The sequence below is a fragment of the Polaromonas sp. YR568 genome (genome assembly GCF_943369675.1).
GTDB lineage: Bacteria > Pseudomonadota > Gammaproteobacteria > Burkholderiales > Burkholderiaceae_C > Polaromonas.
The window spans coordinates 1-53,571 of the sequence record NZ_CALROB020000010.1 but is presented as its reverse complement, the minus strand read 5'-3'; the positions used below and the strand labels follow the sequence as shown (position 1 = coordinate 53,571).

Here is a 53,571-nt window from a genome sequence, read left to right as displayed (position 1 = left end):
TCCAGAAACTCGCAAAAGCCCACTACCTCTGCATCAACATCGAAGCCAGCCAGGCCGTGATGGAAGAAATTGAACACGCGTTCAAGTTCAACGATGCCGTGCTGCGCCACCTGACCGTGGTCAAGAAAAAGGCCGAAACCGGCCCATCCCTCATGATGCGCAACGTCGAGAGGGAAGAAGCCCGTAAAGCCCAACAGCAGGAGTATGCGGCTTAATTGCCACCATGCTGTTGAACGCCTCGCTGCTGCGCAACTGCCATTGAGCAAAAGCCCGCAGTGAATCACGTTGAACTGACCGCCTGTATCGCCGAGGCAAGTCCTCTTCGCTACACGCCCGCTGGAATCCCGGCCGCCAATTTTGTCCTCGAACACGAGTCCGAAGTCGTCGAAGCCGGTGTCACCAGACAGGTCAAGTTGACGGTCAGGGCGGTTGCCTTCGGAACGCTGGCTGAGCAATCAGCCAGGTCACCCTTAGGCAAGCCCTTCAGGTTCACCGGTTTTCTGATCAATGCGCGCACCAGCAAAGGTGTTGTTTTTCATATCCAGGCTCTGCACAAGGTAGAGCAAGTACCGAATCCCATTTAAGGAGTCCATCATGGCCGGACCAAAACGTTTCAACAAAGACAAGCGCCCCAAGCGCAATACCCAATCCCTGCTGTTCAAGCGCAAGCGCTTTTGCCGCTTTACCGCCGCCGGCGTTGAAGAAATCGACTACAAGGACATCGACACCTTGCGCGATTTCGTCGCCGAAAACGGAAAAATCATCCCCGCTCGCCTGACCGGCACGCGCGCGATTTTCCAGCGCCAGATCAACACCGCCGTCAAGCGCGCTCGCTTCCTCGCGATGCTGCCTTACAGCGACCAGCACCGTAGCCTGTAAGGAGCGCGACCATGCAAATCATTCTGCTCGACAAAGTCGTGAACCTCGGCAACCTCGGCGAAATCGTCAAGGTCAAAGACGGCTATGCACGTAACTTCCTGATCCCTTCGGGCCGCGCACGCCGCGCCACCGAAGCCAACAAGGCCGAATTCGAAGCCAAGCGCGCCGAACTCGAAAAGGCTGCTGCCGCCAAGCTGGCCGAGATGCAAGCCCAGGGCGAAAAGCTCGGCGGCACCACCGTCAAGCTCACGCAAAAAGCCGGTGTTGACGGCCGCCTCTTCGGCTCCGTCACCAACCACGATATTTCGGCCGAGCTGACCAAGCAGGGCTTCCCTGTGCTGAAGTCGCAAATCCGCATGCCTAACGGCCCGCTGAAGACGGTTGGCGATCACCCTGTGACGGTGGCCCTGCACACCGACGTGGCAGTGGATATCACCGTGACCGTGTACGGCGAAACCGCTTAAGCGTTTTCTCCCTCCCGAAAAAGCCGCTCGCCGAGCGGCTTTTTTCATGGCCGGCCGCAGCCGCCGTCTGTGCACAAGTTCCCGGGGCATTTCCACCCGATTTCCCCCGCTTATCCACAGCCTTATCCCGAGGGGTTTTACGCTCCGGGCGTACCATTCACCCTCTCCCAAGGAAACCCATGTCCGCCGTACTTTCCAACTATGACGATCCCGGCTACAGCCCCGATCGCCAGATCGCCCAGCTGCGCATTCCGCCGCACTCCATCGAAGGCGAGTCCAGTGTCCTGGGCGGCCTGCTGCTCGATAACGGCGCCTGGGACCGGGTGGGCGACCTGCTGGTCGACGAGGACTTCTACCGCGCCGAACACAAGCTGATCTATGGCGCCATAGGCGCGCTCATCAACGCCACCAAGCCGGCCGACATCATCACGGTCTATGAATACCTGCAAAACCAGGGAAAGGCCGACGAAGTAGGGGGTCTGAGCTACCTCAACTCGCTCGCGCAATACGTACCCAGCGCCAGCAATATCCGCCGTTACGCGGAAATCGTGCGCGAGCGCTCCATCCTGCGCAAGCTGGTCTCCGCCTCCGACGAAATTGCTACCAACGCCTTCAACCCGCAGGGCAAGGACGTCGCCACCATCCTCGACGAGGCCGAACAGAAAATCTTCAAGATCGGCGAGCAGGGCTCGCGCATGAAGGAAGGCTTCCAGAGCATGGACACGCTGGTCGTGAGCCTGCTGGACCGCGTGACCGAGATGGCCGAGAACCCCCAGGACGTCACCGGCGTTCCCACGGGCTTCAGGGACCTCGACCAGATGACCTCCGGCTTCCAGGCCGGCGACCTGGTCATCCTGGCGGCGCGCCCGTCCATGGGAAAAACCGCGCTGGCCATCAACATCGCCGAACACGTCGCGCTCAATGAAGGCCTGCCCGTGGCCGTGTTCTCCATGGAAATGGGCGCGTCCCAGCTCGCTGTGCGTATCGTTGGCTCCATAGGCCGCATCGACCAGACCCATTTGCGCACCGGCGGCCTCACCGATGAGGAGTGGCCGCGCCTGACCGAAGCGATTGAAAAGCTGCGCACCGTCTCGCTGCACATCGACGAAACGCCCGGCCTCACTGTGAGTGAGCTGCGCGCCAACGCGCGGCGCCTGGCCCGCCAGTGCGGCAAGCTGGGCCTCATCGTGGTCGACTATTTGCAGCTGATGAGCGTCTCCGGCGGCATGGCCGACGAGAACCGCGCCACCGCCGTCGGCGAAATTTCACGCGGCCTGAAGATGCTGGCCAAAGAACTTCAGTGCCCGGTGATCGCGCTGTCGCAGCTCAGCCGCGGCGTCGAGTCCCGCACCGACAAGCGTCCCATGATGAGCGACTTGCGCGAATCCGGCGCCATCGAGCAGGACGCCGACATCATCATGTTCATCTACCGCGACGAGTACTACACCAAGGAAGCCTGCAAGGAGCCCGGCGTTGCCGAGGTCATCATCAGCAAGCAGCGTAACGGCCCCACCGGCACGGTGAAGCTGGCCTTCATCAACCGCATCACCAAGTTCGAAAGCCTGGCACACGGCAGCAGCGGGGATTTTTAAGGCAATCCGGCGGGCACTAGCGCGGTACCCGCATCAGCTGGAATGCGCCTTCTCTTTCGAATCACCGTCACCGGCTCGGTGGCCCGCTCGATTGCCGGGCCGTCCATGGGTCTGCTGGCCGGAAAGTGCGAAATGCTGCCGATGGCGGCGTTGACGTCCTCACGGTTCAGCGCCTGCACCACGGAGCCATTGACCTGCAGGTAGCCGCCGTTGCGCGCAACGGCCAGGAAACCAAATTCCATCCCCCGGTGAACGGTCCCTATCACCCGGTAACGTTCCCCCGGAGGAACGGCCCAGGGCGCCCTCAGTATCTTGTGCAGACGCACCGTCAGGCGCTCATCCATTCCCTCGGTCGTGGTTCCTTGCATTGTTCTCGCCTTCCCTGGAAGACCCTTTGCCGATGGCTCGCTGGGCAATGCGCGCGGCCGTCTTGCGCTGGGTAATTTGGATTGTTCGCGGCTCCAAATGCTGCCCGCCATGATTTGCCGGGCAATTTTTTGGAGACGTTGAACGGTATGCGAGTTCGTTAAAAAGATCGGGATCGATTGTCCGTGCGCGGTAAATCTTTGTCGGATTTATTGAAGACGATCGCATGCACTTCTCAAAGAGGCATGGATGTCTAGCGGCATTGCTGGATGTAGAGATGCTGTCGCCGGCTGAGAGGCGTCTGCCCTTGGCCGCACGGGCCCAAGGCAATCACGCGCAGTTTGGCGCGATCGGCTTTGACGCTCCGGAGAAGGCGAGCGGGTGGTGGGTTTTCCGGTCAACGCCCCTGGACGGCTGTTTGACGGCCGGGGCTGTTAAAGGATCTAGCGCACGCACTCAAACCCGTACTGGCCGTCGGCCGGCTTGCTGATCATGCGCGCATGCTGGCGGCCGCGCTTCTGGCATTCGGCTTCGGCGATGTCGGTGACCTCGAGCGTCTGCGAGGGGCGGCCTTTGACGATGATGAGTTTTTCGCTGGTGCTCAGCAGCTCGGCGGCGCAACCGGAAAGCAGGGCGCTTGCAAGCAGCAGGGAGGACAGCAGGGGCAGTTTGTTCATGACGGTTTCCTTGATGGCTTTAATGTAAATGCTGGCGCCGGCTAGCCCAGGCCCAGCGCCTTGTACACCCGCAACGCCCCGTACGCATCATTGGCCGCATAGACGATCTGCGCTTCCGTGAGCCGTTCGTTGGCCCAGTTGGAGGTCGCCGCTTTTTTGGATTTGAGGAAGCGCTTGTTGAACATCACCGCGACCGCGCCGCGCACGCCCATGTCCTTGCGGTAGCCGCGCTCGCGGAAGACGACGTTCAGGTCCAGCACGCCCTGCAGGTCCGTGCCCAGTTTGCGGATGATGCGGCGCTGGTCGTCGCCCAGGCCGAAGCCGGCCTTGATCACGGCTGGCGAGCTGAGCACCAGGCCCACGGCGCGGCGGCATTCGGCGTCTTCGAGCTGGAAGATCCAGGCTTTGTCGAGCGCCGAGAGCTGCACGATATGCGGGCCTTCGGAGGCCTCATTCTTGGCGAAAGTGGGTTTGGATTCGGTGTCAAAGCCCAGCACCGTGGCGCCGGTCAACTCCTTGAGCGCCTGGGCAGCCTGGGCCGGTGTGGACACGAGCTGGATCTGGTCCATATCCAGCCGCTCGAAGGGCTCGAGCAGGGCAATTTCGTCCTTGTCGGGTGTGGGATGGCGCTCGGTCATAGGCTTCCATGCGGGAGGGGATGGTAAAAAACGGCGGGTGCGAAGGGATAGAGCTTACAGTCCAAGGTAACGCATCACACCGGACCGCCCGCATCCCCCCACACCATGGCAGCAGCACAAAGCATCACCACGGAGCATTACAAGCTCTTTCCGTCGCCGCGCAACCGGCACCGCACGATTTTCCTGCACCAGGTGTTTGTGCCGCATTCCTTCATGCTGATCGACATGGAGAGTTACCCGCTGAAGGGCAAGTACAGCCTGTTCGGCGCCTGCCGGCTGGCCGACATGCGCATGGGGCAACTGGTCACGCTGGAACTTCCCGAAGACGAGGCGACCTTCAAAGCCCAGTTTGTGCCGGACTGACGCTGTGCCCGTGACTTTCGAGTGCTTCATCGAGTACGCCGTCTTCACGGCCTACCGCCTGGGCGCCTACGGATTGCTCAACTGGGCCGACGACCCGGCCCTGCTGGCGATCGTGTTTTGCTAGGGCCTGTTAACAGACCCTAACCCTAACCCTGAAGCTGCCGCGCCAGCAGCACCGCCATGTGAATCGCCTCGCGTTGCGCGCCGTCCTTGATCTGGTGGCGGCAGCTGGTGCCGTCGGCCACCACGATGGCATCGGGCTGCTTGCGCACCGCCGGCAACAGGCTGAGTTCGGCCATCTGCATGGACACCTCGTAGTGCCCGGCCTCATAACCAAAGCTGCCGGCCATGCCGCAGCAGCTTGATTCGATCAGCTCCGGCTGCGCACCCGGGATCAGCTTCAGCACGTCGATGATGGGGCTCACCGCACCGAAGGCCTTCTGGTGGCAGTGGCCGTGCAAAAGGATGGGCTGGGTAGCAGGCTTGAGCCGGCCCTTGAGCATCTCGAGCTTGCCGGTGGCCGCCTCGCGCGCCAGGAATTCTTCCAGTAGCAGCGCATGGCGGCTGATGGTCTGCGCCGCTTCGCCCAGGCCCATCACCAGCATTTCGTCGCGCAGCGTCAGCAGGCAGGAAGGCTCCAGGCCGACGATGGCGATGCCTTGTTCGGCGAAGGGCAGCAGGGCGCCCACCACCTCGCGCGCCTTGGCCTTGGCTTTGTCGACCATGCCGCTGGCAAGGTAGGTGCGGCCGCAGCACAGGCTCTTGCCGTCGGGTGTGGTCTTGGCGGCCACATGCACCGTGTAGCCGGCGGCCTGCAGCACCTTGAGCGCGGCCAGCGCGTTCTCCGATTCAAAATAGCCGTTGAAGGTATCCACAAACAGCACCACCGGCCGCGTGGCGGCCAGCACTTCCTCGCGGCTGGCGGGGTGGATGCGGCCCTGCGGCGCCGCGCCGGGTTCGCCCGAGGCATCGAGGTGCTTCCAGAAGGTGTCGCTGCTCCACTGCGGCAGGCTGCGTCGCGCCGACAGGCCCAGCAGTTTTTCGCTCCAGGCGGCCATGCCCGGGATCTTGTCGCGCAGGTTGAGCAGCGGCGCGAAGCGGCTGGCCCAGTGGGCGTAGTCCGGCAGGTGGGCGACCAGCCGGTCTTTCAGCGTGTAGCCGTGTCTGGCCTTGTAGTGGTGCAAAAACTCCACCTTCATCTTGGCCATGTCCACGCCGGTGGGGCAGTCGCGCTTGCAGCCCTTGCAGCCCACGCACAGGTCCATGGCCTCCTGCACGGCTTCGCTGGTGAAGGCGTCTTCGGCTTTCAAGCCGTCCAGCTGCCCGCTCAGCGCCAGGCGCAGCGTGTTGGCGCGCCCGCGCGTCAGGTGTTTCTCGTCGCGTGTGGCGCGGTAGCTGGGGCACATGGTGCCGGCGTCGAACTTTCGGCAGTGGCCGTTGTTGTTGCACATCTCCACGGCCTTGGCAAAACCCTGGGCCGGGTCGCCGCCCGTGCCGGGCTCGCTGGTCTGCTCGGTCACCGGGTCGTTCTGCACGTTCCAGGCGCTCCAGTCCAGCGCGGTCTTGATGGGGATGACCTTGTAGCTGGGCGGAAAACGCATCAGCCGCGCGTCGTCCATCTTCGGCGGGTTGATGATGCGGTTCGGGCTCAGCAGGTTCAGCGGGTCCAGGTAATTCTTGATCTGCGCGAAGGCCTCGTTGATCTTCGGGCCGAACTGCCACTCGATCCACTCGCCGCGGCACAGGCCGTCGCCATGCTCGCCGCTGTAGGCGCCCTTGTAGTGGCGCACCAGGGCCGAGGCCTCCTCGGCAATCGCCCGCATCTTGGCGCCACCCTCGCGCCGCATGTCCAGGATGGGCCGCACGTGCAGCGTGCCGACGGACGCATGGGCATACCAGGTGCCCTTGCTGCCGTATTTGCGGAACACGTTGGTGAGCGCGTCGGTGTATTCGGCCAGGTGCTCCAGCGGCACGGCGCAGTCTTCGATGAAGCTGACCGGCTTGCCGTCGCCCTTGAGGCTCATCATGATGTTCAGGCCCGCCTTGCGCACTTCCCACAGGTTTTTCTGTGGCGCGTCCTCGACCATCTCGACCACCGAGCCGGGCAGGCCCAGGTCGCCCATCAGCTCGACCAGCTGGCGCATCTTGGGCACGAGTTCGGCTTTGGACTTGCCTGAAAACTCCACCAGCAAAATCGCGTCGGGCCGGCCTATCAGGGCGGTGCGCACCGTGGGCGCGAAGGCCGGGTTCTGCAGCGAGAGTTCGATCATGGTGCGGTCCACCAGCTCGACCGCGCTCAGCGTGCCGTCGCCGCCCAGCTGCACGATGTGCTGGGCCGTGTCCATGGCCTTGTAAAAGGTCGGGAAGTTCACCACGCCCAGCACCTTGGTGCGCGGCAGTTCGGCCAGGCGCAGCTTCAGCGACCGGGTCAGCGCCAGCGTGCCTTCGCTGCCCACCAGCAGGTGCGCCAGGTTGACCGAGCCGTCCCTGGTGTACGGCTTTTCGTTCTGGTTGTTGAAGATGTCCAGGTTGTAGCCGGCCACGCGGCGCAGCACCTTGGGCCAGTGCGCCTGCAGTTCGGGCAGCAACTGGTCGGACAGCGCCTTGACGTAGTCGCCCAGCTCGCGCGCGGCGCCGCCGGCCGTGTCGTAGCGACCGAGCGCCAGCAGGCCGCCGTCGGAACGCCAGGCGGTCGCGCCCAGCACGTTGTGCACCATGTTGCCGTAGGCGATGCTGCGGCTGCCGCAGGAGTTGTTGCCCGCCATGCCGCCCAGCGTGGCCTGTGCGCTGGTCGACACGTCCACCGGGTACCAGAGGCCGTGCTGTTTGAGCGAGGCGTTCAGGTGGTCCAGCACGATGCCGGGCTGGACCTCGGCCGTGCGCTCGCCCAGGTCCACGTCGAGGATGTTTCGCAGGTGTTTGGCATGGTCTATGACCAGGCCCGCGCCCACGGTCTGCCCGCACTGGCTGGTGCCGCCGCCGCGCGGGACGATGGGCACCTGCAGGTCGCGGCAAATGTCCAGCGCAATTTTCACGTCCTCGTCGGTGCGCGGCACAAACACGCCCACCGGCGTGACCTGGTAGATGGACGCGTCGGTGGCGTAGCGCCCGCGGTCCGCCGGCGAGAACAGCACCTCGCCCTGGGTTTCGGCGGCAAGCCGCGCCGCCAGCCGGCCCGCGATTTCATTGCTGACGCGGGCCACGTCGTCGTACGTCTGGGCCGCGGCCTGGCGGGTGATCTTGAGGGGGAGGGGGGCGTTCATCGCGGCTCTTTGGTGTGTGGGGCGGTTGTGGGAATCAGGCCGGGTTCCGGAGGCTGGCCGGCAGAGCTCAGGCTTTGGCTTTGCTTTCAATGCCGGCGGCACGCAACTGCTGCACCACCACATCGCGCTTGTTGCCCAGGTGGCCCAGCAGCACGCGGCGCATCGCGGCCGCGTCGCGCGCCGTCAGGGCTTCAATCATCTGCTCGTGTTCCGTCACGGCCGATTTCCATTTTTCTTCGTCCTGGTTGGAGCGAAAGCGCAGGGCCTGCAGGCGCGCGTTGACCTGTGCGTAGGTAGTGGTCAGCACCGGGTTCTTGGCCGCCGCGTTGATGGCGTTGTGGATCGCGGCATTGAGCCGGTAGTAATTGGGCAAGTCGCGCCGTGTGTAGGCGGCCAACATTTCAAAGTGCATGGCCTTGATCTCGGCCAGTTCGGCGTCGGTGATGCGCTCGGCCGCCAGCTCGCCCGACTGCGCTTCCAGCCCGGCCATCACTTCGAAGGTGTTGAGCACGTCGGCTTCGCTGAGTGCCACGGCGATCGCGCCGCGGTTGGGCAGCAACTCCACCAGGCCTTCGGCGGCCAGCATCTTGATGGCTTCGCGCAAGGGTGTGCGCGAGACGTTGAGCACCTCGCTGAGTTCGCGCTCGTTGAGCTTGGCGCCGGGCAGGATGCGGTTTTCGACCAGCATCTGGCGCAGCCGGTGCGCGACCTGCTCGTGCAGGGCGGCGCGGGGAATCGGGACGATTTGGATGATTTCGGCGGCCATAGGCAAATTTTGTATGCAAAATTTACCCCTGTCAAATCCCTTGTAAGCCTTTGACCTTATTGACAAATGAATTTTGTATGCAAAAAATAGCGAATTACTTCAGGAGCCCTTTGCCATGTTGACGCTTGACTTTCATCCTACGGGACGTCACTTTCTGCAGATTCCCGGCCCGTCGCCGGTGCCGGACCGCATCCTGCGGGCCATGAGCCTGCCCACCATAGACCACCGCGGCCCCGAGTTCGCCGCGCTGGGCCTGAAGGTGCTGGCCGACATCAAGAAAATCTTCCAGACTAAACAACCCGTCATCATTTACCCGGCGTCCGGCACCGGCGCCTGGGAAGCGGCGCTGTCCAACACGCTGAACCCCGGCGACCACGTGCTGATGTACGAAACCGGCCACTTCGCCGCGCTGTGGCAGAAGCTGGCCACGCGCCTGGGCCTGAAGACCGAAGTCATTTCTTATCCCGGCGCCGACGTCTGGCGCCACGGCGTGCAGGCCGCGCTGATTGAAGAGCGCCTGAAGGCCGACACCCAGCACAGCATCAAGGCCCTCTGCGTGGTGCACAACGAAACCTCCACCGGCGTCACCAGCAACATCGCCGCCGTGCGCAAGGCGATCGACGCCGCCAAACACCCGGCGCTGCTGCTGGTCGACACGATCTCGGGACTGGCCTCGGCCGACTACCGCCACGACGAGTGGGGCGTTGACGTCAGCATCAGCGGCTCGCAGAAAGGCCTGATGCTGCCGCCCGGCATCAGCTTCAACGCCGTCTCCGCCAAGGCCATCGAAGCCAGCAAAAAGGCCACGCTGCCCAAGGCTTTCTGGGCCTGGGACGAGATCATCGAGATGAACAAGACCGGCTATTGGCCGTCTACCCCCAACACCAACCTGCTGTACGCGCTCAGCGAGGCCTGCGACATGCTGCTCGAGCACGGCCTGGAAACCGTGTTCGCGCGCCACCAGCGCTGGGCCGTTGGCGTGCGCGCCGCGGTCAAGGCCTGGGGCCTGCAGATCCAGTGCGCCGATGCGTCCGTGTATTCGCCGGTGCTGACCGGCGTGATGACACCCGAAGGCGTGGACGCCGATGCGGTGCGCAAGATCATTTACGAGCGTTTTGATTGCTCGCTGGGCACCGGTCTGGGCAAGGTCAAGGGCCGCATGTTCCGCATCGGCCACCTGGGCGACTGCAACGACCTCACGCTCATGGCCGCCCTGAGCGGCTGCGAGATGGGCCTGAAGCTGGCGGGCGTCAAACTCGCCGGCTCGGGCGTGCAGGCGGCGATGGACCACTTCGCAAGCCATGCGGCCGTGGTGCCGCAGCGCAAGGCGGCCTGAGAGCGGCCTGCGCCCAAAAATTTGCCTCAACTGTCACTTCGCTTTTTTTAATTACCAATCAAAAAGGGAACCCATGCAACGCAGAACGTTTATCAGCGCGACGGCGGCCACGGCCGCCATGGTGGCATCACCCATGCTCAAGGCGCAGACCCTGCCGTCCGGCCCGGTCCGCATCGTCGTGGGTTTTCCGCCCGGCGGCGGCACCGATGCGCTGGCGCGGGTGGTCGGGCAAAAGCTGTCGACCATGTGGAACACCTCGGTGGTGATTGAAAACAAGGGCGGCGCCGCCGGCGTGATCGCGGCCGACTACGTGGCCAAGCAGCCCGGCGACGGCAACACCCTGCTGATGGCGCACATCAACAGCCACGCGCTGGCGCCGGCGCTGGGCCTCAAGCTGGGCTACAACCCCGAGCGCGACTACGTGCCCATCAGCATGGTCGGCGTCACGCCCAACATGCTGATCTGCAACGCCGACCAGCCCGCCAAGACGGTGAAGGACCTGGTCGCGCTGTGCAAGGAAAAACCTGGACAGATCAGCTTCGCCTCGGCCGGCGGCGGCTCGGCCCAGCACTTCGCGCTGGAGATGTTCAAGCTGCAGGCGAAAATTTTTGCGCTGCACATTCCCTACCGCGGTTCCGGCCCGGCGCTGGTCGACCTGATAGGCGGGCAGGTGAACTACTGCTTTGAGACCATGACGTCGGCCACGCCGCACGTCAAAAGCGGCAAGGCCATCGCACTGGCGCAGACGCGCCTGAAGCGCGCCAAGGGCCACCCCAACGTGCCCACCATGGCCGAATCGGGCTTTCCCGGATTCGAAGCCACCGTCTGGTACGGCCTCATGGGTCCCTCCAAAATGCCGCCGGCCATGGTGCAGCGCATGAACGAGGACGTCAACAAGGTGCTGGCCATGCCCGACGTGCAGGAAAAAATGGAGCTGTACGGCGCCGAAGACGGTGGCGGCAGCACCGAAAAATTCGCGTCTTTTATCAAGGCCGAACAAAAGAAGTGGGCGCAGGTGGCGCAGCAAGCCAAGGTCAAGGTTGACGCCTGATACTTGATATCTGCGACTCGGGGACGAAACCGGCCCAGTGCCGGTTTTTTTTATGAACAACAAGTTTTTTCAACAGCAAGGGTAGGGGATCGTTTCATGACAGTTGTGAATTTTTCAAAGGCCGGCCGTCTGCTGGCCGCCGTTTTCCTGTGCGCCGCCGGCGCGGGCGCTTCGGCCGACATCATCCTGGGCCACTCGGGTGACCTCTCGGGCAATACCGCAGCGCTCACCACCGACTACGTGCGCGGCATGAACGCCTACTTTGACGACGTCAACAAAAAGGGCGGCATACGCGGCGAGAAGATCAAGCTCGTCAGCCTGGACGACGGCTTCAACCCCGACAAGACCGCCGAAAACACCAAGGCGCTGATCGACCAGAACGCGGTGGCCCTTGTGGGCTTTCGCGGCACGGCCAACATGCTGAAGATCGTGCCCATCGTCCAGGCGGCCGGCATCGCCCAGATCGGCAACACCAGCGGCGCCAAGTCGCTGCGCGACCCGTTTGTGCCCAACCTGTTCCACGTGCGCGCCAGCACCAGCGACGAGATCGAAGCGGCCGTCAACCACGCCTGGACCATCGGCATCAAGAAGATCGCCGTCGCCTACCAGGACGATGCCTTCGGCAAGGAAGGCCTGGACGCGCTCAATGCCGCCATGCAAAAACGCGGGGCCACGCCGGCCGCCGTGGCCCCCGTGCCGCGCGGCACGGTGGACGTGGCCAAAGCGGTCGACGTGATTGCCGCCGCCCAGCCGCAGGCCGTCATGCTGATCGCCCAGGCCAAGCCCAATGCCGCCTTCATCAAGGCCTACAAAGCCAAGGGCGCGAGCGCGCAGTTCCTGGTGCTCAGCGTGTCCTCGGGCCTGCATGCCGAACTGAAAGAGCCGGCTGCCGGCGTCATCGTCTCGCAGGTCGTGCCTTACCCCTTCACCGAGCTGGGCAACGCCGCCGTGAAGGAATACCAGTCCGTGATCTCCGGTACCGCCGACAAGAAGTTCAGCTACAACAGCATGGAGGGTTTCCTCAATGCCAAGCTGGTGGTGCGCGCGCTGCAGAAAACAGCGGCGCCGATTACCCGTGCGAAGCTCATCGGCACGCTGGAAGGCTTCACCAGTGAAGACCTGGGCGGCTATGCGATCACCTACAGCAAGCAGAGCAATCTGGGCTCGCGCTTCGTGAATCTGACGATGATCCGCGCCGACGGCACCTTCGCCAGGTAAGGGCTTTCGTCAAGCCGCAGGCGGCGGCGTCTTGGGCTCGAAATCGCACCAGGGCGCCACCGCGCACTGCCAGCACAGCGGCTTGCGCGCGATGCACACATAGCGCCCGTGCAGGATCAGCCAGTGGTGCGCGTCCACCAGGTATTCGGCGGGCACGCGCTTGAGCAGGCCCATCTCCACTTCCAGCGGGTTCTTGCCGGGCGCAAGGCCCGTGCGGTTGCTCACGCGGAAGATGTGCGTGTCCACCGCCATCACCGCTTCGCCGAAGGCCGAGTTCAGCACCACATTGGCCGTCTTGCGGCCCACGCCGGGCAGGGCTTCCAGCGCCTCGCGCGTGCGCGGCACCCGGCCGCCGTGCTGTGTCACCAATATCTCGCAGGTCGCCAGCAGGTTTTTGGCCTTGGTTCGGTACAGGCCTATGGTGCGGATGTAAGACTCCAGTCCCTCCCATCCCAGGTCGAGGATGGCCTGCGGTGTGTTGGCCACCGGGTAAAGCTTGCGTGTGGCCTTGTTCACGCTGACGTCGGTGGCCTGCGCGCTCAGCAGCACGGCGGCCAGCAACTCGAACACGCTGGTGTATTCGAGTTCGGTCACCGGCATCGGGTTGGCGGCTTTCAGCGTGGCGAAGAACGGGGCGATGTCTTCTTTTTTCATGCCCCGCAGTGTATAGGCGCACCGGGTGCGCGTCGGGTTCAGGCCGCCATGCGCGGCACGTTCCACACCGAGCTCGGCGGCGCGCCGGCCCGTTGGAGCTGCTCCCGCACCGCCTGCCAGATGGCGGGAAAGTCGTCGGCCTTGGCGATGCTGGCCGCCCTATAGGCCAGGCGCGCCTGACGCGCCATGCCCTGCATGCGCTGCTGTGTTTCGGCATCGGGTGCAATGCCGAGCAAGGTCGGCGTGACGGGCAAGCCTTCGCACGCCGCAACCATGCGGGCCATCAGCGCGTCATCGAATTTGGGAATGCCGCAAAACAGCATCACAAAATGCGGCCAGTCCGGCAGGAAGGCGCGGCGCAGGCCGTGGGCCAGGCCGTTGCGCGCCACGGCAATCATGCGGCAGGGGTGGTTGCCCGCCATGAATTCGACGGATTCGCTGCTGCCGTCCATGTCCTGTTCACCCGCAAAGCGCCGCTTGGCCACGGCACTGCCGTGGCGCCGCGCCAGCCACTCGACCATGCCGAAGGCCTCGTTGCCGGCGGCCGCGCAAATGCCGAGCCGGTGAAAAGCCTCGGGGTCGGCCGGGCCTTGCGCCTGCGGCAGCAGCATGGGCGCGGACAGGCGCCGCAGCACGGAGGAGGGTGCGTACTGCGTGCCTTTTTCAAACTGCTCGCGCAGCGCCATCACGCGCCGGCCGTAGTCCACGGCCGACTCGCCGGACTGCGACATCATCATGGACCAGGGTGTGGGCAGGATGCGCCGGCCCCGGCTGCCGTGCACGGTGTGCGGCGAATGGTGGCGCGGGTCCTGCGTCAGGCGCTGCAGCAGCGCGCGCAGCGCGGGCGCCGGGCCTTCGGCCCAGTGCAAGAACCAGCCGCTCTGGTACAGCAGCACCGCGTGGATGCCGTGTACCGCATTGCGCCGCAGCGAATCCGCGCGTATGTTTTCCATCTGCGCGTAAATGCCTTCCTTCATGTGGCAGATGCTGGCCGTCACCACACGCTCGACTTCGGCCTGTCCAGGGGATGCACCATAGGGCGAGATGCTGTTCACCATGGTGCCATCCTGCGCCAGAAGCAAATTCCACGTCAATCCCCACCCCTGAACGGTGCATGTGGATAGTGGCCAAAAAGCATCTTCGCAAGAGGCAGTAATACTTTCTTGCAAGTTGCAGGCGACCTGCAGAGGCGCGGTTAATGCAGATGGGTAAATGCCGTACGCCAACAAAGATGCGCCTTGCGCGGGTGTTCGCGGATACCGCAAGGGCGCGAACTCCTTTAGCATCGCGGCCATGAACGTTCACACTCTTTTACGTCGGCGGGGCGCTTTTTTTTCCATACTTTTGGCCGCCGCGCTGCTCGCAAGTTGCGCCGCGCCGGACAGCCCGGCAGCCGCTGCGCCGCGCCCCAGGCTGGTGGTCTTCCTCGTCGTCGACGGCCTGCCGCAGCGCCAGGTGCTGGACTACCGCGACCAACTCGCGCCCGACGGCTTCGCGCGTTTCCTGGACCGCGGCGCCTGGTTTTCCAATGCGCATTACGGCCATGCCTTCACCGTCACCGCGGCCGGCCACGCGACCATGCTCACTGGCGCTTATCCGCAGCGCACCGGCATCATCGGCAACGACTGGCGCGACCCGGTCACGGCCGAGCCCGTCTACTGCACCGGCGACACCTCGGCGACTTACATCGGCCACAAGACGGGGACGCTAGACGGCACCAGCCCGAAAAACCTCAAGGCCGAAACCGTCGGCGACGTACTGCGCCGTGTCGACAGCCGCTCCAGGGTGATCGCGATTTCGGGCAAGGACCGCGGCGCCATCCTGCCGGCCGGCAAGAGCGGCATCGCCTACATGTATATGGGCGCGACCGGGCAGTTCGCCTCCAGCACCCACTACATGGCCGCGCACCCGGCCTGGGTCGATAGCTACAACGCGGCCAGGCCGGCAGATAGCTACTTCAGGGCCGAATGGAAGGCTTTGCTGCCTGAAGCCGCTTACGCTCGCTCGGTGCCCGACCAGCAGCCCTGGTACGGCCCCGCGGGCGGCGGCCTGCCGGTGACGTACGGCGCGAAAGACGATGCCGTGCCCGGCCCGCGTTTTTACAGCTCGCTGCTGCGCGGCCCCTTTGTCGATGCGATGTCTCTGGACTTCGCGCGCGCCGCCATCGCCGGCGAGCAACTGGGCCAGGACGACATCCCCGACATCCTCTCGGTCAGCCTGTCGGGCCACGACTATGTGAACCACGCCTTCAGCGCCGAGTCGCGCCTCTCGCACGACCACCTGCTGCAGCTCGACAGAATGCTGCAGGCTTTCTTCCAGGACCTGGACGCGCGCATCGGCAAGGACAACTACCTCGCCGTGCTCACGGCCGACCACGGCTTCATGCCCGCACCTGAATTCAACACCGCCCAGGGCCGCGAGTCCGGCCGCGTCAACAGTAGCCAGGTGCTGGCACGCGTCAACGCCGGGCTGGAAAAGCGTTTTGGCGAAGGCAAGTGGGCGGCGGGATATTCAGGCTCCAGCGTGCTTTTCAACAAGCAGCTCATCGCGCAAAAACAGCAGGATGTGAACGCGCTGGCCGAAGAAACCCGTGCGCTGCTGATGGCCGAGCCCGGCTTTGTGGCCGCCTACACCCGACGGGAGTTGCAAAGCGCAAGCCGCGCCGGCGCGCCGTTCTTCGACCAGATCCGCAAATCCTGGCACCCGGATGTGTCGGGCGACGTGCAGTATTCGCTCAAGCCGGGCTGGATGTTCGGCAACTCCGTCGCCACGCACGGCTCGCCCCATGCGTACGACACGCAGGTGCCCATCCTGGTCTACGGCCCGGCCTGGGTCAAACCCGGCCGCGTCGACACGCGCGTGGAGGTGGTTGACATCGCGCCCACGCTGGCGCAGGTGCTGCGCATCGCGCCACCGTCGTCGGCCGAAGGCAAGCTCTTGCCTTTGCCGGGACTGTAGAAAAAAGAAGCAGGGCGCTCAGCCGCTCTTTTTCGCGGCGCGCTTGCGGGCCGGCGCCATGCCGTCGCCCGACTGGCGTATCGCGGCAATCAATTGCGTCGTGAAGTCCAGCACCAGCGGCGCCAGCGTCTGGCCGTGCAGCGACAGCACTTGCAGCACGCGCTGGCTCAGCTGGGGCTCGGCAAAGGGCACGGCGACCAGCTGGCCCTGGCGTATCAGGTGCGCGGCCGTCAGGTAGCCCGACAGCATGATGTCGCCGCTGCGCACGCTGGGCAGCAAGGCCGACGAAAAATTGCTGACCACCGAGGTTTGGTACTCCAGGCCCTGGATGTTGGCCACCATGTCGAAGAGCTGGCGCCCCGTCATGCCCTTGGCGCTGATGCCCAGCGGGTATTTCACGACGTCGGCCGCCGTCACCACGCGGGCCCGTGCCAGCGGGTGCGTGGGCAGCATCAGGGCGTAGATGGGCGCAGTGGCCGCATGCCGCACCGTCACGCCTTTTTCCGGCGCCACGCTGTACTTGAGCGCCACGTCGGTCTCGCCCTGCAGCAGCAGGCGGCTGACCGCTTCGGGCGAGCCCACGCTCAGCTCGATCAGCGCCTCGGGGTGGCTGCGGCGAAATCCGGTCATGACTTCCGGCATAAAGGCCGTCGCGAAACCCTCGGTGCAGGCCACGCGCACGCGCCGCGCGCTGAAGCCGGCCAGGCCGCGGACTTGCTCCATCACCCGCTCGGCGTCGTCGCTGCCCGCGCGCACATGGGCCATCAGGCGTTCGCCCGCGTCCGTGGGCACCATGCCGCGCGCCCTGCGCTCGAACAGCGCGCAGCCCAGCTGGTCTTCCAGCTTGCCGACCTGGCGGCTCACGGCCGAAGGCGCCACGTGCAGTTGCGCCGCCGCCTGGCTGACCGAACCGGTGCGGGCCACTTCGAGGAAGTGGCGGATCTGTGTGCTGAAAAAAGAGGTTTTCATGCGGGGGCGGGTGGGAATGAGAGGGCGCTCGAGTTTATGGATTGCCATAAAGGCAAAGCTTTGTTGCGATATCTCTCATTGTAGTAAGCCTCGATTCTTCCTACATTTGGTTTCATGACGCGCTCATGACCGCGCGCCCTTTTTAAAAACGGTGAACATGCTGAGATCCGATTGCCTTGATGCCGCCACGGCCTGGTTTGACGAAGGCCATTTTTTCGACGTCCTGCAAAGGCGCGTCGCGCTGCGCACTGAAAGCGACAGCGGCAAACCCAACCCCGCGCTGGGCGATTACCTGAGCGGCGAAATGACCGACTCGCTGCGCGCGCTCGGCTTTTCCTGCAGCGTCATGCCCAATCCCGTCGAGGGCGCCGGCCCTTTCCTGGTCGCGCGGCGCGTGGAAGATGCGGCGCTGCCGACCGTGCTGACCTACGGCCACGGCGACGTGGTCAGCGGCCAGGAAGACCGCTGGCGCGAAGGGCTGCAGCCCTGGGAGCTGGTTCGCGAAGGCGAGCGCTGGTATGGCCGCGGCACCGCCGATAACAAGGGCCAGCACACCGTCAACCTCGGCGCGCTGGCCAGCGTGATCAAGGCGCGCGGCGGGCGCCTGGGCTACAACGCCACGCTGCTGCTCGAGATGGGCGAGGAGGCCGCCTCGCCCGGCCTGCACGCGTTTTGCGAAAGCCAGCGCGCGCAGCTCAGGGCCGACCTGCTGATCGCCTGCGACGGCCCGCGCGTGCATGCCGACAAACCCACGCTGTTCCTGGGTTCGCGCGGCGCGGTCAATTTCAGCCTGCGCCTGCGCGCGCGGGACAAGGCCTACCACTCCGGCAACTGGGGCGGCGCCTTGCTCAACCCGGCCAGCGTGCTGGCCGGCGCCGTGGCCTCGCTGGTCGATGCGCGCGGCCGCATCCTGGTGTCGGCCCTCAAGCCGCGCGCGCTGCCCCCATCGGTGCGCCGCGCGCTGGCCGGTGTGGACATAGGCGGCGGCGAAGACGACCCGCTGCCCGATCCCCACTGGGGCGAACCCGGCCTCAGCACGGCCGAACGCCTGATGGGCTGGAACACCATCGAAGTGCTGGCGCTGGGCGCCGGCTCGCCGCAGCGCCCCGTCAATGCGATTCCCGGCGAGGCCGTGGCCCATTGCCAGCTGCGCTTTGTGGTCGGCACGCCCTACCAGGACCTCGCGGGCATCCTGCGCAAGCACCTGGACCGCTGCGGTTTCAACCGCGTCGAGATCGAGATCACGCTCACCGGCGCGGCCACGCGCCTGGACCTGGACCATCCCTGGGTGGGCTGGGCGCAGCGCTCCATCGCGCTGAGCAGCGGCAAGCCGGTCGTCACCCTGCCCAACCTGGCCGGCTCGCTGCCCAACGACGTGTTCGCCGACCTGCTGGGCCTGCCCACGCTGTGGGTGCCGCACTCCTACCCGGCCTGCGCGCAACACGCGCCCGACGAACACCTGCTGGCGCCTGTGGCGCGCGAGGGCCTGCGCATCATGGCCGGCCTCTACTGGGACCTGGGCGAGCCCGCCGGGCTGCCCTGGCATGCCGCGCCGGCCGCCGCCTGAGTTTGTTTTTTCTGATTACCCCCTCACTGGAGATACCGATGCCTTCCACTTCATGCCGGTCCCTGCTTCAGGCCGCCCTCCTGGTCGCCGCCTGTTCCGCCCTCGTGCTTCCCGGCCTGTCGCAAGCGCAGGCACAGGCCTGGCCCTCCAGGCCGATAAAGTTGGTCGTTCCCTTCCCGCCGGGCGGCGGCACCGACGTCGCGGCCCGCATCATCGGCGAGCGGCTCAGCGCCCGCCTGGGCCAGCCCGTGATCATCGACAACAAGCCCGGCGCCTCCACCGCCATCGGCGTGGTCATGGTCAGCGCGGCAGAGCCCGACGGCTACACGCTGCTGTTCTCCGGCTCCAGCAGCTATACCGTCAACCCCGCGGTGCGCAGCAAGCTGGGCTACGACCCCTTCAAGCAGCTCTCGCCCATTGCCATGGTCGCGCGCACGCCGCTGGTGGTGGTGACCTCGGCCGCCGGTCCCTACAAAACCCTCAAGGACTTGGTGGCCAAAGCCAAGGCCGAGCCGGGCACCGTGACCTATGCCACCTTCGGCACCGGCTCTGCGCCGCACCTGGCCGGCGAGATGCTGGCCAATGCCACCGGGGTGAAGTTTTCCGCCATTCCCTATAAAGGCAGCGCCGAGGCCGACATCGGCGTGGTGCGCGCGGACGTCAGCATGGGCATAGATACCCTGGCAGCTGTCAATCCCCTGGTGCAATCGGGCAAGCTGCGCGCCCTGGCGGTCATCAGCGAAAAGCGCTCCGTCCAGATTCCCACCGTGCCCGCTTACGGCGAACTGCAGTTGTCGCCGGCCCTGCTGGACGGCTGGTACGCGGTCGCCGCGCCGGCGGGCATTTCACCGGCCGTGCGCGACCAGCTGTTGCAGGCGTTGACGGCCGTGATGGCCGACCCGGCGGTGGGCAAGAAGCTGCAGCAGCAGTCCCTGGAGCCGGTCTTCCTGGGCCCGCAGGCGCTGCGCAATGTGATGGATTCGGAGATCGCGCGTTATCGCGCGACGGTGGTGCGCGCCAACATCCGGATCGACTGAAGCTGGGCATGGCCATCACCGCCATGGGTGCCGCGCACCGCGGTGCAGGCCTATAGCGTCTTGACCGGCACGCACAGCCAGCAGCTGAAGTTTCCCGTTTTCGGGTCCATCACAAAGTCTTCTTCGTACAGTTCCAGCGCCGGTTTGTTGTCCGGCTGGTAGCCGCTTTGCGGCAGCCACTCGGCGAACATGTGCGTCCAGGCTTCATGCACCTCGTTGCCCGGCTTGCCGGTGAAGCGGCCGCAGGCATAGCGCCCGCCGCCGAAGTTCTGCACGCCTGTCATGTGGTCCACCACGCGGTTGATGGGGGCGATGTAGGCGCGGCGCGCCGCGTGCAGGGACTGCGTATCCGTCATGGCAGTTCGTCCATGAACTTTTCCGCCTGCGCCAGCATGCCGCGGCGTATGGCGGTAAACACCGGCTCGGGGAAATCCGGCGGCAATTGCGCCGCCGCGCGCTCCAGCGCATCCGGCACCTGCAGCACCAGCGCCACCATCTGGTCGAAGGCGCCCGGCACGCCGCTTTGCCGCGCCAGGGCTTCCCAGTGGCGGGTGTGGATTTCATGCAGGTGGTAGTGCGCGTTTTTGCCGCGCAAGGCCATGGCCAGCTTCGCGCGGCGCGGGCTGACCTGGTTCGGCCCGCTGCCGATGATGGGCCAGGCGGACAGCACGTCGTACAGCGGCGTCATGCGAAAGCCGCCGCCGCGCTCCAGGAAGATGGAGAAGTTTTTGGCATGGCCGTCGGTCGCGGCCATGATCCAGAAGGCGAGTTGTACCCGCACAAAATGCAGGACATCCGCTGGGGCGTTGCTTCCGCCCTGCAGCAGGCCCAGGCCCGCGCGAATGCCGGGGCCGCCGTCGCTTTCATACTTCAGGTCCCCGGGCGTCCCGGTGGCCTGGCCGAAATCCTCTTGCGGCAGGCGGGCGATCCACTTTCCGCCCTCCATCCAGCGCCTGTCGAAGCGTTCCACGATCAGCACTTTGCGTTCGCCAAAGCGCCCCATCTCCGTGGGCGCGACCTCGAACCCCAGTTCGCCCAGCAGGGTGGCGCACAGCCACTCGTTTTCCACCGAGTCCGACATGTCGGCGCGCATGTTGCCCACCAGGCCCAAGGGCAACTTGAAGATGTGCGTGGTGGGCGTGGCGCCCGAAGGCAGGTGCCAGCGCTGGCCGGCGCGCAGCAAAGCCGTTTTTTCCTGCGCGCCGGCAATGGAGATGCGAAAGTCGTCCGCGAGCGAGGCGCCTCCCGCGCCATCCCCGGTCACGTCGCCCAGCAGCGTCTCCACCTGGCTGTCAGTCAGCGGCGTGCTGTCGATACGGTCGTTTGGCGGTGGTTGCTGGCCATGCGGCATCAGTTGCAGCGCACCCACGCAATCCCGGCCGACAGCGGCAAGAAGGTCGGCCGCGCGGATGGAAGACGTGCCGAAGCGCCGCCGCAGCCGTTCGCGTATGCGGCTGCTGTCGGGCAGCAGGTTGTCAAAGTAGTGTTCCACCTTGGCGCCCATCACATCGCCGCCCCCGGCCGGCATGGGCAGCGAGACCGACAGCGGCCTTGCATGGGGTGAACGCGGCCAGCTTTCGTCATAACGAAAGCCCGGCGTTCCGGTCCGCGTCCAGAACCATACGCCCACGTGCTGGCCGTTCATCCACACGTCAAGATCAGCGAATGCCATACGCCACCCTTACAACCGTTTTATCGTGGTGTTCTGCAAACTTATTTACCCGGCTACCAGTCGGCCGGAGGGCTGTTCGCGGCCGGTGGGGGCGACGCACCGGCATCGGTATCGGCATATCGCCGCATATCCGCCAGCAGCAGGCGAGCGTCCAGCGCGTGCAGCACCTGAAGCAACTGGTCAAGGCTGACCGCGCCCGGGTTTTTTTCGATATCAGCCATGCGGACCTGCTTGACCCCTATGCGTTCGCCCAGCGCGGTCTGGGTCAGCCCGCGCGCCTTGCGCAGTGATTTCAAGTGGACCGACAGCTGTGCCGAAGCCTGGAGAGGGAAGGTTTGAAGCGTACTCATGGATACCGCCTTGGAGTGATATTTGCACAATATCGTTTTTATACAATATTGTCAATTTATCGTTAAAAGGCGATTTAGTCTTTCGGCAAAGACGTGTCCAGGCGGCCAGCGTTACCATTCAGGCGAAACATTTTTCTTCAGCTCCAGCCAAAGACACCCACCATGCCCTTGCACTTTGCCGACCGCCTCAACAACGTCGAAACCTCCGCCATCCGCGAACTCTTCAAGCTGCTGGGCAAACCCGGCATCGTCAGCTTTGCCGGCGGCTTCCCCGACCCCGCCATGTTCGACGTCGCCGGCATCCAGGAAGCCAGCAACAAGGCCCTCAATGAAGAACCCGGCGGCGCGCTGCAATACGGCGCCACCGAAGGCTACGGCCCGCTGCGTGAACAGCTCAGCGCCTTCATGGCCACCAAGGGCGCCAGAGACGTCGCGCCCGAGAACCTCATCGTCACCACCGGCAGCCAGCAGGCGCTTGATTTGCTCGGCAAGACCATGATCTCCCCCGGCGACAAGGTCATCGTCGAAGGCCCGACCTTCCTCGCCACCATCCAGTGTTTTCGCCTCTATGGCGCCGAACTCATCAGCGCGCCCATAGACGCCCACGGCGTCAAGACAGACGAGCTCGAACAACTCATCGCCCAGCACAAGCCCAAGTTCGTTTACCTCATCCCCACCTTCGGCAACCCCAGCGGCGCGCTGCTGAGCCTGGAGCGCCGCAAGAAGGTGCTGGAGATGGCCGTCAAACACCAGACCCTGATCGTTGAAGACGACCCCTACGGCGACCTCTACTTCGGCGAAGCGCCGCCGCCCTCGCTGCTGGCGCTCAGCCCCAGCGTGCCCGGCAGCCGCGAACTGCTCGCGCACTGCGGCTCCCTCAGCAAGGTGCTGTCGCCAGGCCTGCGCGTGGGCTGGATGATCGCCCCTGCCGAACTACTGGCCAAGGCCACCATGTGCAAGCAGTTCAGCGACGCCCACACCAGCACCTTCGCCCAGGCCACCGCCGCCCGATACCTCAAGGCCGGCCGCATGCCCGACACCCTCAAGCACGTGCGCAAGGTCTACGGCGAACGCGCCACCGCCATGGGCAATGCCCTGAAGCGCGAACTCGGCGACGCGATTGAATTTACGCAACCGCAAGGCGGTTTGTTTTTCTGGGCCCGGCTCACGGGCGCGAACGGCAAGACGAAAGACGCCGGTGAGTTCGCGAAGAAGGCGATCGAGCAACTCGTCGCCTTTGTGCCGGGCGCGCCGTTTTACGCTAGCAACCCCGACCTGTCCACGCTGCGGCTGAGCTTTGCCACGGCGGACGTGGCGAAGATTGAAGAGGGTGTCGGGCGGCTGGGCAAGGCGCTTTGATGCCAGGCTAAATTACCAATTCGCTGTATGACTGTGACCTCTTCCTTTGGTCGTATAGCGGCGCAAGCTTCCGCCGCCGCCTGCGCTGCGGTGATTTTGGTTCTTTCCAATCTGGATACGCTTACCTCTTTTTTGAGGATGAGCGGCGATGATATTTTGAACGTGCTGCTTTGGATACTGTTCGTCGGAGCTATTGCTGGGGGCGCTGCAATGAGAGAGCTACCCCAAGGTAAACGACTTGGATCCTTGGGTGGAGTTTTCTTCTTGATTAACGGGGGGGTATTTTTGAGTTATGCCGTGTACGCTTTGCTGCTGTCATTTGGACAAAAATAATTTCACCTGAGATTCGGCTTTCTTGGGGATTGGGCTGGATTCGCGATATGCGGCTGCACCTGGGCCGGGTCGTTGATCCAGGCGCCGTAGTCGGCCTGCACCTCGGCCAGCGTGGGCGCCGGCCCCCACCACTGCGTCCAGTGCGGGCGCGACAGCCAGCCGTGCAGCATGGGCAGGTCGGCCGCCTGCAAGGGCCGGAAGTTGAACGGTCTGGCCACATCGCTTGCCGTGTCAGGCGCGCCGCCCATGGCTGTCTCCAGATCGTCCATGCGCCCATTTTGCACAGGCGGCGCAAGGGCGCCAGCGGGTTTCCGGGGCGGCCCATGGGGTTTGCCCGTACTGCCTACAATCCGACGGAGCCTGGGCCTGTCGCCCGCGGCACTTGATCCGGGCCCGTCCACCTTCATGACTTCCGCAACCGCGCCTGGCGCCACCCACTCGATTTCTCCCGCCACCCGCCGTTCCATCCTGCTGCTCTCCTGCGCCACCTTTTCCAGCATGGTGGCCCAGCGCATTTGCGACGCCATGCTGCCCGAGCTCTCGCGCGTCTTTGCCGTCAGCCTTGCGCAGGCCGCGCAGGTCGTCTCTGTGTTTGCCGTCACCTACGGCGTCTCGCAACTCTTTTACGGCCCGTTGGGCGACAGGCTGGGCAAGTTCCGCATCGTCACCTTTGCCGCGCTGGGCTGCAGCGTCGGCAGCGCGGTCGCCGTGTTTGCCACCAGCCTGGACGTGCTGCTGCTCGCCCGCATCATGATGGCGCTGGGGGCCGCCGCGCTGATCCCGCTGGCCATGGCCTGGGTCGGTGACGCCGTGCCGCCGCACGAGCTGCAGGAAATGCTCACGCGCACGGGCCTGGGCAGCACGCTGGGCATCGTCTGCGGCCAGTTGCTGGGCGGGCTGCTGACCGATGCGCTCGGCTGGCGCTGGGCCTTTGCCTTCCTGGTGCTACTGTTCGGCGCGGTCGGCTCGCTGCTGTTGGGCGACCTGCGCCGGCAGCAGGCAGTGCCGAAGGCGGAAGCGGCTCCAACAGACCAGGCGCCCGTGCCGCGCCCGCACTTCGTCAAACAGGCTTTGCTCATCATCAGCCACCCCTGGTCGCGCACCATCCTGCTGCTGGCCGTGATTGAAGGCGCCGTGGGTTTTGGCGTGCTGGCCATGTGGGCCTCGCACCTGCACCATGCCCTGGGTTTGTCGCTCTCGGTCTCGGGCGCCATCGTCGCGCTCTTCGGCCTGGGTGGCGTCGGCTACATGATCGTGGGCCGCGCCTTGATACCGCGCCTGGGCCAGCACGGCCTGGTGCTGCTGGGCGGCTCGCTGGTCGGCATAGGCGCGCTGGCACTGGCCTACATACCGCACTGGGGCCCGGCCATTCCCGCCAGCCTCATCGCGGGCTTTGGTTTCTTCATGTTCCACAACGTCATGCAGGCCAACGCCACCCAGATGGCGCCCGAGGCGCGCGGCACTGCCGTGTCGATGTTCGCTTCCTTCCTGTTCCTGGGCCAGTCGATAGGCGTGGTGCTGGCCGCGGCTTTAATAGACCGCATAGGCACCCATGCCGTGGTGGCGCTGGGCGGGGGGGTGATGGCGGCGGAGGGGGTTTACTTTGCGTGGGCCTTGCGGCGGCGGAGTGCTGCGCTCTTCGCAGGCCAGCGCGGTATGGCTTAGAGGTAGCGCGGCAACAAGCGCGCCACGCGCTGCAGGAATGTGAACTCTTCGTCGGAAAGCGCCCGCTCGGCAAAGTCAAAGTGGCACAGCGTGCCGAACATGTGGTCGGGTGAGGTCATCAGCGGCAGGCCCACATAACTTTCCATCACGCCCTGGTGCGGGTGGCCGTTCAGGGCTTCCATGCCCGTGGTGCGGCTGGTGCGGAAGAAGCCGTCGCGCAGCACAAACTGGCAAAAACTGTCGCCCAGCGGCACTGACTGTAGGCCGCCGCGGTCAAAGTCATCGTCCACCAACTTGTCGACCAGCTCCACGTTGTGCAGCACCATGTCCTGTAGCCGGTAGACGGCGGTAAAGCGGTGGTCGACACGCTGGTTCAGGAAACGAAGCCCGGCTTCCAGCCCGCCGCTGTTCAGGGATTCGGCGAGTTGGGTGTAGTCGTCCATGGGGCCACTTTAACAGTGAGGTGTTCTTGGGCCGTTTACGTTCAACGACGCCAAGACGGAGACGGCCTGGACGGTGAACATGCTGCTCACCATGGCCGGCCGTGCCTCCTCAAATCCCCTGGCCACCAGACACCTCAATCCGCTGCGCATTCACCCACCGGTTGTCCTCGGTCAACAGGCTGGCGATCATCGGGCCGATGTCGTCGGGCAGGCCGGCGCGGCCCAATGCGGTGATGCCTGCGAATACTTGATTGATCTCGGGGTTGTCGCGTACGGCGCCGCCGCCGAAGTCGGTTTCTATCGCGCCTGGCGCCACGGTGTTGACGGCGATGCCGCGTGCGCCCAGTTCCTTGGCCATGTAGCGGGTCAGCACTTCGACTGCGCCCTTGACGGCCGCGTAGGCGGCGTAGCCGGGGTAGGACGTTCTTGTGAGACCCGAGGACAGGTTGACGATGCGGCCGCCGTCGGCGATCAGGGGCAGCAGGGTTTGCGTCAGGAAGTAGACGCCCTTGAAGTGCACGTTGACGAGGCCGTCGAATTGCGCTTCGGTGGTCTGGCCTATCAGGGCGTAGTCACCGTGGCCGGCGTTGTTGACGAGGTGGTCGAAAGTGTCGCGCTGCCAGGTGTCACGCAACGCGGCGCGCAGGCGGTCGGCGAAGGGCGCAAAGGTCGTGACCTTGCCGGTATCCAGCTGCAGGGCCACGGCCTTGCGGCCCATGGCCTGGATTTCAGCGACGACGGCTTGCGCGTCTTCGGCCCGGCTCTGGTAGGTAAGGACGACGTCGCCGCCGCGGCGGGCGATGCTCAGGGCGGTATTACGGCCCAGGCCGCGGCTGGCACCGGTGACGAGGGTGATGGTGGTCATGTTGCTCATGGTCGGGTTCCTTGTCTGGAGGGGTGGTGGATAACGGCTTTCAGTGTCCGGCGGGTGGGCCGGCGCGGGTTGCCGGAAGCTCGTTGCTTCTTGCCTGATCCTCCAGATTTCGACACCGGGCTAGCCGCAACCTGCCGCCAGCGGTTAGTCTTGCGGCATGAACACGCCTCTTCTTCTGGATGTTGTCGGCCGCTATGCCGAGGCCCATGCCGACAAGGCGGGCTTGGTGCAGACGGCCGTCCCGGGCCTGACCCTGGTGCGCGCGACTGCGCCCAGCGGCCTGGTGCATGCGATTTCGCAGCCGCTGGTCTGTCTCTTGCTGCAGGGCGGCAAGCAGGTGGTCATGGGCACCCAATCCTTCGCGTTCACCGCGGGCGAATCGTTGCTGATCATGGCAGACGTGCCTACGGTCAACCAGATCACGCGCGCGAGTGTGCCTGCGCCTTACCTCTCCCTGGTGCTGGAGCTGGACCTTGCGGTGATCGCGGAGCTGGTGCTGCAGATGAAGGACGGGCCCGCGGCCGATGCCGCGGCCGTGCGGGTGGGGACTACCGAGGCCGAGGTTGCCGATGTGGCACTGCGCCTGATGCGATTGCTCGATCGCCCCGCAGCCTTGCCGGTGCTGCGGGCGCAACTGGTGCGCGAGATGCACTACTGGCTGCTGGCGGGCCGGCTGGGAGCCGCGATACGGCGCCTGGGCTGGCCGGACGGCCATGCGCAGCGGGTTGCGCGCGCGGTGTCGGTGCTGAGGCGGGATTTTGCGCAGCCCTTGCCGGTGGAGCGGCTGGCGGGCGTAGCGGGTATGAGTCTGTCTTCATTCCATCAGCACTTTCGCAGCGTGACTTCACTGTCGCCGCTGCAGTTCCAGAAACAGTTGCGCCTGATCGAGGCTCGGCGCTTGATGTTGTCGGAGGACGTGAGCGCGAGCAGCGCGGCGTTTGCGGTGGGCTATGAAAGCGTGCCGCAGTTCACCCGCGAATACGGGCGCATGTTCGGCTTGCCGCCGGTACGGGAAACGGGCGCGACACGCAGCAGGGCGGCGGCGACCGCCTGAGATCGCCGCCATGCATGGCGCGCTTGGGCGTTCCATTGACGGGTGGCGCCGGATGGCTCACCCCGTCCGAATCATCGTCACAAACTCCGTCCCACTCTCAGGCAACCAGACCTCCCCAGGCCGCCCCAGAATCTGCCGCACCGCGGCATTGGCGCGGGGCAGCGGGATCGCCTCAAACCTCTCGCTGCCCGGGTCAAAGCGCAGCATCGCGTTGTTGCTCCACTCCGAGGCCCAGACGATGTCCTTGTTGTCGACATAGACCGCGTAGACATGGGGGTCGGCGCCCGGGGCCTTCCAGGTTTTCCAGCTGTTGGCGCTTGTGCCCAGTGCCGGGTCGTGCACCGAGAGGTTTCCGCTGCTCCATTCCGACACCCAGATGCGGCCTTTGCTGTCTGACCAGACCCTGCGCGCGCCCTGGCGCGGTGTGGGCGGCTCGACGATGCGGGACTCGCCGGTCTTGCGGTCTATGTTTGCGATAAAGGAACCGGCCAGGGAGCACCACCAGATATCGCCTTTGGGCGTGGCGCAGATGCCGTAGGGGCCGCGGCCGCGGGGAGAGTCTTTTACCGTCACGGCGCCGCTGCGCACGTCGACCTTGCCGACGTAGCCGCTCTGGCCGGTGAACCACAGATGGCCGTCCCCGTCGAAGGCGCAGGTGTTGAGGTTGGCGTAGGGCGTGCCGGTGGGCAGGGGGAAGACTTTCACTTGCCGCGACGGCCAGGCCACGCGGGCAATCGCGTTTTGCCCGCCGTCGGTGAGCCAGGCCGCGCCGTCGGGGCCGGCGATGACGCCGTGGGGTGATGAGCCGTTGCCCAGGGCGATCAATTCCGTTTTGCCGCTGCGCGGGTCAAACCAGCCCAGGTGGCCGCTGCGCTGGGCGGAGAACCAGACGCCGCCGTCGGGCGCGGGCGCGATGTCGTGGATGCCGGTGGCGGCGCGGGTGTGGAGGGGCCAGGATTGCAGGCGCGGTGCGGTGGTGGGCGCTTGCGCGTGTGCGGTGTGAGCCGGGAGGCCGACGCCGATCAGGCCGGCCGGCAAACCGGGCAGGGCAACCAGCGCGGTGCGACGCTTGATGCCAGTCACGACGGGGGATGGATGAGGGGACGGCTGCTGCAAGGGAAAGGCCATGGCATTACCTCCTGCGCATGGTGTCTTCAGTGCATGCGCCGCACGCGGTTAAGAAAGTCAGCGTCTAGGCATTGTGGCGAAAAGGGCGGCTGTCATCAACGGGGCTTGCCCGCACTTTGGCCGCGTTTTTTGGTGGGTGAATCCAGCCTAGCCGAAGGACGACTGGTCAAATGACGACCGCTGCTGCGGATGCCCCCGCAGGTAATTCTTCACATTCACCGCCGTATCCCCCACCGCCGCAATCGCCCTGCGCAGCTGCTCCTGGCTGACGTCCAGCACCAGCGTCCAGGCGTAGGTATTCGCCTTGTCGTTGAGGTTGATGCGGTCGGGCTGTATGGCCGGCCTTGCGTGCTGGGATAAAAACATGGGTGGCTCCTTGAGGGGATGGAACCACCTTAGCCCGCGGCCTGCCTTGTATTTGTAGGCCATTGCCGCCAGTGGCGGCGGCAAGCGCCGGCTTTACACGGCTTTGCCGGCCTGGGACACCAGCACGGGCTTGTCGCGGTAGACCTCGGGCATCACGGTTTTGAGGTTGGCGATTTTCGGCAAGTCAAAGCGCGCGATGTAGGGCTGCGTGGGGTTCAGCGTGGCGTAGTCCTGGTGGTAGGCCTCTGCGGGATAGAAGGCGGTGAAAGGCGTGAGCTGGGTGACGATCTTGCCGGGGAAGACTTTCGCGGCGTCGAGCTGGGCGATGTAGCTTTCGGTGATCTTCTTTTGCTCGGCGCCCTGGTAGAAAACAGCGGAGCGGTATTGCGTGCCGCTGTCGGGGCCCTGGCGGTTCAGGGTGGTGGGGTCGTGGGCGACGGAGAAGTAGATCTGCAGCAGCTTGCCGTAGCTGATCTGTTTCGGGTCGTAGGTGACCTGCACGGACTCGGCGTGGCCGGTGCGGCCTGAGCCGATCATGTCGTAGCTGGCGGTGGATTTGTCGCCGCCTGCGTAGCCTGAGACGGCGTTGAGCACGCCCTTGGTGTGCTGGAAGACGGCCTGCACGCCCCAGAAGCAGCCGCCGGCGAAGACCGCGGTGGCGGTGTTGGCTTGTGCGGCGGGGGTGTCCAGGGTGGGGGCGGGCAGCTTGACGGCTTTTTCCTGGGCGGCGACGGCGCTAAAGCCGCTGCCTAAAAAAGTCAGGGCGGCCATGGCGATGGCGGCGAGGGTGACAAGGTATTTATTCATGGTTGCGGGCTGTTGGGGTGGTGGGTGTGGCAGTTGGTCGGCGTGGGGAGCGGTTTCTTACAGGGTGGTGGGCGCCGGGGCCGCTGAGGTTGGAGGCAAGGGCAGGATTTCGGTTCCCTGTCGGCCGTTTTTGACCGCCTCAAGGTGCCGGTTACCGCTGCTTACCGCTGCGCCGCCGTCCTACAGGCCGGTTTACCGGCTGGAATTAGACTACCTCCCAATGATGAACAAGCTCCTGACCCGATTGACCCCCTACGGCATCCGCCTGCGTGAATTCGCGGCCACCATTCCCGGGCGCCTGCGCCACCCGACCTGGCGTGGTGTGGGGCTGGGCGTGGCGGCGGTTCCTGTGGCGCTGCTGTTGTATGTGCTGCTGCTGATCCCGTTCACGCCCAGCATCAACGACCTGCTCAAGGCCAAGACGGCCAAGCCGTCGGTGCTGATGTCGGTGGACGGCAAGGAACTGGCGGCTTTCTCGCGCGCCAACCGCGACTGGGTGAAGCTGCAGGACATTTCGCCCAACGTGGTGGCGGCGCTGATCGCAACGGAGGACCACCGCTTTTACGACCATCACGGCATGGACTTCAAGCGCACGGCGTCCTCGGTGTTCCACACGCTCACGGGGCGCAAGCAGGGCGGCTCCACCATCACGCAGCAGCTGGCGCGCAACCTCTACCCCGAAGACATTGGCCGCTCCGCGACGCTGACGCGCAAGCTCAAGGAGGCGATCACGGCCTTCAAGATAGAGGCGGTGTACACCAAGGAAGAGATCCTCGAGAGTTACCTCAACACCGTGCCCTTCCTCTACAACGCCTACGGCATCGAGATGGCGGCGCGCACCTATTTCGACAAGTCGGCCAATGAGCTGGACGTGCTGCAAAGCGCGACGCTGGTGGGGATGCTCAAGGGCGCGAGTTATTACAACCCGGTGTCCAACCCCGAACGCGCGACGCAGCGCCGCAACATCGTGCTGGCGCAAATGGTCAAGCATGAGAAGCTGCCCGAGGCGCAGTTCGCGCTGCTCAAGAAAAAACCGCTGAAGATCGACTTCGAGCGGCTGGAGCCCGAGCTGGGCGAGATGCCGCATTTGTCGCAGCAACTGCGCCGCTGGCTGATCGACTGGGCCGACCGCAACGACTACAACATCTATGCCGACGGCCTGGTGGTGCGCACCACGATTGATTCGCGCCTGCAGGACATGGCCAACAAGGCGCTGGTGGCGCAGGCCGACCGCCTGCAGAAAATCGTCGCGGGCGACTGGCGCTTCAATTCAGGCTGGAAGGCCAAAAGCGGCGCCCAGCGCGAGCTGGCCCTGACCTTTGTGCGCGACACCAAGGAGTACAAGGCCGCGCGCGCCGCCGGGCAGGCCGACGACGCGGCGATCAAGACGCTGACGGCCGACGCCGAATTCATGCAGACATTGAAGGAAGAGAAGACGCGGCTGCAGGCCGGCTTTATGGCGCTGGACCCGACCAACGGCCAGGTACGCGCCTGGGTGGGCAGCCGTGATTTTTCCGACGACCAGTTCGACCACGTGCAGCAGGCGCGCCGCCAGCCGGGCTCGACCTTCAAGCCCTTTGTGTACGGTGCGGCGTTTGAGGACGGCGCCAAACCCAGCGACGGGTTTGTCGACGGCGCGGTGGAAATCCCGCTGGGCGACGGCACCTTCTGGCGGCCCACCGACGGCGGCGGCCCCAGCGGCGAGTTCATGAGCCTGCGCCAGGGCTTGATGTTCTCGAAAAATACGATCACCGCCCAGGTCATGCAGGTGGTGGGCCCGGCCCATGTGGCCAAACTGGCCAAGTCCATGGGCGTGCGCCAAAGCAAGCTGGAAGAGGTGCCTTCGCTCGCGCTGGGCACCAGCCCGGTGACGCTGAAGGAAATGGTGTCGGCCTACGGCACGCTGGCCAATGACGGGCGCTACATCGAGCCTATCCTGGTGACGCGCGTGGAAGACCGCAACGGCAAGGTGCTCGAAGAATTCGAGGCCAAGGTGCCGGAGACCGCGATGCCCGCCACGGTGGCGCAGACGCTGCTGGACGTGATGCGCGGCGTGGTCGACCAGGGCACGGGCGCGGCGATACGCAGCCGCTACGGCCTGCGCGCCGACCTGGCCGGCAAGACCGGCACGACGCAGGGCAACACCGACGGCTGGTTCATCCTGATGCACCCGCAGCTGGTGGCCGGCGCCTGGGTGGGTTTTAACGACAACCGCGTGACCATGGGCGACAGCTGGGGGCAGGGCGCGCGCAGCGCGCTGCCCATCGTGGGCGAGTTTTTCCAGCACGCGATCAAGGCCAAGGTGGTGGACGCCAATCAGCGCTTCCCCGCACCCCAGGGCGGCCCCGTGACGGACCAGGAGCAGCAGCGCATCGAGGCCCTGCTCAACGGCGCCGAGCCGCCGCAGGAAGGCCAGCCCGGCGAGGCGCCATCGGTTGCGGGCATGTCCAGCTCGCCGGCCGTGGAAGGCGGCGCACCGCGCTGGCAGCCCGCGCCGGTGATCAAGTACGTGACCATCCAGGCCCCGGCGGAAAACACCACGCCGCAACAGCCCGAGGTGCAGGGCGGGGATTCGGGCGGCGTGCCGGGTGTGGTGCTGCAGCCGCCGGCCACGGTGCCGGTTGAACGGTTGCCGGTGTTTCCGGGCGTGGTGGTAGGGGCGCCTATCGCGCCGCGCTAAAGCGGCTTGCGGCCGGCGTCAGGTTTTGGCCGCCCGTTTCCTGGGGGCGGCGGGCGCGTCGGTATTGATAAAACTCGCATTCCCCAGCCCGGTGCCCACCGTCAGCACGGCCCAGCGCTTCACGCCCTGCATGAAGGGCAACTCCGACAGGCCTTGCACCACCGCGTCGTTGTGCAGGCGCACCTGCATGTCCCGTCCCTTGAGTTGGGGCAGGTTTTCGCCGAGTTGCAGCGCCAGGTTGAAGCGCGGGCTTTCCCAGTTGCCGGGGAGGTTTTGCGCGCCGCCGGTGATGGAGCCGTCCTCATTGATCATGCCGGGGCAGGCCACGCCGACAAAAGGCGCGAGCTTCAACCCCTTGCGGCCGGCCTGCCGGATGAGTTTTTTCAGCATGCCGGCGATGCCTTGCACCAGGTCCTCGCGCCGGGTGGCGTCGTCGTCGCCGGCGTGGCTCCACTTGCTGAGGCCGCTGACCCTGACGTCGGTGAGGTCCGGCGTCTTGTGCGCGCGCGGCCGCACGATGCCGCAGCGCACGTTGGTGCCGCCTATGTCGACGGCCAGGAAGCCGTCGTAGCCGGCGAGAACTTCAGGCGGCGCCAGGTGCACCCAGCCGATCAGGCCGCCCTCATCGGGGTGGTGGCGCAGCGTCATCAGGTGGACATGGCTGCCCTGCTGGTAGAGCAACTCCGCCGCGCGGTCTATGGCCAGCTCGCCGACCAGGCTTTGCTGGAAGCCGCCGCCCACGACGATGCGCCGCACGCCCTGCCACGAGGGATGGGCGAGGAAGCGTTTGACCACACGGGCCAGCTGCCAGGCGTAGTCTTCCGACGCGGCGGAGATGATGGCCGCGGCCTTGCCGTTGCGCCTGAGCAGCGTGTCAAGCCGCTTCTTGCTGATGTCCGGTGTGGGCTTGCGGCCCAGCGCATCGAGGCCGCTGATGCCGCTGTAGAGCTTGCGCCAGGTGTCCAGCATGTCGCTGTAGGCCGTGCGGCTGACGCTGTCGCCCACAAAGCCTTCGCCGTCGTGCAACTGCAGGCTGTAACCCTGGATGGTGACGCCGCGCTGGCGCAGGCCGCCGTGGGTGAGGTCGTCGGGAAGGGAGACGGCGGGGACGTTGGGGGTGGGGGCTTTGCGGGGCATGGTTTCCTTGAGTGGCTACGCCCCCATGATGGCGGGCGTGCATGCGGCGTACCAGCGGTCAAGGCGCATGCGGCCGTCAGCCGAAGCCTTGAAACAGCCGGTCAAAATCATCAGGCAAATAAAAGCAGCGAAAGTGGCGCGCACAGCAAATCGGCCGGTAAAACCGGCCGATTTGCGTAGGGAACAGCAGCGTCTTAACGGTTGCGGTTCATTTCTTTTTCAACGGCTTTGCCGGCGTCCTTGACGTTTTCCTTCACGTCGCCGACAGCCTTCTGGACTTTGCCTTCCATCTCGCGTGCATGGCCCTTGGCCTGCTGCTCGGTGCTACCGATCACTTTGCCGGTGTGTTCCTGCACTTCGCCGGCGACTTCCTTGATCTTGCCTTTGACTTGGTCCTTGTTCATGAGATGTACCTTTCGGGTTTCAGGGTTGAGGGGACATGGAAAAACTCCATGCCCTCAAGTTAACGCCGCGCCAAAAGCGTGCGCGCAAGGATGCGGCGCGCCTGCGTGTGGGTGGCCGCCTACAAGTTGTTGTTCCGCCCGCAAATACCGCTGTAGGAAAACGTCTTTTCATGTGACAAGGCGCGTTGCGCGCAGGTAGACTGGCTGGAATGCGACATTGTGCAAGTGCTGCAAAAGAAGGAAACATTCTTGGGGGCGCAGCATCGGTGCTGATGCCTTCCCGGTGTCGCGTAAAGACGCAATGCTTATCAAAGATACCGTATGAAAAAGTACATCCTGTCGTGGGTTTTGTTGGGAGGCGCACCCATGCTGCACGCGCAGACCGAGTGGTTTAACGTGATGGGCGATGCGCAGGACCCGGCCGTGAACACCATCGAGGTCGATCCCATACCCTTGTCCGTGAAGGACGACGTGCGCACGATGAAAATCCGCGTAAGCCGCTCCACGCCGCGTACCAGCTGGGAGGGCGTGCCTTACCGCTCCTACATCTCCACCGTGCAGTTCGACTGCGCGAACAAAGCCGCGCGCTACGCTTCGCTGGATTTTTACCTGGAGCCGCTGTGGAAGGGCAAGTCGCACAAGACCTCGACCTACCCTGAACACGTGATGCGGCGCATGGAGTTTCGCGACGTGACGCCCAACCCGACGCAGCGGCTGATCCGCGCCGCTTGCAGGAACACGGGCTCGGCGAAGGGCTAGAGCGGCCGTGGGTGGCCGCTTGTGCCCGTGCGGCACCGGCGCTAGGATGGGCTTTTCGCCTCCACCTTGGGAGTGGCGGCTGCCATCAAGAAGAAAGGCCTTTTCTCATGCCGCAACTCATTGCCTCGGTCGAAGGCGTCGAAATCAAGCACGTCTACCTGACGAACGACCGCACCACGCTGGGCCGCAGGCCGTACAACGACATCGTGCTGGACAACCTGGTGGTCAGCGGTGAGCACTGCGTGTTTGAGCTCAAGGGCATCGCCGACGTCTACCTGCAGGACCTGGGCAGCACCAACGGCACCTACCTCAATGGCCAGATCGTCAAGGCGCGCCAGCTGCTGCACGACAACGACGTGATCAACATCGGAAGCTTTCACATCCAGTTCCTGGCGAGGTCGGAACACGAGGCGTCCAGTGCGCCCGAGGAAACCACCGCCATGTCGCTGGACGCGATAGGCCTTCCCGGTACCGCCGGCGCGCGGCAGGCCAGCCTCAAAGTGCTGTCGGGTTCGTCGGCGGGGCTGGAGGTGCCGGTGGTCAAGGCCGTCACCACCTTCGGCCAGCCGGGCGTGGCCGTGGTGTCGATCTCGCACCGGCGCGACGGTTATTACGTGGCCCACATGGACGGCGACACGCCGTCCACGCTCAACGGCAAACCCATCAGTGCCAAGGCGACGCCGCTCGCCCACCATGACGTGTTGAACCTGGCGGGGACGGAGATGGAGTTTTTGCTGAAGGGGGCGTAGGCTTTTTACTCCCTCTCCCAGAGGGAGAGGGCGCCAAGAGGGAACAACCCAGAAGCCCCTAAATAATCGAGCTGCCCGGGTTGGTGCTTGAGTAGTGGACGTGCCTGCGCGGCGGCCCTTCGCCGGCCAGGCGCAGGGCAAAGGCCCGGGCCAGCGCCTGCAGTTTGAGGGTGGACTTCAAGTGCAGCGGCGTCATGCCGGTTTTGGTGAGGTCGGACGCATTGCTGGACACGCGCGAGAGCTGCGGCTGCTCCAGCCGGGTGGGCGCCGGGCGGGGCGCGCGTTCCGGGGGCTTCTGCCCGGCGGCCAGTTTGCCGGCTTCGCCGGGGGCCGGGCCCAGGAATTTTTCGCGCAGCAACGCGGCGCCAGGCCGGCGCTGGCTTTCGATGATCCAGTAGGGAATACCGGCGCGGCTCAGCAGCTCGCGCTTGAACGCATGCTGGCGGTCGGTCACCTCGCCGCGGCCCAGCACGTCGATGCAGCCCAGCACCGTGCCTTTGTGGTCGGCCAGGGCGCAGGAAAAACTCACGTTGCCCAGCAGCGCCTGCCAGTGCGCGTCGCCGCCGCGCTGGTTGGGTTCGATAAAACCGGTGAAGGGGATTTTGGGCAGGATGCGGTGCCCGGGGAAAACCTCTTCGAGCCAGCGCCAGACCTGGAGTTCGTCGCGGCTGGCCAGGGGTTTGGCGCGCAGGGTGTGGTTGCGCGCCACCTTCTTGCGGGCGGCCACCACATGGGACAGCCAGCGTTCGTAGCCCAGCGCACCCAGGGCAACGCTGCCGACGAAGATAAAAAACCCGATCAGAAAACCCGTTGCCGTCATGAATGTGCCCTGAAGTCGCCCGTTTTATGTCTGAAGAAGAAGGGCGTACCGCCTGATCCCTGCCCTGTTTATAAGGTACATTTTTCGTCTTTAGTGAATTGGTTCACAAACTTTTACGAACGATCGTTCGAGAAATCAGGGCCGTGTGCGTGGCCCGCAAGCTCAACTTCCCCCGTATATCCCCGTAGTTAGATGAAACAAGCTCCCGCAGGCGGCCTGGTGTATTCCACCGAAGCCGGAAGAATGTGCCCCGCTTGCCGCCGGCCGGTGGCGGCCTGCACCTGCACGCAGGCGCAAGCTCCCGCGGCGGGCGGCCCGGTGCGTGTGAGCCGTGAAAGCAAGGGCCGGGGCGGCAAGACCGTGACGGTGGTCAAGGGGCTGCCGCTGGATGCCATGGCCCTGGCGCTGCTCGGCAAGCAGCTCAGGGCGGCCTGCGGTTCCGGTGGCACGGCCAAAGACGGCGTCATCGAGGTGCAGGGAGACCATTGCGATCTGGTGCTGGCGGCGCTGCTGAAGCAGGGCTTTGCGGCCAAACGGGCCGGCGGCTAGGGCCTTTCGCCTATATATGAACCCCGAGGACTTGCTGCTGCTGGTGACTCGCGAAATGCCTTTCGGCAAACACAAGGGCACGCTGATCGCCGACCTGCCGGGCAACTACCTCAATTGGTTCGCCCGCGAGGGCTTTCCCAAGGGCGAAATCGGCCGCCTGCTGGCGCTGATGCAGGAAATCGACCACAACGGCCTGAAGCCATTGCTGGACCCGTTGCGCCGCTGATTTATCCCGGCTGTCCGTGGCCGCCTCCTGCATTTGCAGTATTGCCAGCGCGGGCATTCCTCCGCAGAATCCTCGCACCCCGCGCAGGCCGGCGCGCGGGCCAGGCCATACGCGCCGCAACGCCCCCGCACGAGGTGACCCCCATGAGTTACGAATTGCCCCTGGAAGCCAGGGCCAGGCAAATGATGGCGAAGTTCCGCACGCACGAATGGCTGGGTTTCACCGCGGGGTTCCTGATTTTTGCCGCCGCCGACATGCTGCGCGCCTGGTTCGCGCCCCAGCTTCCGGTGTGGCTGGTGCGCGGCCTGTTTTTTCCCATCGTGCTGCTCGCCTCAGTGGCGGCGCTTTATCTCTCGGTGTCCATGCACAAGGCGCTTAAAGAACACAGCGTGGTCGACCCGCTGACGCGGCGCGAGATGTGCCTGCTGTTCCTGCTGGGTTCGAAAGACCAGCAGGGCATGCGGCTCATGAAACGCATCGCCATGGCGGCCAATGTGCATGCGCTGAGTTTTGGGATGGCGTTGGGGCTGCTGGTGTTCAGCCTGCTGCGCTTCTAGGTTTTCTCCCTCTCCCCCTGGGAGAGGGAGTTAAAGGCCTGAGCGGCTCTTTCTCAAAGCGCAGCAGCCACCCGCGTCCCCTGGTCAATCGCGCGCTTGGCATCCAGCTCGCTGGCCTCGTCGGCGCCGCCTATCAAATGTGTTTTGACGCCGGCAGCGCGCAGCGGCTCCAGCAGCTCGCGCAGCGGTTCCTGGCCGGCGCACAGCACGATGTTGTCGACGGCCAGCACGGTGCCGTCCTGGCGCTTTTCGCCGAAGGTGATGAACAGGCCCAGGCCGGAGTCCTGCTCGCCAATGCGTTCGTAGTTGACGCCCGAGAGCATCTCGACGTTTTTCATTTTGAGCGCGGCGCGGTGTATCCAGCCGGTGGTCTTGCCCAGGCCGGCGCCCAGCTTGCCGGGCTTGCGCTGCAGCAGCGTGACGTGGCGCGCGGGCGGCGTGGGCTGCGGGCGCACGACGCCGCCGCGCACCTCGCCGGGGTCGGCCACACCCCATTCGGCCAGCCAGGCGGGCAGGTCCAGCGCGGTGGAATGGCCGGCGGGCGTGACCAGGAATTCGGCCACGTCAAAACCTATGCCGCCCGCGCCGATCAAGGCCACCCGCTGGCCCACGGGTTGGCGGCCGAGCAGCACGTCGATGTAGCTGAGCACCTTGGGATGATCTTGCCCCGGGATGCGCGGGTTGCGCGGCGTGACGCCGGTGGCGAGGACGACCTCGTCGAACTTCTGCGCGATCAGGTCGGCTGCGCTGACGCGGGTGTTCAGGTGCAGGCGCACGCCGGTGCCGCTGATGCGCTGGCCGAAGTAGCGCAGGGTTTCCTCGAACTCTTCCTTGCCGGGCACGCGTTTGGCCAGGTTGAACTGGCCGCCTATCTTGTCGGCGGCGTCGTACAAATCGACGCTGTGGCCGCGCAGGGCCAGCGTGGTGGCGGCGGCCAGGCCCGCGGGCCCCGCGCCTATGACGGCTACGCGTTTTTTGGCGGCGGTGATCTTGATGATGAGTTCGGTCTCATGCCCGGCGCGCGGGTTGACAAGGCAGCTCGCCAGCTTGGCTTTGAAGGCGTGGTCCAGGCAGGCCTGGTTGCAGGCGATGCAGGTATTGATTTCGTCACGCCGCCCCTGGGCGGCCTTGTTGACGAAGTCCGGGTCGGCCAGGAAGGGGCGGGCCATGCTGACCATGTCGGCGCAGCCTTTGGCGAGCACCTGCTCGGCCACCTCGGGCATGTTCAGGCGGTTGCTGGTGACCAGCGGGATCGTGAGGCCGGCGGCACGCAGGTCCGTGCGTAATTTTTGGGTGACCCAGGTGAAGGCGCCGCGCGGCACCGAGGTGGCAATCGTCGGCACGCGGGCCTCGTGCCAGCCAATGCCGCTGTTGATGATGGTCGCGCCGGCGGCCTCTACCGCCTTGGCCAGCAGCACGACTTCCTCCCAGCTGCTGCCGCCGGGGATCAGGTCGATCATCGAGAGGCGGTAAATGATGATGAAGTCGGGCCCGACGGCTTCGCGCGTGCGCCGCACGATCTCGACGGCCAGGCGCATGCGGTTGGCGTAGCTGCCGCCCCAGTCGTCGGTGCGCTGGTTGGTGTGGGTGACGAGGAACTGGTTGATGAAATAGCCTTCGCTGCCCATGATCTCGACGCCGTCGTAGCCGCCCTCGCGGGCCAGCAGCGCGCAGCGGATGAAGGCGCGTATCTGCCGTTCGATGCCGCCGGCGCTGAGTTCGCGCGGCGTGAAGGGCGAGATCGGGCTCTGGATGCGCGAGGGCGCGACGCACAGCGGGTGGTAGCCGTAGCGGCCGGTGTGCAGGATTTGCAGCGCGATCTTGCCGCCTTCGGCATGCACGGCATCGGTCACCTGCTTGTGGCGGCGCGCCGCGCCCGTGCTCGCCAGCATGCCGGCAAAGGGTTTGGTCCAGCCCGCGATGTTGGGCGCGAAGCCGCCGGTCACCATCAGGCCCACGCCGCCGCGCGCGCGCTCGGCAAAGTAGGCGGCCATGGCGGGGAAGTGCTTGCGGCCGTCTTCCAGGCCGGTGTGCATGCTGCCCATGAGCACGCGGTTCTTCAGCGTGGTGAAGCCCAGGTCCAGCGGGGCGAGCAGGTGGGGGTAGGGGGAAGACCCGGAGGCAAAGGTGGAAGATGGGGTCGTGGCCAAAAGCGGGTCTCCTGTCAAAACTGCCTGCATCGTAGACGCAACGGGGGGCGCGACAAAGCCGGGCGGGTACTCTAGGGGACAGTCTCTATGCGGGCTCGGTGCTTACCCTGAAGCCCTTGCGGTGTTGTCCGACACGCGGGGCAGGGCGGTACTGCTACCTTGAAGCCATGCCCAAAAACACCAGCCCCACACGCGCCAAGACCGGCGAAGGCGCGACCGTGCCGCATCCACCCCACAGCGAGCCGGACGACGCAGCCGACGGCAATGACGCCAGCACCTTGATTGAAAACCCGGTAAAGCCCGGGGAGGGTGGCGGGCTCAAGCAGCACAGCTTCCCGGATGGCGGCGGCAGCGGCGGCGCCGAGGCTTTCCGGCGCACACCGCGGGGAAAACCTTCACCAGGCGTTTAACCGGCGTGTGATGGCCCGATGAAACTCGCGACCTTCAACGTCAACGGCATCAAGACGCGTTTGCCGCAGCTGCTGGCGTGGCTGGAGAAGGACGCGCCGGACGTGGTCTGCCTGCAGGAGCTCAAGGCGCTGGACGGCATGTTTCCGCACCAGGCTTTGCGCGAAGCAGGCTATGAAGCGCTGTGGAAAGGCCAGCGTTCCTGGAACGGCGTGGCCATCCTCGCCAAAGGCCAGGCGCCGGTGGAGATACGCCGCGAACTGCCGGGTGACCCGGCCGACGACCAGAGCCGCTACCTCGAAGCCGCGGTGGACGGCATCGTGGTGGCCTGCCTCTACCTGCCCAACGGCAACCCGCAGCCGGGGCCGAAGTTTGAGTACAAGCTGGCCTGGTTCAGCCGCCTTCATAAGCATGCCAAGGCTCTGTATGCCTCGGGCCATCCGGTGGCGCTGATGGGCGACTTCAATGTGATCCCGACAGACCTGGACGTGTACAAGCCCAAGTCATGGCAGCGCGACGCGCTGATGCAGCCCGAAAGCCGTGCGGCGTATGAAAAACTGCTGGCGCAGGGCTGGGTGGACAGCCTGCGCAAGCTGCACCCCGAGGAGCGCATCTACACCTTCTGGGATTACTTTCGCCAGCACTGGCAGCGCAACGCGGGGCTGCGCATAGACCATATCCTGCTGAACGCGGAACTCGCGCCGCGCCTGAAGGCTGCCGGCGTGGACAGCTGGGTGCGCGGGCAGGAACATGCCAGCGACCATGCGCCTGTGTGGGTGGAATTGGGGGCGGTGGCTAAAAAATCCGCGCCGAAAAAGCGCGCGGCGCCTAAGGCCTAACGGCCCTTCTTGATCGCCTGCGCGGCCTGGGTGACGAGTTCCGGGCCCTTGTAGATCAGCCCGGTGTAGATCTGCACCACGTCGGCGCCGGCCTTGATTTTGGAGACGGCGTCGGCGCCGCTCAAAACGCCGCCCACGCCGATGATGGGAAAACCCTTGCCCAGTGCCGCGCGCAACTGCGCGATGACGCGGTTGCTGGCTTCCAGCACCGGCGCGCCGCTCAGGCCACCGGCTTCCTCGGCGTGGCGCATGCCCTTGACCGCATCGCGGGCCAGCGTGGTGTTGGTGGCGACCACGCCGTCCATGGCATGGCGCTTGAGCGTGGCGGCGATCACCGCGACCTGGGCTTCGTCCAGGTCGGGCGCGATCTTCACGAAAATCGGCACACGCTTGCCGTGCTGCGTGGCCAGGGCCTCGCGGCGTTCAGCGATGCGGCCCAGCAGGGCGTCCAGCGCCTCGTCGCTTTGCAGCGCACGCAGATTCTGGGTGTTGGGGCTGGAAATGTTGACGGTGACGTAGTCGGCATGCGGGTAGACGCCGTCCAGGCAGATCAGGTAGTCGTCCACCGCGTTTTCAATCGGCGTGGCTGCGTTCTTGCCGATGTTCAGGCCCAGCAGCAAGCCGCCCTGCGCGCCGGGCTTGCGCACGCTGGCGCGCCGCACGTTAGCCAGGAAGGCGTCCAGGCCTTCGTTGTTGAAGCCCAGGCGGTTGATGAGCGCGTTGGCCTCGGGCAGGCGGAACATGCGCGGCTTGGGGTTGCCGGGCTGGCCCTTGGGGGTGACGGTGCCGACTTCGACAAAACCGAAACCCATGGCGGCCAGGCCGTCTATGCAGCGGGCGTTTTTGTCCAGCCCGGCGGCCAGGCCCACGCGATTGGGAAATTTGAGGCCGGCCAGCTCAATCGGGTCGCTGACGCGGCTGGACAGGTAGGCCAGTGCCAGCGGCGTGCCCTGGGTGCGCGCCAGCGAGGCCATGGTCAGCTCATGGGCGGTTTCGGGATCAAGCCCAAATAAAAAGGGGCGGGCCAGGGCGTAGGGGAGCAGGGACATTGGATAATTCGGGGCAAGTGGCTGTGACGGCCCGGTGCGGTGCAAGCCCGGGCAAGAGTCTTGATTGTCGCAAAACCGCCATTTACCCCTCCCGCCCTCCATCCCCTCCAACACTTCCAACACCCCATGACCCAAGACGAACTCAAAACCCTGGTCGGCCAGGCGGCCCTGCACTACGTCGAAGAAGGCAGCATCGTCGGCGTCGGCACCGGCTCCACCGTCAACAAATTCATAGACGCCCTGGCCACCATGAAGGACCGCATCGCCGGCGCGGTGTCCAGCTCGGTCGCTTCCACCGAACGCCTGCAGGCCCTGGGCATCAAGGTGTTCGACGCGACGGAAGTGGACGAGCTGGGGGTCTACATCGACGGTGCCGATGAGATCGACAACGCGGGTTACATGGTCAAGGGCGGCGGCGCGGCGCTGACGCGCGAGAAGATCGTGGCCGCCCAGTCGCGCAAGTTCGTCTGCATCGCCGACGAGTCCAAGCTGGTGGCTGTGCTGGGCGGCTTCCCGCTGCCGGTGGAAGTGATTCCCATGGCCGCCAAACGCATCGCGCGGCAGTTCGCGGCGCTGGGCGGCAAGGCCGTGCTGCGCCTGAAAGACGGCAACCCGCTGGTAACCGACAACGGCCAGCACATCCTGGACGTGACCGGCCTGAAGATCGCCGACCCGCTGGCCTTTGAGTCGCAGGTCAACCAGTGGCCGGGCGTGGTGACGGTGGGGGTGTTCGCCTTCCAGAAAGCCCATGTGTGCCTGCTGGGCGCGCCGGGTGGCGTCAAGACGCTGGTGTTTTAAACCCCGATTCAAGCCCGGACGGCAAAACGCCGGGCGCTGCCCGGCGTTTCAAAAAAGAAGCCCTGCTTAAAACTTGATGCCGGCCGGGTTGTCCCCTGCCGGTGGCGGAGGGGCTACAGCTTCAGGCGCAGCGGCGGGGCGAGCGGCCGGGGCAGCTGGAGGGGGTGCCGCGACGCTTACCAGGGGCGCAGCTGCCGGCGGACGGTAGCTGGGCGGCAATACCGACGTGGCGGGATAACCGGCGGCATTGAGGAACTGGGTCCATTCCACGTCGGAAAAGCCCTTGAGTTGCTGGCCGCCTATGGTGGCAAAGGGCACCGAGGCGTCGCCGCTGATGCGCTGGAGGGCCTTGATGTCATCGCTCGTGGTGACCGTTCTTTCGGAAAATGGGACTCCGCGGTTTACCAGCATGGCGCGGGCGGCGCCGCAGGGACCGCAGTTTTCGCCGGAGTACAGGGTCACCGGGTATTTGCTGGCGACTTGCCTCAATTCAAAAGGAAGGCCGGTGGAAGCCGCACCGCCGGAACCGCCGGTGTTGGCCGTGCTGATTTTGCCGGTGCTGGCCGCAGGCGGCGGCTTGTCGGAAAAAGTGACCTTGCCGTCAGCCCCGATGATGCGGTAGACCTGCTGGGCCTGCGACAGGGGTGAAAAAAGACTGCCGGCGATAAGGGTCAAGGCCAGCAAGCCATTCGGCGCCAAAGATTTCACAGCGTTTGTTTTCATGGTTCCAGTCGCTCCGGTTGCAGGGATAAAAGACAAATCATCCAGAAATTGGAAGTCTGATAAGTCTACTAACGTTTTCAGGCCATGCCCTGATGACGCAACAGGGCGTCTATCGACGGTTCGCGGCCGCGGAAGGCCTTGAAGGACTCCATGGCGGGGCGGCTTCCGCCTGTCTCGAGGATGGCCTTGCGGTATTTTCTGCCGGTTTCCACCGTGACCGTGGTTTTTCCCGCATCGTCTCCCGAAGGAGAGGGGGTGGCTGTAGCGGCTTCCTCAAAAGCGGCGTAAGCGTCGGCCGACAGCACTTCCGCCCACTTGTAGCTGTAATAGCCTGCCGCATAGCCACCAGAAAAAATGTGACTGAATGTGTGTGCGGTGCGGCTGTAGGCCGGCGAGGGGATCACGGCCACTTCCTTGCGCACTTCGGCCAGCAGGCCCATCAGGTCGTCGGCGGGGTTGTGCGAGGTGTGCAGCAGCATGTCGAACAGCGAGAACTCGACCTGGCGCAGCGTCTGCATGCCGCTCTGGAAGTTCTTGGCGGCCAGCATTTTGTCAAACAGGGCGCGCGGCAGCGGCGCGCCGGTGTCGACGTGCGCCGTCATGTGCTTGAGCACGTCCCATTCCCAGCAGAAGTTTTCCATGAACTGGCTGGGCAGCTCGACCGCGTCCCACTCGACGCCGCTGATGCCGGACACGTCGTGCTCGTTGACCTGCGTGAGCATGTGGTGCAGGCCGTGGCCGAATTCGTGGAACAGCGTGGTCACGTCGTCATGCGTGAGCAGCGCCGGTTTGCCGCCCACACCGTCGGCGAAATTGCACACCAGGTGGGCCACCGGGGTTTGCAGCTTGCCGGTGTCGGGGCGCAGCCAGCGGGCGCGCACGTCGTCCATCCAGGCGCCGCCGCGTTTGCCGGTGCGGGCCGGCTGGTCGAGGTAGAACTGGCCGACGAGTTCGCCGCCGCGTTCAATGCGGTAGAACTCCACGCCGGGCTTCCACACCGGTGCGGAGTCCTTGCGGATGGCGACTTCAAACAGGGTTTCGACAATCTTGAACAGGCCGGCCAGCACCTTGGGTGCGGTGAAGTACTGTTTGACTTCCTGCTCGCTGAAGGCATAGCGCGCTTCCTTGAGCTTTTCGCCGACGTAGGCGTAGTCCCAGGGCTGGATATCCGCCAGGTTCATCTGGCTGGCGGCGAAGGCGCGCAGGTCGGCTACGTCTTTTTCGGCATAAGGGCGCGCGCGGCGGGCCAGGTCGCGCAAAAAGGAGATGACTTCGTCGGGCGACTTGGCCATCTTGGCCACCACCGATACTTCGCCGAAGTTGTTGTAGCCCAGCAGCCTGGCTTCCTCGAGGCGCAGCGCGAGGATTTCCTTCATGATCGCGCTGTTGTCGAATTTGCTGAACTCCGGCGGAGCTTGGTCGCTGGCTAACGTGACATATGCCGTATGTAGCCGCTGGCGTAACGTGCTGCTCTCAGCGAACTGCAATACTGGCAAATAGCTTGGCAGTTGTAAGGTGAACTTATAACCAGCTTTCCCATCGGCGATTGCTTTTTCGCGAGCCGCTTCCAAAATGTCAGGGGGAATACCCTTAATTTCTACATCAGCTGCGTAATAGGAAAAGGCTTCTTTCGCGTCCAGCACGTTTTCGCTAAATTTCTGGCTCAACTCGGCTTGTCGCTCCTGGATTTCCGTGTAGCGCTCACGCTCTGCGCCCTGCAACTCCGCACCTGAAAGTACAAAGTTGCGAATCGTGTTCTTGTGGGCTTGGCGCTGTTCGGCGTTCAGTGTGCTGACGTCAATCGCTTTGTATTTGGCATAGAGACGCTCGTCGGCAGCGAGTCGCGTTGTGAACTCGCTCCAGCGCGGCAGGGCGGCGTTGTAGGCGGCGCGCAGCTCGGGCGTGTCCGCCACGCTGTTGAGGTGGCTCACGGCGCCCCAGGCGCGGCCCAGGTTTTCGGTGGCCACGTCCAGCACGCGGGCGATACCGGTCCAGGTGGCCGGGAAGTCCGGCGCGGTGACGGTTTCGAGTGCCGCATCGGCCTTGGCCATCAGTTCGTCGACAGCGGGACCCACATGTTCGGGCTGGACCCGGTCAAACAGCGGGAGGTCGGAAAAATCGAGGAGTGGATTGGTCATGACGTATAGCTGTGGGCGGAAGTCTCGAATCTAAAGGCCTGGAGCCGCGCGGCCGGGGAGAATGTGCCTATGGGGGCCATGTCGGCCCCGTGGCGCCCTTGGGCGCCACGGCAGGGCGGGCGGGTCAGCCTTGCGCGCTTTTCTTGGCGCTTTTGAGCTGGGGTTTTTTGGCGCGCTTGACGGTGCCGCCCGGCGTGAGGCGCTGGTTGCCCAGCACGCGCAGGGTTTTGACCTCGGGCCGCTGGCCGTAGCGCGAGCTGTTTTTCAGCACCTTGACGTCGCGCGGGCCGGGCATGCGGTCTTCATTGACCTTTTTTTCCTTGGGTGGCATGGGGCGCCACAGCACCAGCAGCTTGCCGATGTGCTGGATGGGCGCGGCGTTGAGTTCGTCGGCCAGGGTCTGGAAGATCTCCTCGCGGCCGGCGCGGTCGTCGGACTGCACCCGCACCTTGATGAGCCCGTGGGCGTTGAGCGCGGCGTCGGTTTCCTTCTTGACGGCGGGGGTCAGGCCGTCGGATCCGATCATCACGACCGCGTTCAGGTGGTGAGCATCGGCGCGGTGATCCTTGCGCTGGGCGGGGGTAAGTTGTATTTGAGCCATGGCCCAATTATCGGGCGAGTCGGGGAGAGGACAATAGGCCCCATGAAAGTAAATGCCAAGACCGGTTTTAAACCCGGCGTCCAGACCGATGCCAAGGCCGCCGCCAAGGCCGCCGGTAAAACCGCGGTGAAGGCCGGCGGCAAGGGAAAAGTCAACAAGGCCTGGCTGCACGAGCACATCAACGATCCTTACGTCAAACTGGCGCAGAAAGAGGGTTACCGGGCGCGCGCAGCTTACAAATTGAAGGAAATCGACGAAACCTTCGGCCTGGTGAAGCCCGGCGACTGCGTGGTCGACCTGGGCAGCACGCCCGGCGCCTGGAGCCAGTACGTGCGGCGCCGGCTTTCGCCCACAGGCGCGGCGGCCGGCACGCTCAATGGCCGCATCATCGGGCTCGATTTGCTGCCCATGGAGCCTATCGAGGGCGTGACTTTCATCCAGGGCGACTTCCGCGAAGCCGAGGTGCTGCAACAGCTCGAAGAAGCCCTGGCCACGCCCGAGGGGCAGGTCCGGGTGGACGTGGTGATTTCCGACATGGCGCCCAACCTGTCGGGCATTGAGTCGGCGGACGCCGCCCGCATCGCCCATTTGATTGAACTGGCCGTTGAATTCGCCCAGAACCGCATGAAGCCGGACGGCACGCTGGTGGTGAAACTCTTTCACGGCAGCGGCTACGACCAGCTCGTCAAACTCTTTCGGGACACCTTCAAGCTCGTCAAACCCGTCAAGCCCAAAGCCTCGCGGCCCGGTTCGTCGGAAACCTTTCTGGTCGGCCGGGGGCTGAAAAAGAGCGCCCAGGCCCCACAATGAGTGCATCCGGGCCCATCGCGGTGGCAAATGTCACGCGGTCGGAGCCCTTAATCCCGCTTTAAACCAAGGGCCGGGACCGGAAAACCCGGTTTTTGCCCTTGAAACGCCTAAAATCAGGCGCATGTGACTTTTGTTCTTACACCGGAGTAGTCCTTGAACAATCAGTGGTTTTCCAAAATTGCAATCTGGCTGGTGATCGCCATGGTGCTGTTCACCGTATTCAAGCAATTTGATACACGTGGCGGCGCCGGTTCCAACTACCTGGGTTACTCCGAGTTCCTGGAAGAAGTGCGCGGCAAGCGCATCAAGGCGGCGACCATCGCCGAAGGCCAGGGCGGCACCGAAATCTCGGCCACCACCATCGATGACCGAAAAATCCGCACCACCGCCACCTACCTCGACCGCGGCCTGGTCGGCGACCTGATCGCCAACGACGTCAAGTTCGACGTCAAGCCCCGCGAAGAAACCTCCTTGCTCACCTCGCTGCTGATCAGCTGGGGTCCCATGCTGCTGCTGATAGGCGTATGGATCTACTTCATGCGGCAGATGCAGGGCGGCGGCAAGGGCGGGGCTTTCAGCTTCGGCAAGTCCAAGGCGCGCATGCTGGACGAGTCCACCAATCCCGTCACCTTCGCCGACGTCGCCGGCTGCGACGAAGCCAAGGAAGAGGTCAAGGAAGTCGTCGACTTCCTCAAAGACCCGCAGAAATTCCAGAAACTGGGCGGCCGTATTCCGCGCGGCCTGTTGCTGGTCGGCCCTCCGGGCACCGGCAAGACCCTGCTGGCCAAAGGCATCGCCGGCGAAGCCAAAGTGCCTTTCTTCTCGATTTCCGGTTCCGATTTCGTTGAAATGTTCGTCGGCGTGGGCGCGGCCCGTGTGCGCGACATGTTCGAGAACGCCAAGAAAAACGCCCCCTGCATCATCTTCATCGATGAAATCGACGCGGTCGGCCGCCAGCGCGGCGCCGGCCTGGGCGGCGGCAACGACGAACGCGAGCAGACCCTCAACCAGATGCTGGTCGAGATGGACGGCTTTGAAACCAACGTCGGCGTGATCGTGGTGGCCGCCACCAACCGCCCCGACATCCTGGACGCCGCCTTGCTGCGCCCCGGCCGCTTCGACCGCCAGGTCTACGTGACGCTGCCCGACATCCGCGGCCGCGAACAGATCCTCAACGTGCACATGCGCAAGGTCCCGCTGGGCCAGGACGTGAACGCCAGCGTGATCGCCCGCGGCACGCCCGGCATGTCCGGCGCCGACCTGGCCAACCTCTGCAACGAAGCCGCCCTGATGGCCGCGCGCCGCAATGCCCGCACCGTCGAGATGCAGGACTTCGAAAAAGCCAAGGACAAGATCCTCATGGGCCCCGAGCGCAAGAGCATGGTCATGCCCGAGGAAGAGCGCCGCAACACGGCCTACCACGAGTCCGGCCACGCGCTGCTCGGCAAGATGCTGCCCAAGTGCGACCCGGTCCACAAGGTCACCATCATCCCGCGCGGCCGCGCACTGGGCGTGACCATGAGCCTGCCGGCGCAGGACCGCTACAGCTACGACCGCGAGTACATGCTGAGCCAGATCAGCATGCTGTTCGGCGGCCGCATCGCCGAAGAGGTCTTCATGAACCAGATGACGACCGGCGCCAGCAACGACTTTGAACGCGCCACGGCCCTCGCCCGCGACATGGTCACGCGCTACGGCATGACGGAAGCCCTTGGTCCCATGGTCTACGCCGAAAACGAAGGCGAAGTCTTCCTGGGCCGCTCGGTTACCAAGACCAACAACATGAGCGAGTCGACCCTGCAAAAGGTCGACGGCGAAGTGCGCCGCATCATCGACCAGCAATACGCCCTGGCGCGCAAGCTGATCGAGGAAAACCAGGACAAGATGCACGCCATGGCCAAGGCCCTGCTCGAATGGGAAACCATCGACATGGACCAGCTCGACGACATCATGGCCGGCAAGGAGCCGCGCCCGCCCAAGGACTGGACGCCGCGCAACTCCTCCGTCGGCGGCGGTGGCGGCCCCACGGGCGGCACGCCGGCCGTCAGCACCGACCCGGCGCCCACCGTGGCCTGAGGCCGGTGATTCACACAATGTGACTGCCAGTCAGTCGCCATAACCGGGGCCAGTCCCCGGTTTTTTTTATTTCCGAGGACAAACCATGATCTGGCAAACCTCCCGCTTTCAAATTGACCTTTCGAAGCCCCGCGTCATGGGCATCGTCAACGTCACGCCCGACTCGTTTTCCGACGGCGGCAAGTACTTCACCGAGGGCGGCGGCTTTGCCGGCGTGTTCGCCCATTGCGACAGGCTGCTCAAGGACGGCGCCGACCTGCTGGACATAGGCGGCGAATCGACCCGGCCCGGCGCGCCGCCGGTGCCGCTGGACGAAGAACTTGCGCGCGTGCTGCCGGTGGTGCGCCACGCGGCCAGGCTGGGTGTGCCGCTGTCCATCGACACCTACAAACCCGAGGTGATGCAGGCTGCGCTGGACCTGGGCGCCGACGTCATCAACGACATCTGGGCCCTGCGCAAGCCCGGCGCGGCCGAAGTGGTGGCCAAACACCCCGGCTGCGGCGTCTGCCTGATGCACATGCACCGCGAGCCGCAGACCATGCAGGTCGCGCCCATGGAAGGCGACGTGGTGCCGCAGGTGCTGGCCTTTCTTGAGACGGCCGCGGCCGGCCTGCTGGCGGCGGGTGTCGATCAGTCCCGCATCGTGCTCGATGTGGGCGTGGGTTTCGGCAAAACCGTGGCGCAGAACTTCGCGCTGCTGGCGCGCCAGCGGGAATTCCTGGCCGCAGGTTACCCGTTGCTGGCTGCCTGGTCACGCAAGTCGTCCCTCGCCGCCGTCACCGCCACATCGCTGGCCGCCGTGGCCCAGCTCGACGTGGCCGACCGCATGGTGCCCAGCGTCGCGGCAGCCCTGCTGGCGGTGGACCGCGGTGCCCGCATCGTGCGCGTACACGACGTGAAAGAAACCGTTCAGGCCTTAAAAGTTTGGGCGGCGGCAAGCTGAGCCCCTGGATGACAGGCGGGCAGGGCGGCGCACCCTAAAATAGCCCCACATTTCCAGAACAACAAGCTCCACAGGGACAAAACCAATGACCAGAAAATACTTCGGCACCGACGGCATTCGCGGTACGGTGGGACAGCCACCCATCACCCCCGACTTCGTGCTGCGCCTGGCGCATGCCGTGGGCCGCGTATTGCGCCGCACCGAATCGCGCCCCACGGTGTTGATCGGCAAGGACACCCGCATCTCCGGCTACATGCTTGAAAGCGCGCTCGAATCGGGCTTCAACTCCGCCGGCGTCGACGTCGTGCTGCTCGGGCCGCTGCCCACCCCCGGCGTGGCCTACCTCACGCGGGCCCAGCGCGCCAGCCTGGGCGTGGTCATCAGCGCCAGCCACAACGCCTATCCCGACAACGGCATCAAGTTTTTCAGCGCCCAGGGCACCAAGCTCGACGACGCTTGGGAGTTCGCCGTGGAAGCCGCGCTCGAAGAGCCGCCCGTCTGGGCCGATTCGGCCTCCCTGGGCAAGGCGCGCCGCCTGGACGACGCGGCCGGCCGCTACATCGAATTCTGCAAAAGCACTTTTGCCAACGACCTCACGCTCAAGGGCCTGAAGATCGTGGTCGACGGCGCCCACGGCGCGGCGTACCACATCGCGCCCATGGTGTTCCATGAACTGGGCGCGGAGGTCATCGCCATCGGTTGCGCGCCCGACGGCCTGAACATCAACCACGAAGTCGGCGCCACGCACCCCGATGCGCTGATCAAGGCCGTCAAGGCCAACAAGGCCCACTACGGCATCGCGCTCGACGGCGACGCCGACCGGCTGCAGATGGTGGACGCCGACGGCCGCCTCTTCAACGGCGACGAGGTGCTCTTCCTCATGGTCAACGAACGGCTGGCGCGCGGCGAAAAAGTGCCCGGTACCGTCGGCACGCTGATGACCAACATGGCCGTTGAAGTCGCGCTCAAGAAAAAAGGCGTCGAATTCGTGCGCGCCAAGGTCGGCGACCGCTATGTGCTCGAAGAGCTCGACAAGCGCGGCTGGCTGTTGGGCGGCGAGGGCTCGGGCCATCTGCTGGCGCTTGACAAACACACCACCGGCGACGGCCTGATCAGCGCGCTGCAGGTGCTGCAGGCCTGCGTGCGCAGCGGCAAGACCATCGCCCAGCTGCTGGGCGAGGTCGTGCTGTTCCCGCAGACACTCATCAACGTGCGCCTCAAGCCCGGCCAGGACTGGAAGGCCAGCAAGGCGCTGGCTGCCATGACGCAAACGGTGGAAGCCGAACTCGGCGACACCGGCCGCGTGTTGATACGCGCCAGCGGCACTGAGCCGCTGCTGCGCGTGATGGTCGAGGCGCGCGACGCCGCCCAGGCCAAAAGCTGCGCCGAGCGCGTGGCGGACACCGTGCGGTCCTGAGGCTAACCGTCCATCAGCCCTGTCCGGGCGGGCGGCCCGGAACTCCCAACATGGGCGGGTAGCGGAGAGTTCGCAAAATCCTACAAAGATTGTCCAGGGCAAGACAATTTGCGAATGGGTGGCTGAGCCGCGCTGATAGCCTGAATTTCAGCTTTCGGCCGGCCGCCGTTTTCCATGTCTCCGGCTCGAAGGCCAGGCTCCCAGCCGCGCCGGCTTTGCCCGCACCACCCGGACCCGCGTCCGCCGTGCGTCAGCATCGCCACACCTGGCGGTTGGGCCCACTGAAGCCCTTCAACGCCATTCACGCCATGAAGCCCAGGACTTCCGCCTTCCTTGATCTTGAGCACAAACCATCCAGGCCGACGACGCCACCGCGGCGCCGTTACCTGTTCATCCACCAGAATTTCCCCGGGCAGTTCGTCCACGTGGCCAGGGCCCTGGCGGCGCAGGGTCATGAGGTCCTGGGGCTGGGCGTCACGCCGCGGCCGGTGGAAGGTGTCCAGGTGCTGCGCTACCGGCCTCAAGCATTGAAAACTCCCAGCCATGTGGTGCTGGTCCGTGATTTCGAGGCCAAGCTGATGCGCGGCATGGCCTGCGCGCAGGCGATGGGCAAGCTCGCCGATGGGGGATGGACACCCGATCTTGTCATCGCGCACCCCGGCTGGGGCGAAGCGCTGTTCTGCAAGGACATCTGGCCCGACGCCCGGCTCATGGTGTTCTCCGAGTTCTATTACGCCGCGCGGGGAAGCGATTTCGATTTCGACCCCGAGTTTTACCGTGAAAACCGCTCGGCGCGTTCCCTGCTGCGCCTGAAAAATACCGCGCTGATCCACGCGCTGAGCGCCGCCGACGCGGCCTATGCACCCACCGAGTGGCAGCGCCGCCAGGTGCCGCTGGAATACCGCGGCAAGGTGCGCATCGTCCACGACGGCATAGACACGGGCCGCGCCAGGCCGGATCCCGATGCGCGCTTCTCCCTGCCGGACAAAGGCCTGCAGTTCAAGCCCGGCGACGAAGTCCTGACCTTCATCAACCGCAACCTGGAGCCCTACCGGGGCTTTCACATCTTCATGCGGGTCTTGCCGGCCATACTGGCGGCGCGGCCTCATGCGCATTGTGTGCTGGTCGGCGGGGACGAGGTGAGCTACGGCGCCAAACCTTCGGGCGGCGGCACCTGGCGCGAGGCCCTGCTCAAGGAAGTCGGCGGCCAGCTGCCGATGGACCGCGTGCATTTCGTCGGGACACTGCCTTACGCCCGCTACCTTGCGCTGTTGCAGGTGTCACGCTGCCATGTGTACCTGACCTATCCCTTCGTCCTCTCATGGAGCTGCCTGGAGGCCATGAGCGCGGGCTGTGTGGTGGTCGCCAGCCGGACCGCGCCTGTCGAGGAGGTCATGGCGCACGGCGTCAACGGCTTGCTGTTTGATTTTTTTGACGCGGGGGCGTTGGCCGATACCGTTGTGGCGGTGCTTGCCGACCCGGCCGCCCATGCGCACCTGGGCCATGCGGCGCGCCAGGCCATGCTGGCGCGCTTTGACCTTGCCACCCGCTGCCTGCCTGAGTTGCTGGCGCTGGTCGAGGAGGCTTCGGGGCAAGTTCAGGCGTAGACGGTACGCTCCTGAGCCTTGCTTGAGGACAGGGGCCTAAACGGCCTCCATCAAACGAGCCCGCTCATCCGGCGTGAGCACCTTGGGCGAGGCACGCGGCGTTCCCGTCTCCGGGTCAAAAAAGGCCGTCTTCTTGTAGCTGCCGTCCAGCCTTGCGCGTATCAGCCTGGCCATGAACCGGAGGATGGACACGGTGGTGCTGGCCGCCATGGCCTTGGGCTTGCCTTTGGCGCTCTTCATGCCGACCCGCATGCGAACCGGGCCGAAGGCGTCGTCCAGGCT

56 protein-coding genes and 1 pseudogene (1 of these 57 only partly in view) are annotated in these 53,571 nt (G+C 65.1%); 31 read left to right on the top strand and 26 right to left on the bottom strand.

The window, feature by feature from the left end; genetic code table 11:
• The 5 genes from rpsF to dnaB all read left to right on the top strand — a co-directional run.
• Positions 1–215, top strand: partial view of a 30S ribosomal protein S6 gene (gene rpsF, locus ACLV8F_RS07305; RefSeq protein WP_007871089.1) — the 3' portion only. It extends 151 nt beyond the left edge of the window; only the last 215 of its 366 coding nucleotides appear in the window; the start codon falls outside the window, past its left edge; the stop codon is at positions 213–215.
• Between the two features lie 60 nt (positions 216–275).
• Positions 276–584, top strand: a complete 309-nt coding sequence (priB, locus tag ACLV8F_RS07300; protein ID WP_411883573.1) for a primosomal replication protein N — start codon at positions 276–278, stop codon at positions 582–584.
• 10 nt (positions 585–594) lie between these two features.
• Positions 595–879 (top strand): 30S ribosomal protein S18, encoded by a 285-nt coding sequence (rpsR, locus tag ACLV8F_RS07295; RefSeq protein WP_011483947.1) that lies wholly within the window; start codon positions 595–597, stop codon positions 877–879.
• An 11-nt stretch (positions 880–890) separates the two neighbouring features.
• A complete protein-coding gene (gene rplI / locus ACLV8F_RS07290; RefSeq protein ID WP_411883572.1) occupies positions 891–1,343 on the top strand; it encodes a 50S ribosomal protein L9 in 453 nt (150 codons plus the stop codon).
• Positions 1,344–1,522: 179 nt separating this feature from the next.
• Complete coding sequence (gene dnaB / locus ACLV8F_RS07285; RefSeq protein WP_411883571.1) at positions 1,523–2,935, top strand: replicative DNA helicase; 1,413 nt, start codon at positions 1,523–1,525, stop codon at positions 2,933–2,935.
• Here the strand turns inward: dnaB and ACLV8F_RS07280 are convergent.
• From ACLV8F_RS07280 to ACLV8F_RS07270, 3 genes are all read right to left on the bottom strand, one after another.
• On the bottom strand, positions 2,932–3,303 hold the full coding sequence (locus ACLV8F_RS07280; protein ID WP_411883570.1) for a hypothetical protein: 372 nt from the start codon (positions 3,301–3,303) through the stop codon (positions 2,932–2,934). The two genes, dnaB and ACLV8F_RS07280, sit on opposite strands and share 4 nt — an antisense overlap.
• 441 nt (positions 3,304–3,744) lie before the next feature.
• On the bottom strand, positions 3,745–3,978 hold the full coding sequence (locus ACLV8F_RS07275) for a hypothetical protein (protein WP_411883569.1): 234 nt from the start codon (positions 3,976–3,978) through the stop codon (positions 3,745–3,747).
• Positions 3,979–4,019: 41 nt separating this feature from the next.
• Entirely contained in the window at positions 4,020–4,616 is a 597-nt protein-coding gene (locus ACLV8F_RS07270) for a 3'-5' exonuclease (protein WP_411883568.1), read from the bottom strand.
• Between the two features lie 105 nt (positions 4,617–4,721).
• Here ACLV8F_RS07270 and ACLV8F_RS07265 point away from each other — a divergent pair, with 105 nt between their 5' ends.
• Complete coding sequence (locus tag ACLV8F_RS07265) at positions 4,722–4,979, top strand: hypothetical protein (RefSeq protein ID WP_411883567.1); 258 nt, start codon at positions 4,722–4,724, stop codon at positions 4,977–4,979.
• Between the two features lie 146 nt (positions 4,980–5,125).
• Here the strand turns inward: ACLV8F_RS07265 and ACLV8F_RS07260 are convergent, their stop codons facing one another.
• Together ACLV8F_RS07260 and ACLV8F_RS07255 are read right to left on the bottom strand one after the other, a co-directional pair.
• Positions 5,126–8,242: an FAD-binding and (Fe-S)-binding domain-containing protein gene (locus ACLV8F_RS07260; protein ID WP_411883566.1), complete on the bottom strand. Its 3,117-nt coding sequence runs from the start codon at positions 8,240–8,242 to the stop codon at positions 5,126–5,128.
• 67 nt (positions 8,243–8,309) lie between these two features.
• Positions 8,310–9,008 (bottom strand): GntR family transcriptional regulator, encoded by a 699-nt coding sequence (locus ACLV8F_RS07255; protein ID WP_411883565.1) that lies wholly within the window; start codon positions 9,006–9,008, stop codon positions 8,310–8,312.
• A gap of 115 nt (positions 9,009–9,123) precedes the next feature.
• Between ACLV8F_RS07255 and ACLV8F_RS07250 the strand changes: the two genes are divergently transcribed.
• From ACLV8F_RS07250 to ACLV8F_RS07240, 3 genes are all read left to right on the top strand, one after another.
• A complete protein-coding gene (locus ACLV8F_RS07250) occupies positions 9,124–10,344 on the top strand; it encodes a pyridoxal-phosphate-dependent aminotransferase family protein (protein WP_411883564.1) in 1,221 nt (406 codons plus the stop codon).
• A 73-nt stretch (positions 10,345–10,417) separates the two neighbouring features.
• Entirely contained in the window at positions 10,418–11,395 is a 978-nt protein-coding gene (locus ACLV8F_RS07245) for a Bug family tripartite tricarboxylate transporter substrate binding protein (RefSeq protein ID WP_411883563.1), read from the top strand.
• 105 nt (positions 11,396–11,500) lie between these two features.
• Positions 11,501–12,613 carry an ABC transporter substrate-binding protein gene (locus tag ACLV8F_RS07240; protein WP_411883562.1) on the top strand — a complete coding sequence of 371 codons (1,113 nt, stop codon included), beginning with the start codon at positions 11,501–11,503 and terminating at the stop codon, positions 12,611–12,613.
• A 9-nt stretch (positions 12,614–12,622) separates the two neighbouring features.
• Here the strand turns inward: ACLV8F_RS07240 and nth are convergent, their stop codons facing one another.
• Together nth and ACLV8F_RS07230 are read right to left on the bottom strand one after the other, a co-directional pair.
• Positions 12,623–13,267: an endonuclease III gene (gene nth, locus ACLV8F_RS07235; protein WP_411883561.1), complete on the bottom strand. Its 645-nt coding sequence runs from the start codon at positions 13,265–13,267 to the stop codon at positions 12,623–12,625.
• A 38-nt stretch (positions 13,268–13,305) separates the two neighbouring features.
• Positions 13,306–14,325, bottom strand: coding sequence for a BLUF domain-containing protein (locus tag ACLV8F_RS07230; RefSeq protein WP_411883560.1), 1,020 nt, complete (start codon positions 14,323–14,325; stop codon positions 13,306–13,308).
• 286 nt (positions 14,326–14,611) lie between these two features.
• Between ACLV8F_RS07230 and ACLV8F_RS07225 the strand changes: the two genes are divergently transcribed.
• Positions 14,612–16,225, top strand: a complete 1,614-nt coding sequence (locus ACLV8F_RS07225; RefSeq protein ID WP_411883559.1) for an alkaline phosphatase family protein — start codon at positions 14,612–14,614, stop codon at positions 16,223–16,225.
• 18 nt (positions 16,226–16,243) lie between these two features.
• On the opposite strand, the gene ACLV8F_RS07220 is transcribed toward ACLV8F_RS07225, so the two are convergent.
• Positions 16,244–17,194, bottom strand: a complete 951-nt coding sequence (locus tag ACLV8F_RS07220; protein WP_411883558.1) for a LysR family transcriptional regulator — start codon at positions 17,192–17,194, stop codon at positions 16,244–16,246.
• Between the two features lie 157 nt (positions 17,195–17,351).
• Between ACLV8F_RS07220 and ACLV8F_RS07215 the strand changes: the two genes are divergently transcribed.
• Together ACLV8F_RS07215 and ACLV8F_RS07210 are read left to right on the top strand one after the other, a co-directional pair.
• Positions 17,352–18,761, top strand: coding sequence for a M20 family metallopeptidase (locus ACLV8F_RS07215; RefSeq protein WP_411883557.1), 1,410 nt, complete (start codon positions 17,352–17,354; stop codon positions 18,759–18,761).
• A 38-nt stretch (positions 18,762–18,799) separates the two neighbouring features.
• The gene (locus ACLV8F_RS07210; RefSeq protein ID WP_411883556.1) at positions 18,800–19,798 is read left to right on the top strand and encodes a Bug family tripartite tricarboxylate transporter substrate binding protein; all 999 of its coding nucleotides are present in this window, start codon (positions 18,800–18,802) and stop codon (positions 19,796–19,798) included.
• A 50-nt stretch (positions 19,799–19,848) separates the two neighbouring features.
• On the opposite strand, the gene ACLV8F_RS07205 is transcribed toward ACLV8F_RS07210, so the two are convergent.
• Genes ACLV8F_RS07205 through ACLV8F_RS07195 form a run of 3 tightly spaced genes read right to left on the bottom strand, consistent with a single transcriptional unit; the run spans position 19,849 to position 21,820 of the window.
• Positions 19,849–20,154, bottom strand: a complete 306-nt coding sequence (locus ACLV8F_RS07205) for a GyrI-like domain-containing protein (protein WP_411883555.1) — start codon at positions 20,152–20,154, stop codon at positions 19,849–19,851.
• Positions 20,151–21,470 carry a type II toxin-antitoxin system HipA family toxin gene (locus ACLV8F_RS07200; RefSeq protein WP_411883554.1) on the bottom strand — a complete coding sequence of 440 codons (1,320 nt, stop codon included), beginning with the start codon at positions 21,468–21,470 and terminating at the stop codon, positions 20,151–20,153. The genes ACLV8F_RS07205 and ACLV8F_RS07200 overlap by 4 nt, the downstream gene beginning before the upstream one ends.
• 53 nt (positions 21,471–21,523) lie before the next feature.
• On the bottom strand, positions 21,524–21,820 hold the full coding sequence (locus tag ACLV8F_RS07195) for a helix-turn-helix domain-containing protein (RefSeq protein ID WP_411883553.1): 297 nt from the start codon (positions 21,818–21,820) through the stop codon (positions 21,524–21,526).
• 168 nt (positions 21,821–21,988) lie between these two features.
• Here ACLV8F_RS07195 and ACLV8F_RS07190 point away from each other — a divergent pair, with 168 nt between their 5' ends.
• Entirely contained in the window at positions 21,989–23,179 is a 1,191-nt protein-coding gene (locus ACLV8F_RS07190; RefSeq protein ID WP_411883650.1) for a PLP-dependent aminotransferase family protein, read from the top strand.
• A gap of 27 nt (positions 23,180–23,206) precedes the next feature.
• On the top strand, positions 23,207–23,512 hold the full coding sequence (locus tag ACLV8F_RS07185; RefSeq protein ID WP_411883552.1) for a hypothetical protein: 306 nt from the start codon (positions 23,207–23,209) through the stop codon (positions 23,510–23,512).
• Positions 23,513–23,514: 2 nt separating this feature from the next.
• Here the strand turns inward: ACLV8F_RS07185 and ACLV8F_RS07180 are convergent, their stop codons facing one another.
• Positions 23,515–23,781 (bottom strand): GNAT family N-acetyltransferase, encoded by a 267-nt coding sequence (locus tag ACLV8F_RS07180; protein ID WP_411883551.1) that lies wholly within the window; start codon positions 23,779–23,781, stop codon positions 23,515–23,517.
• Positions 23,782–23,917: 136 nt separating this feature from the next.
• On the opposite strand from ACLV8F_RS07180, the gene ACLV8F_RS07175 reads away from it, so the two are divergent.
• Positions 23,918–25,177, top strand: coding sequence for an MFS transporter (locus ACLV8F_RS07175; protein WP_411883550.1), 1,260 nt, complete (start codon positions 23,918–23,920; stop codon positions 25,175–25,177).
• On the opposite strand, the gene ACLV8F_RS07170 is transcribed toward ACLV8F_RS07175, so the two are convergent.
• Complete coding sequence (locus tag ACLV8F_RS07170; protein WP_411883549.1) at positions 25,174–25,620, bottom strand: hypothetical protein; 447 nt, start codon at positions 25,618–25,620, stop codon at positions 25,174–25,176. The genes ACLV8F_RS07175 and ACLV8F_RS07170 overlap by 4 nt on opposite strands.
• A gap of 109 nt (positions 25,621–25,729) precedes the next feature.
• Positions 25,730–26,485, bottom strand: a complete 756-nt coding sequence (locus tag ACLV8F_RS07165; RefSeq protein WP_411883649.1) for an SDR family NAD(P)-dependent oxidoreductase — start codon at positions 26,483–26,485, stop codon at positions 25,730–25,732.
• Positions 26,486–26,651: 166 nt separating this feature from the next.
• Between ACLV8F_RS07165 and ACLV8F_RS07160 the strand changes: the two genes are divergently transcribed.
• Entirely contained in the window at positions 26,652–27,548 is an 897-nt protein-coding gene (locus ACLV8F_RS07160; protein ID WP_411883548.1) for an AraC family transcriptional regulator N-terminal domain-containing protein, read from the top strand.
• A gap of 57 nt (positions 27,549–27,605) precedes the next feature.
• Here ACLV8F_RS07160 and ACLV8F_RS07155 read toward each other — a convergent pair whose 3' ends face one another.
• The 3 genes from ACLV8F_RS07155 to msrA all read right to left on the bottom strand — a co-directional run bounded on the left by ACLV8F_RS07155 (position 27,606) and on the right by msrA (position 29,849).
• The gene (locus ACLV8F_RS07155; RefSeq protein ID WP_411883547.1) at positions 27,606–28,676 is read right to left on the bottom strand and encodes a lyase; all 1,071 of its coding nucleotides are present in this window, start codon (positions 28,674–28,676) and stop codon (positions 27,606–27,608) included.
• Between the two features lie 147 nt (positions 28,677–28,823).
• Entirely contained in the window at positions 28,824–29,042 is a 219-nt protein-coding gene (locus tag ACLV8F_RS07150) for a DUF3606 domain-containing protein (protein ID WP_411883546.1), read from the bottom strand.
• A gap of 93 nt (positions 29,043–29,135) precedes the next feature.
• Entirely contained in the window at positions 29,136–29,849 is a 714-nt protein-coding gene (gene msrA, locus ACLV8F_RS07145) for a peptide-methionine (S)-S-oxide reductase MsrA (protein WP_411883545.1), read from the bottom strand.
• Between the two features lie 223 nt (positions 29,850–30,072).
• Here msrA and ACLV8F_RS07140 point away from each other — a divergent pair, with 223 nt between their 5' ends.
• On the top strand, positions 30,073–32,529 hold the full coding sequence (locus ACLV8F_RS07140; RefSeq protein ID WP_411883544.1) for a transglycosylase domain-containing protein: 2,457 nt from the start codon (positions 30,073–30,075) through the stop codon (positions 32,527–32,529).
• An 18-nt stretch (positions 32,530–32,547) separates the two neighbouring features.
• Here ACLV8F_RS07140 and ACLV8F_RS07135 read toward each other — a convergent pair whose 3' ends face one another.
• Both ACLV8F_RS07135 and ACLV8F_RS07130 read right to left on the bottom strand, forming a co-directional pair.
• Positions 32,548–33,666: an ROK family protein gene (locus ACLV8F_RS07135; RefSeq protein ID WP_411883543.1), complete on the bottom strand. Its 1,119-nt coding sequence runs from the start codon at positions 33,664–33,666 to the stop codon at positions 32,548–32,550.
• Between the two features lie 194 nt (positions 33,667–33,860).
• A complete protein-coding gene (locus tag ACLV8F_RS07130) occupies positions 33,861–34,070 on the bottom strand; it encodes a CsbD family protein (protein ID WP_411883542.1) in 210 nt (69 codons plus the stop codon).
• Positions 34,071–34,105: 35 nt separating this feature from the next.
• Here ACLV8F_RS07130 and ACLV8F_RS07125 point away from each other — a divergent pair, with 35 nt between their 5' ends.
• The 3 genes from ACLV8F_RS07125 to ACLV8F_RS07115 all read left to right on the top strand — a co-directional run bounded on the left by ACLV8F_RS07125 (position 34,106) and on the right by ACLV8F_RS07115 (position 35,578).
• Positions 34,106–34,246, top strand: a complete 141-nt coding sequence (locus ACLV8F_RS07125) for a hypothetical protein (protein WP_411883541.1) — start codon at positions 34,106–34,108, stop codon at positions 34,244–34,246.
• A 145-nt stretch (positions 34,247–34,391) separates the two neighbouring features.
• A complete protein-coding gene (locus ACLV8F_RS07120) occupies positions 34,392–34,829 on the top strand; it encodes a surface-adhesin E family protein (RefSeq protein ID WP_411883540.1) in 438 nt (145 codons plus the stop codon).
• Positions 34,830–34,936: 107 nt separating this feature from the next.
• The gene (locus tag ACLV8F_RS07115) at positions 34,937–35,578 is read left to right on the top strand and encodes an FHA domain-containing protein (protein WP_411883539.1); all 642 of its coding nucleotides are present in this window, start codon (positions 34,937–34,939) and stop codon (positions 35,576–35,578) included.
• 58 nt (positions 35,579–35,636) lie between these two features.
• Here the strand turns inward: ACLV8F_RS07115 and ACLV8F_RS07110 are convergent, their stop codons facing one another.
• The gene (locus tag ACLV8F_RS07110; protein WP_411883538.1) at positions 35,637–36,398 is read right to left on the bottom strand and encodes a DUF2726 domain-containing protein; all 762 of its coding nucleotides are present in this window, start codon (positions 36,396–36,398) and stop codon (positions 35,637–35,639) included.
• Positions 36,399–36,590: 192 nt separating this feature from the next.
• Here ACLV8F_RS07110 and ACLV8F_RS07105 point away from each other — a divergent pair, with 192 nt between their 5' ends.
• From ACLV8F_RS07105 to ACLV8F_RS07095, 3 genes are all read left to right on the top strand, one after another.
• Positions 36,591–36,947 carry a translation initiation factor Sui1 gene (locus ACLV8F_RS07105; RefSeq protein ID WP_411883537.1) on the top strand — a complete coding sequence of 119 codons (357 nt, stop codon included), beginning with the start codon at positions 36,591–36,593 and terminating at the stop codon, positions 36,945–36,947.
• 16 nt (positions 36,948–36,963) lie between these two features.
• Positions 36,964–37,173 (top strand): DUF3820 family protein, encoded by a 210-nt coding sequence (locus ACLV8F_RS07100; protein ID WP_007873974.1) that lies wholly within the window; start codon positions 36,964–36,966, stop codon positions 37,171–37,173.
• 143 nt (positions 37,174–37,316) lie between these two features.
• Positions 37,317–37,730, top strand: a complete 414-nt coding sequence (locus tag ACLV8F_RS07095; protein ID WP_411883536.1) for a hypothetical protein — start codon at positions 37,317–37,319, stop codon at positions 37,728–37,730.
• 53 nt (positions 37,731–37,783) lie between these two features.
• On the opposite strand, the gene ACLV8F_RS07090 is transcribed toward ACLV8F_RS07095, so the two are convergent.
• A complete protein-coding gene (locus ACLV8F_RS07090) occupies positions 37,784–39,910 on the bottom strand; it encodes an FAD-dependent oxidoreductase (RefSeq protein ID WP_411883535.1) in 2,127 nt (708 codons plus the stop codon).
• A gap of 137 nt (positions 39,911–40,047) precedes the next feature.
• On the opposite strand from ACLV8F_RS07090, the gene ACLV8F_RS07085 reads away from it, so the two are divergent.
• Complete coding sequence (locus tag ACLV8F_RS07085; protein WP_411883534.1) at positions 40,048–40,290, top strand: hypothetical protein; 243 nt, start codon at positions 40,048–40,050, stop codon at positions 40,288–40,290.
• A gap of 18 nt (positions 40,291–40,308) precedes the next feature.
• Entirely contained in the window at positions 40,309–41,127 is an 819-nt protein-coding gene (xth, locus tag ACLV8F_RS07080; RefSeq protein WP_411883533.1) for an exodeoxyribonuclease III, read from the top strand.
• Here the strand turns inward: xth and ACLV8F_RS07075 are convergent.
• A complete protein-coding gene (locus ACLV8F_RS07075) occupies positions 41,124–42,176 on the bottom strand; it encodes a quinone-dependent dihydroorotate dehydrogenase (protein WP_411883532.1) in 1,053 nt (350 codons plus the stop codon). The genes xth and ACLV8F_RS07075 overlap by 4 nt on opposite strands.
• A 126-nt stretch (positions 42,177–42,302) precedes the next feature.
• Between ACLV8F_RS07075 and rpiA the strand changes: the two genes are divergently transcribed.
• Complete coding sequence (rpiA, locus tag ACLV8F_RS07070) at positions 42,303–42,974, top strand: ribose-5-phosphate isomerase RpiA (protein WP_411883531.1); 672 nt, start codon at positions 42,303–42,305, stop codon at positions 42,972–42,974.
• A gap of 66 nt (positions 42,975–43,040) precedes the next feature.
• Here the strand turns inward: rpiA and ACLV8F_RS07065 are convergent, their stop codons facing one another.
• From ACLV8F_RS07065 to ACLV8F_RS07055, 3 genes are all read right to left on the bottom strand, one after another.
• Positions 43,041–43,697: a glutaredoxin family protein gene (locus ACLV8F_RS07065; protein WP_411883530.1), complete on the bottom strand. Its 657-nt coding sequence runs from the start codon at positions 43,695–43,697 to the stop codon at positions 43,041–43,043.
• Positions 43,698–43,774: 77 nt separating this feature from the next.
• Complete coding sequence (locus ACLV8F_RS07060; protein ID WP_411883529.1) at positions 43,775–45,835, bottom strand: M3 family metallopeptidase; 2,061 nt, start codon at positions 45,833–45,835, stop codon at positions 43,775–43,777.
• A gap of 124 nt (positions 45,836–45,959) precedes the next feature.
• Entirely contained in the window at positions 45,960–46,436 is a 477-nt protein-coding gene (locus tag ACLV8F_RS07055) for a YhbY family RNA-binding protein (RefSeq protein ID WP_411879941.1), read from the bottom strand.
• A 42-nt stretch (positions 46,437–46,478) separates the two neighbouring features.
• Here ACLV8F_RS07055 and ACLV8F_RS07050 point away from each other — a divergent pair, with 42 nt between their 5' ends.
• The 5 genes from ACLV8F_RS07050 (at position 46,479) to ACLV8F_RS07030 (ending at position 53,289) form a co-directional block, all read left to right on the top strand.
• Positions 46,479–47,246 carry an RlmE family RNA methyltransferase gene (locus ACLV8F_RS07050; RefSeq protein WP_411883528.1) on the top strand — a complete coding sequence of 256 codons (768 nt, stop codon included), beginning with the start codon at positions 46,479–46,481 and terminating at the stop codon, positions 47,244–47,246.
• A 153-nt stretch (positions 47,247–47,399) separates the two neighbouring features.
• Positions 47,400–49,322, top strand: coding sequence for an ATP-dependent zinc metalloprotease FtsH (gene ftsH / locus ACLV8F_RS07045; RefSeq protein WP_411883527.1), 1,923 nt, complete (start codon positions 47,400–47,402; stop codon positions 49,320–49,322).
• A gap of 85 nt (positions 49,323–49,407) precedes the next feature.
• Positions 49,408–50,265 (top strand): dihydropteroate synthase, encoded by an 858-nt coding sequence (folP, locus tag ACLV8F_RS07040; protein WP_411883526.1) that lies wholly within the window; start codon positions 49,408–49,410, stop codon positions 50,263–50,265.
• Between the two features lie 85 nt (positions 50,266–50,350).
• Positions 50,351–51,682: a phosphoglucosamine mutase gene (glmM, locus tag ACLV8F_RS07035; protein WP_411883525.1), complete on the top strand. Its 1,332-nt coding sequence runs from the start codon at positions 50,351–50,353 to the stop codon at positions 51,680–51,682.
• Positions 51,683–51,990: 308 nt separating this feature from the next.
• Positions 51,991–53,289: a glycosyltransferase gene (locus tag ACLV8F_RS07030; protein ID WP_411883524.1), complete on the top strand. Its 1,299-nt coding sequence runs from the start codon at positions 51,991–51,993 to the stop codon at positions 53,287–53,289.
• Positions 53,290–53,325: 36 nt separating this feature from the next.
• Here the strand turns inward: ACLV8F_RS07030 and ACLV8F_RS07025 are convergent.
• A pseudogene (locus tag ACLV8F_RS07025) lies at positions 53,326–53,571 on the bottom strand (hypothetical protein); the annotation flags it as partial.

What these genes read in the sequence shown, in the direction of transcription:
- rpsR (WP_011483947.1), top strand. Translation starts at nt 595, where the DNA reads ATGGCCGGACCAAAACGTTTCAACAAAGACAAGCGCCCCAAGCGCAAT.
- rplI (WP_411883572.1), top strand. Translation starts at nt 891, where the DNA reads ATGCAAATCATTCTGCTCGACAAAGTCGTGAACCTCGGCAACCTCGGC.
- dnaB (WP_411883571.1), top strand. Translation starts at nt 1,523, where the DNA reads ATGTCCGCCGTACTTTCCAACTATGACGATCCCGGCTACAGCCCCGAT.
- ACLV8F_RS07280 (WP_411883570.1), bottom strand. Translation starts at nt 3,303, where the DNA reads ATGCAAGGAACCACGACCGAGGGAATGGATGAGCGCCTGACGGTGCGT.
- ACLV8F_RS07275 (WP_411883569.1), bottom strand. Translation starts at nt 3,978, where the DNA reads ATGAACAAACTGCCCCTGCTGTCCTCCCTGCTGCTTGCAAGCGCCCTG.
- ACLV8F_RS07270 (WP_411883568.1), bottom strand. Translation starts at nt 4,616, where the DNA reads ATGACCGAGCGCCATCCCACACCCGACAAGGACGAAATTGCCCTGCTC.
- ACLV8F_RS07265 (WP_411883567.1), top strand. Translation starts at nt 4,722, where the DNA reads ATGGCAGCAGCACAAAGCATCACCACGGAGCATTACAAGCTCTTTCCG.
- ACLV8F_RS07260 (WP_411883566.1), bottom strand. Translation starts at nt 8,242, where the DNA reads ATGAACGCCCCCCTCCCCCTCAAGATCACCCGCCAGGCCGCGGCCCAG.
- ACLV8F_RS07255 (WP_411883565.1), bottom strand. Translation starts at nt 9,008, where the DNA reads ATGGCCGCCGAAATCATCCAAATCGTCCCGATTCCCCGCGCCGCCCTG.
- ACLV8F_RS07250 (WP_411883564.1), top strand. Translation starts at nt 9,124, where the DNA reads ATGTTGACGCTTGACTTTCATCCTACGGGACGTCACTTTCTGCAGATT.
- ACLV8F_RS07245 (WP_411883563.1), top strand. Translation starts at nt 10,418, where the DNA reads ATGCAACGCAGAACGTTTATCAGCGCGACGGCGGCCACGGCCGCCATG.
- nth (WP_411883561.1), bottom strand. Translation starts at nt 13,267, where the DNA reads ATGAAAAAAGAAGACATCGCCCCGTTCTTCGCCACGCTGAAAGCCGCC.
- ACLV8F_RS07230 (WP_411883560.1), bottom strand. Translation starts at nt 14,325, where the DNA reads ATGGTGAACAGCATCTCGCCCTATGGTGCATCCCCTGGACAGGCCGAA.
- ACLV8F_RS07220 (WP_411883558.1), bottom strand. Translation starts at nt 17,194, where the DNA reads ATGAAAACCTCTTTTTTCAGCACACAGATCCGCCACTTCCTCGAAGTG.
- ACLV8F_RS07215 (WP_411883557.1), top strand. Translation starts at nt 17,352, where the DNA reads ATGCTGAGATCCGATTGCCTTGATGCCGCCACGGCCTGGTTTGACGAA.
- ACLV8F_RS07210 (WP_411883556.1), top strand. Translation starts at nt 18,800, where the DNA reads ATGCCTTCCACTTCATGCCGGTCCCTGCTTCAGGCCGCCCTCCTGGTC.
- ACLV8F_RS07205 (WP_411883555.1), bottom strand. Translation starts at nt 20,154, where the DNA reads ATGACGGATACGCAGTCCCTGCACGCGGCGCGCCGCGCCTACATCGCC.
- ACLV8F_RS07200 (WP_411883554.1), bottom strand. Translation starts at nt 21,470, where the DNA reads ATGGCATTCGCTGATCTTGACGTGTGGATGAACGGCCAGCACGTGGGC.
- ACLV8F_RS07195 (WP_411883553.1), bottom strand. Translation starts at nt 21,820, where the DNA reads ATGAGTACGCTTCAAACCTTCCCTCTCCAGGCTTCGGCACAGCTGTCG.
- ACLV8F_RS07185 (WP_411883552.1), top strand. Translation starts at nt 23,207, where the DNA reads ATGACTGTGACCTCTTCCTTTGGTCGTATAGCGGCGCAAGCTTCCGCC.
- ACLV8F_RS07180 (WP_411883551.1), bottom strand. Translation starts at nt 23,781, where the DNA reads ATGGACGATCTGGAGACAGCCATGGGCGGCGCGCCTGACACGGCAAGC.
- ACLV8F_RS07175 (WP_411883550.1), top strand. Translation starts at nt 23,918, where the DNA reads ATGACTTCCGCAACCGCGCCTGGCGCCACCCACTCGATTTCTCCCGCC.
- ACLV8F_RS07170 (WP_411883549.1), bottom strand. Translation starts at nt 25,620, where the DNA reads ATGGACGACTACACCCAACTCGCCGAATCCCTGAACAGCGGCGGGCTG.
- ACLV8F_RS07165 (WP_411883649.1), bottom strand. Translation starts at nt 26,485, where the DNA reads ATGACCACCATCACCCTCGTCACCGGTGCCAGCCGCGGCCTGGGCCGT.
- ACLV8F_RS07160 (WP_411883548.1), top strand. Translation starts at nt 26,652, where the DNA reads ATGAACACGCCTCTTCTTCTGGATGTTGTCGGCCGCTATGCCGAGGCC.
- ACLV8F_RS07155 (WP_411883547.1), bottom strand. Translation starts at nt 28,676, where the DNA reads ATGGCCTTTCCCTTGCAGCAGCCGTCCCCTCATCCATCCCCCGTCGTG.
- ACLV8F_RS07150 (WP_411883546.1), bottom strand. Translation starts at nt 29,042, where the DNA reads ATGTTTTTATCCCAGCACGCAAGGCCGGCCATACAGCCCGACCGCATC.
- msrA (WP_411883545.1), bottom strand. Translation starts at nt 29,849, where the DNA reads ATGAATAAATACCTTGTCACCCTCGCCGCCATCGCCATGGCCGCCCTG.
- ACLV8F_RS07140 (WP_411883544.1), top strand. Translation starts at nt 30,073, where the DNA reads ATGAACAAGCTCCTGACCCGATTGACCCCCTACGGCATCCGCCTGCGT.
- ACLV8F_RS07135 (WP_411883543.1), bottom strand. Translation starts at nt 33,666, where the DNA reads ATGCCCCGCAAAGCCCCCACCCCCAACGTCCCCGCCGTCTCCCTTCCC.
- ACLV8F_RS07130 (WP_411883542.1), bottom strand. Translation starts at nt 34,070, where the DNA reads ATGAACAAGGACCAAGTCAAAGGCAAGATCAAGGAAGTCGCCGGCGAA.
- ACLV8F_RS07125 (WP_411883541.1), top strand. Translation starts at nt 34,106, where the DNA reads ATGGAAAAACTCCATGCCCTCAAGTTAACGCCGCGCCAAAAGCGTGCG.
- ACLV8F_RS07120 (WP_411883540.1), top strand. Translation starts at nt 34,392, where the DNA reads ATGAAAAAGTACATCCTGTCGTGGGTTTTGTTGGGAGGCGCACCCATG.
- ACLV8F_RS07115 (WP_411883539.1), top strand. Translation starts at nt 34,937, where the DNA reads ATGCCGCAACTCATTGCCTCGGTCGAAGGCGTCGAAATCAAGCACGTC.
- ACLV8F_RS07110 (WP_411883538.1), bottom strand. Translation starts at nt 36,398, where the DNA reads ATGACGGCAACGGGTTTTCTGATCGGGTTTTTTATCTTCGTCGGCAGC.
- ACLV8F_RS07105 (WP_411883537.1), top strand. Translation starts at nt 36,591, where the DNA reads ATGAAACAAGCTCCCGCAGGCGGCCTGGTGTATTCCACCGAAGCCGGA.
- ACLV8F_RS07100 (WP_007873974.1), top strand. Translation starts at nt 36,964, where the DNA reads ATGAACCCCGAGGACTTGCTGCTGCTGGTGACTCGCGAAATGCCTTTC.
- ACLV8F_RS07095 (WP_411883536.1), top strand. Translation starts at nt 37,317, where the DNA reads ATGAGTTACGAATTGCCCCTGGAAGCCAGGGCCAGGCAAATGATGGCG.
- ACLV8F_RS07090 (WP_411883535.1), bottom strand. Translation starts at nt 39,910, where the DNA reads ATGCAGGCAGTTTTGACAGGAGACCCGCTTTTGGCCACGACCCCATCT.
- ACLV8F_RS07085 (WP_411883534.1), top strand. Translation starts at nt 40,048, where the DNA reads ATGCCCAAAAACACCAGCCCCACACGCGCCAAGACCGGCGAAGGCGCG.
- xth (WP_411883533.1), top strand. Translation starts at nt 40,309, where the DNA reads ATGAAACTCGCGACCTTCAACGTCAACGGCATCAAGACGCGTTTGCCG.
- ACLV8F_RS07075 (WP_411883532.1), bottom strand. Translation starts at nt 42,176, where the DNA reads ATGTCCCTGCTCCCCTACGCCCTGGCCCGCCCCTTTTTATTTGGGCTT.
- rpiA (WP_411883531.1), top strand. Translation starts at nt 42,303, where the DNA reads ATGACCCAAGACGAACTCAAAACCCTGGTCGGCCAGGCGGCCCTGCAC.
- ACLV8F_RS07065 (WP_411883530.1), bottom strand. Translation starts at nt 43,697, where the DNA reads ATGAAAACAAACGCTGTGAAATCTTTGGCGCCGAATGGCTTGCTGGCC.
- ACLV8F_RS07060 (WP_411883529.1), bottom strand. Translation starts at nt 45,835, where the DNA reads ATGACCAATCCACTCCTCGATTTTTCCGACCTCCCGCTGTTTGACCGG.
- ACLV8F_RS07055 (WP_411879941.1), bottom strand. Translation starts at nt 46,436, where the DNA reads ATGGCTCAAATACAACTTACCCCCGCCCAGCGCAAGGATCACCGCGCC.
- ACLV8F_RS07050 (WP_411883528.1), top strand. Translation starts at nt 46,479, where the DNA reads ATGAAAGTAAATGCCAAGACCGGTTTTAAACCCGGCGTCCAGACCGAT.
- folP (WP_411883526.1), top strand. Translation starts at nt 49,408, where the DNA reads ATGATCTGGCAAACCTCCCGCTTTCAAATTGACCTTTCGAAGCCCCGC.
- glmM (WP_411883525.1), top strand. Translation starts at nt 50,351, where the DNA reads ATGACCAGAAAATACTTCGGCACCGACGGCATTCGCGGTACGGTGGGA.
- ACLV8F_RS07030 (WP_411883524.1), top strand. Translation starts at nt 51,991, where the DNA reads ATGAAGCCCAGGACTTCCGCCTTCCTTGATCTTGAGCACAAACCATCC.